Consider the following 57,671-nt stretch of genomic DNA (forward strand, 5'->3'; position numbering starts at 1 on the left):
CGCGATGTCCAAGAAAAGGGACGATATACCAATTGCTCCATCATTATACAGCTTAAGCAACAAGATGGATAATTCCTTACTGGCTGTAAGGTATATTAATCATAAATATATTGTAGTAGAAAAGGGGAAAAGTCATGATTTCAGCAGAAGAACAGAAAAACGTAATTGCTCTTGTAAAACAGACAAAAGAACTGATTTTAAAAGAGATGAATAACGAAGAAGTAATGGTGAAGGGAGCTGCTAACTATGTGACAAATGTGGATCTGGCCGTGCAGAACTTTCTGAAAGAGGAACTTGGAAAAGCATTTCCGGAGATTTCCCTGATCGCGGAAGAAAAAGAAAACCTGGGACTTTCCAGAGAAAAAACTTACTGGATTCTGGATCCTATTGACGGTACTACAAATCTTATTCTGGATTTTCATATGAGCGCAGTTGCATTGGGACTTTATGAAAACGGTGAGATTGTTTTCGGTATTGTATACAATCCGTTTTCCGATGAACTGTTCCACGGAGCCAAGGGAGAGGGCGCTTATCTCAATGGAAAGAGAATCCATGTATCCGATATTGAAGATTTTGGGGATGCGGTAATTTCCTATGGCTCCACTCCTTACACAAAAGAAGAAGCAAAAAATCTCTTTCCGATTTTTTATCACATCTTTATGAAATGTGCGGATTTCCGGCGTACCGGATCTGCAGAACTCGATATGTGTTATGTTGCCTGCGGAAGGGAGCATGGATATATTGAACGTGACCTGAAACCCTGGGATTATTCTGCGGGAACCATTATTCTTCGTGAAGCAGGCGGTATTGTGAAGAACTGGAAAGGCGAGGAACCGTCCTATCTGAAAAATGAGGACATCCTCGCCTGTGCGCCGCAGTTTGCGGAAATTCTTCTGAAAGAATTATAATTTATTTTTTTGTAACCGATTTTGTGTTCAAGAAGGGAGATCAGCAGCGTGAGCAGGATTCCGGAAACAGAGAGAAGAATTCCGGCGCGGATTCCCGGGCAGATGTAACGAAGCTCGATCTGGTTTTTCCCTTCTGTCAGAGGAATAGAATACATGCAGTCATCCAGAAGGCCGGCAGTAATCTGCTGGCCGTTTCTGTATATTTTCCAGCCTTTGTCATAAGGGATGGAGAGATAAAGCAGGGAGCTGGAATCAGCAGCAGTACAGGAAACGGAAACATGCCCGTTTTCCAGCTGGAACTCTTCCACAGCTCTGCCTGAAATCTCCTTGGAAACAGCGGCAAGGGCATCTAGATCCAGCGCATAAAACTGTTCGCCCCCATCCCGGATGAAATATCCATTATCTGAATGGATGGAAACTTTTGCATAAGTGGCTTCGGAAACTGTTGGAATATAAAAAGCTGAGGGACTGAGCCACCAGGAATAACGGCTGATATAGGAGTCATTTACATTTAAAGAGGCATTTTCCATAGGAGAATCCCAGGGTATGTTTCCATATAATGCGTAATTTCCCTCCGGAACAGAAAGGGTGTATACCTGGTCAGTGCCGGAATCTTCTTTGGAAGAGCAGGTATAGGATAACGGCCGATACAGAGAAACCGGATGTCCGCACAGAATGCTGTACAGATAATTCTGGTATACAAACGGGTCATCGGTCTGCGGAGTCTGTATGGATTCCGAATTGTCATGATAAAGAAAGGCCATCGGCAGTGCAGACGGGTTACAGTATACGAACTTTCCGTTTTCCGCCTCTATAGAATCCAGTTTTGTCAGTCCGTTAACGGGATAGGCAGACAAGGTATATTTTACTCCCAGCAGAGCATCTGCAGCAATGACAGGAGAGTTGGTAATGTTCATATTCAGACCGTTTTCGCGATAACCGATACGTTCCAGAAATTCTCTCTGTGTATCGTCCGGGGAGGAAGTATAACCGGAAATGGAACGGTAATTATAAGCCAGAGCTTCGTTATAATTTGCAGTTGCACCGTCAGTGTACTGAATCTTTGTGGAAGTCTGTGAAATCCGGTAAATGGAACTGTCCGATTCCTTGATTTCTCCGATCTGTTTCTGGGAACCCTGAGAATAAGCGGTGTACTGGCTGTTTTCGTCTGCATGGTAATCATTCATCAGAAAGCTGGCGTTAACTGCCAGTTCTGAAAGGATGATTCCTGTACAAAGCAGAGTGATAACTGCTTTTTTCCATGATTTAAAATTCCGGCTGTACATAAAAAGTTTCACAGAAATCAAGGTAACTGCAGCGTAAAAAACGGTCAAATAGATTTTGGATGTATGTTCACCGGGGTGAATATTATCCAGAAAAAACAGAAGAACCGAAAAAATAATCCATCCTCTGGAAAGAAGAACTGCGGTATGGCCATCCAGGTAAATCAGATAAAAACAGGCAGCCAGAAAGATCAGAGCGGCAATTCCCACATAGGAATATCTGCACCAGTAACTTTCCACAGTTTTGAACAATGAAAATACCATATAAAAAGGTTTCCAGTAAAAAATCAGTGCTATGACAGCAAGAAAACAGGCCAGCAGACTTTTTTTCTGTGCAGATAGCGTAGAAGAAAGAAAAAGGGCAATAACCGCCAGGATTACCAGAGTCCCACAGAACAGAGAAGTACTGTTTGGAGTACTGTGCGCGCCCAGGTGGTAACTTTCCAGAATGGTGGGAAGCTGTCCGACGAAAGAAAAATCCTTCAATGCCGCGAGGTCCAGAGAACCACGGTTGGAATTTCCCATGGCAAGTACAGTGGGCAAAAACAGAACCGCGCTGCACATAAGGCCCAGAAACATGGAGAGGCCATAACGGAATATCATGACCAGGGCATTTCGTGGAACATGGCTGTGTTTTCTGGATGATCCCAGAAAATATAAGGCAAGTTCAAAAAGAAACCACAGGGCGGAAAATACACAGTTGATACCACCACTGTACCAGTTAAAAAGAATCGACAATGCCACCCAGACAGAAAGCTTCCAGATGGATGATCCGTGTATGATCTGGTAGACCCCCAAAAGAATCAGCGGAAGAAGATAGACACCGTCAATCCACATGATATTACTGCTCTGGACAATGGTATACTGGCAGAGACCGTAACAGCAGGATAAAAGGACAACAAAAAAAGTTCTTGCAGATTCCGTGTTTTCTGTCAGATATTTCCGGAAGCGGTTCACAAGAAAAATACTGAAGGTCATGGAAGCCAGAGATACTTTCAGCAGTACCAGGATGTCAAAAAATGAATGGAGATTTTCTTTTGGAAAAAAGACACTCAGAAGCATAAACGGGGAGGAAAGATAATAGCTGAAAACAGCGATATTGGTACCTCCCAGTGTTTTTCCAAATGTATAAAAAATGCTGTTTTTCTGCGCCAGAACATCCTTGAAATAAGCATAAAAATCCAGATACTGAATGCTGGCATCATCCACAGCCAGTGATTTGTTGCCAAAAGGGGCGTAGCCACAGGTGATAAATAAAATCAGTAAAACTGCAAAAGTAAGACCAAATGCAGAAAAATAAAGGTGTTTCTTTTTCACAGGTTCCTCCTCCGGGTGATGATAACAGAGCTGGCCGTCAGGCCAGCTCTTCCCATTTTTCATAAAGTTCTTCCAGTTCTTCCGAAATGGCAGCTTTTTCACGGCTTAATTTGGTACATTCCGCTACGTTGGTGCAGACATCCGGGAGAACCATGGTATTGTCAATTTCCTTATCTCTTGTTTCCAGTTCCTCAATGCGGGCTTCCACTTTTTTCAGCTCTGCTTCCCGTTTTCGTTTCTTCGCCTGTTCTTCTTTCATCTGCTGCCAGGAAAGTTTGTTTTCGGAAACAGTTTTTTCTTCCTGAGGGGCCTCGGGAGAATCAATTCCCGGAGCATAGGCACTGGTCAGTTCTTCTTTTTTCTCCAGATAGTAATCATAATCGCCAATGTAATTGACTACGGCCTGATTGGTGAGCTCCATGATCCTGGTTGCGGTCTGATTGATGAAATAACGGTCATGGGAGACATAAAGAACTGTACCGGTGTAACTTACCAGTGCTTCCTCAAGGATTTCCTTGGAAGCGATATCCAGATGGTTGGTAGGCTCATCCAGAATCAGGAAGTTGGCTTCGGAAAGCATCAGCTTGGCGAGGGAAACACGGCCTCTTTCTCCACCAGAAAGTGCAGAAATTTCTTTAAATACATCGTCTCCGGTAAAGAGAAATGCTGCAAGCATATTTCGGATTTCGGTCTCTGTAAGAGTCGGATATGTATCGGAAATTTCCTGGAAAATAGTTTTATCCATATGAAGAACATGATGTTCCTGATCATAATAACCGATCTGTACCTTGGAACCAAGAGAAAATTTTCCGGCATCTGCTTCGAGAAGACCGTTGATGATCTTTAGCATGGTAGTTTTGCCGGTTCCGTTGTTTCCGATCAGTGCCACACGTTCGCCACGTTTGATATCAAAAGAAATATCGGAGAACAGAGTCTGTCCCGGAAATGCTTTGGAGAGTTCCTCCACATGAAGGACATCGTTTCCGCTTAATACACGGGGTTCCAGGGAAATCCGCATACGATCCTGAATTTCCAGAGGCTTTTCGATACGCTGTACACGATCCAGCATTTTCTCACGGCTTTCGGCACGTTTGATGGATTTCTCTCTGTTAAAGGATTTCAGTTTGGCAATGACAGTTTCCTGATGTTTGATGTCCCGCTGCTGATTTAAGTATGCCTTGTACTGGGCATCGCGTAGCTGGGCTTTTTTAAGGGCATAGGCAGAGTAGTTTCCACTGTAGACACGGGTCTGTCCGGCCTCAATCTCCACTACCTTTGTGACAACTTTATCAAGAAAATAACGGTCATGGGAGACAATAAATACAGCTCCCGGATAATTCAGAAGATAGGTTTCCAGCCATGAGATACTTTCCATATCCAGGTGGTTGGTAGGCTCATCCAGAAGCAGGATATCCGGTTTGGAGAGAAGCATCTTGCCAAGGGCAACACGGGTTTTCTGTCCTCCGGAAAGAGTCTCGATCTGTTTATCAAAATCCTCTTCTGTAAAACCAAGACCCTTTAAAACACCGGTCAGTTCACTTTTGTAGGCATAACCGTTTTCCAGTTCAAACTGATGGGTAAGACGGGTGTAAGTCTCCATCAGACGGTTCAGGTCCTCGCCCTGTACATGGTTCATTTCCTGCTCCAGATTACGGATGCGGCGTTCCATATCAATGATGTGCTGCTTGGTGGTAAGAAGTTCTTCATAAATCGTATGGTGCCCGTGAATGTCCTGATACTGGGCCAGATAGCCGATATTTTTGTCACGTGCAAGAACAACATTGCCGGAATCAGCGGAAATTTCCTGCATGATGATCCGAAGAAGGGTTGTTTTTCCTGCACCGTTGCATCCGATAAGGGCCGCTTTTTCCCGGTCTTCAATATGGAAGGATGCGTCATTTAAAATTACTTTTTCGCCAAAGGCTTTGCATATATTTTGACATGATAAAATCATAAAAACTGTCCTCCTGTATAAAGAATTGTCTCTGTCTGGTCATAAAACAGGGAAAATCCTCCACCTATTATAACGGAAACCGCCAGGATTTCAAAGAAAAAATCAATTATTAGAAAAATTATAAGGAAATTTGTACAGAATAGACAACTTTAATTGACAGGAAAATGTCAATTCGTTATAATTAACCTAGTGTAAGGTAAGGAGGAAAACTATCGTGGAGACAAAACAAATCTCGAAAGCGGTGATTAAGCGTCTGCCACGCTATTACCGCTACTTAGGAGAGCTGATGGAAGACAATGTAGAACGTATTTCTTCCAATGAGTTAAGTAAGAAGATGCATACCACAGCTTCTCAGATCCGTCAGGATCTTAATAATTTCGGCGGTTTTGGGCAGCAGGGGTATGGCTATAATGTACATTATCTTTATACAGAGATCGGTAAGATCCTGGGACTGGATACCGTTCATCCGATGATCATTCTGGGTGCCGGTAATCTGGGACAGGCACTTGCCAATTATGTGGATTTTGAGAAGCGTGGCTTCAGGCTGGTTGGTATCTTTGACGTAAATCCTGTGCTTGAGGGCATCGCAGTCCGTGGACTTGAGATCCAGATGCTCAGTGAGCTTCCGTTTTTCCTGAGAGAGAATAACGTGGAGATCGCGATTCTGACACTTCCCAAGAATAAAGCCAAGGAAATGGCAGATATCCTGGTGGAGAACGGGATCAAGGCAATCTGGAATTTTGCACATCTCGATCTTGAGACACCGGATGATGTGATCGTAGAGAACGTTCATCTTTCCGAGAGTCTGATGACACTGTCTTATAATCTCAGCAAATACAGGCAGGAACATGTGGATAATTAAGAATTGTTAAGCTGCCGGAAACGGCAGCTTTCTCTATGACAGAGGGGAGGCAGAAGACAGAATGAAGAAGCTTGTTACCTGCAAAGAAATGAAGGATCTGGACTCCACAACGATCCGTGAGATCGGAGTTCCCTCCGAGGTTCTGATGGAGCGGGCAGCACTGAAGGTGGTAGAGGAAACAGAAAAGTATCTCCAGAAGGACGAAAGGATCCTGGTAGTCTGCGGAAGCGGAAATAATGGCGGTGACGGTATCGCTGTTGCCAGATTGTTCCATCTGAAGGGGATCCGGGTAGAGTTTTATATGGTCGGAAACAAAGATAAAATGACCAGAGAGACAGCTCTTCAGTATAAGATCGCTTCCGGTTATCGTGTCCCGGAGGTGAATAACCCGCAGTGGAGTGAATATACTACTATAGTAGATGCCGTGTTTGGGGTAGGCCTGACGCGTCCGATCGAGGGGCATTATGCTGATATCATCCATGAGATGAACAGTGCGAGGGCCAAAAAGATCGCAGTTGACATCCCGTCAGGAGTGAACGGAGATACTGGCCTGGAAATGGGAATTGCCTTCAGCGCCGATCTGACTGTCACATTTGCCTACCGGAAAAGAGGTCTTTGCTTTTATCCGGGAAGACTGTATGCAGGAAGGATCGTTACCGCCGATATCGGGATCTATGAGCAGGAAGCTGTGACTGCATCTGCCGCCTGTCTGGAAAATAAAGATCTGAAGCTGTTTCCGGAACGTGATCCCGGCGGAAACAAGGGTACCTTCGGAAAAGTGCTCTTTGTGACCGGAAGTGAGGGAATGTGCGGAGCCGCTTATTTAAGCGCCAGTGCAGCACTTCGTGCCGGTGCGGGAATGGTAAAGATCCAGACTGTGGAAGCCAACAGGATCCCACTGCAGATACTCCTTCCGGAGGCTATGGTCTGCAGCCGCTTTGATCAGGAATCCAATGAACAGCTTCTATCCTGGTGTGATGTGATCGTGATCGGACCGGGACTTGGAACATCAGTGGCCAGCCGTGAGAGAGAACAGTGGTTTCTCACGGCGGCTGCCCGGGAGAAAAAGCCGCTGATCCTGGATGCGGACGGCCTGAACCTTCTGGCTGCACATCCACAGTGGTATCAGTATCTGGGAGAGCATGTAGTCCTGACACCGCATATCGGAGAAATGAGCCGGCTCAGTGGCAGAACGATCCAGGAGATCCAGCATGAGATCGCAGATACTGCACTGAAATGTGCTGCGGAAACAGGCTCTGTGTGCGTATTGAAGGATGCATGTACGGTGATCGCAGATGAGAAAGGCCAGATGTATCTGAATCTTTCCGGTAATTCCGGAATGGCAACTGCAGGAAGCGGAGATGTGCTTTCCGGGATCCTGGCAGCAGTGTTATGTATGTATCTGAAAACGGAGGAACAGCCTCCCATGGTTTTAAAGGCCGCGTTAGGTGTTTATCTTCACGGACTATGCGGTGATCTTGCAGCCGCTGAAAAAGGAAAGCGCAGTATGCTGGCAGGAGATATCATAGAATATCTGCCCAAGGCATTAGCTATAGGTGAAGAGGAGTCGGGATTATGAAAAAATACGAGAGAGTAAAAGCACTGGTATCACTGGATGCCATTGCCCACAATTTTGAGGAAATGCATAAAAATGTCAAAGAAGGGACAAAGATCATCGCTGTGATCAAGGCAGACGGTTATGGCCATGGTGCCAGAGCTATTGCCCGTCTGATCCAGGACTATGACTATATCTGGGGATTTGCAACAGCTACTGCAGAGGAGGCACTGGAGCTTCGGCATGCAGGGATCACCAAGCCTGTCCTGATCCTTGGCCTTGTATTTGAGGAATATTATGAGGAACTTGCAGCCAATGATATCCGGATCACCATATCGGATCTTAATACAGCAGCAGAATATGCAAAAGCAGGTGCACGCATTGGAAAAAATGTACATATTCATCTGGCTCTGGATACGGGAATGACAAGGATCGGATATGCGGATATTCCGGAAAATGCGGTAAAGATCGAAAAAATCTCAAAAATCCCGAATCTGGTGATCGAGGGAATGTTTACTCATTTTGCCAGGGCGGATGAGACCGACCGTTCTCCTGCACTGGTGCAGCTGGACCGTTATCTCCGTTTTGCAGAGCTTCTGGAAAAAAGAGGCGTTCATATTCCGGTACGTCACTGCTCCAACAGTGCAGGTATCATCCGTGTTCCGGAAGCAAATCTCAATGTCGTTCGTGCCGGCATCACCATTTACGGTATTTATCCGTCAGAGGAGGTAGAACGTGATATTGTGAAGCTGACACCTGCAATGGAGCTGAAAAGTCATGTATCCTATGTGAAAAATGTGGAACGTGGAACAGCGGTAAGCTATGGAGGAACGTTTGTTACAGAACGCTTTACCAGAATGGCAACGATCCCCGTAGGTTATGCAGATGGCTATCCGAGACAGCTTTCCAATAAGGGCTGGGTCCTGATCCGGGGCAAAAAAGCTCCGATCCTCGGACGTGTCTGCATGGATCAGTTTATGGTTGATGTCACAGATATCCCGGAGGTGAAGGCCGGGGACGAGGTCACTCTGATGGGAAGAGATGGAGAGGAATTTATCAGTGTGGAGACACTGGGAGATCTTTCCGGAAGATTTTCCTATGAATTTGTCTGCGGGATCAGTAAACGTGTTCCGCGGGTTTATATCAAAGACGGTAAGGAATGCGGAGAAGAGGAGAGCTTTTTCCAGTAGATCCGTAAATACCCGGATCCGGAAAACGCCGGGTCAGACATAAGGCCGGTAAAAAAGTACCACGCATGGTATACACAAAGAAATTGTGGAAATACTTATCTGTAAAAAGGAATACGGCTTGCAAATAAGCCGGACCAGAATCGGAGTGTGAATTGTGTGGTTATAAAAAGAGGGGATATTTTTTACGCGGACTTAAGACCTGTAGTGGGCAGTGAACAGGGCGGCATCCGTCCGGTGCTGATCATCCAGAACGATGTGGGCAACCGTCACAGTCCTACAGTGATCTGTGCGGCAATTACATCAAAAATGAATAAGGCAAAGCTGCCGACACATATTGAGATCGATGCATCCGCCTACGGGATCGAAAAGGATTCCGTGATCCTTCTGGAACAGCTCCGCACCATCGACAAGCGGCGTCTGAAGGATAAGGTGTGTCATCTGGACAGTGCTATGCTTGATAAGGTGAATCATGCGCTTGAGATCAGTCTGGAACTGACTTTTTAGGGGAACATGAGGAATTTTGACCGGTTTGTTTTCTGATTCTTGACGAAATCTTTCATAAGTGCTATATTAAACCGAGTTGCAATTATGTAAAACGGTACCCAAAATGAGCAGGGCACGAAAGAAAATATACGGTAACAAGGAGAGGAAGATACCATGTCAGGACATTCAAAATTTGCCAACATCAAACATAAGAAAGAGAAAAATGATGCCAAGAAGGGTAAGATCTTCACAGTCATCGGCCGTGAGATCGTTATGGCAGTAAAGGCCGGCGGCCCGGATCCTGCAAACAACAGCAAGCTTCGTGATGTCATCGCAAAAGCAAAAGCGAACAACATGCCGAACGATACGATCGATCGTGGAATCAAGAAGGCAGCAGGTGCGGATTCTGCAGACAGCTACGAGAAGGCTGTATATGAGGGATATGGTCCGAACGGTGTTGCTATTATCGTAGAGACTCTTACAGATAACAAGAACCGTACTGCAGGTAATGTACGTAACGCGTTTACCAAGGGTAACGGAAGCATCGGAACACAGGGATGCGTATCCTTTATGTTCGACCAGAAGGGCCAGATCATCATCGACAAGGAAGAACTTGAGGATGAGTGCGGCGAGATGGATGCGGACGAGCTGATGATGACAGCTCTGGATGCAGGTGCTGAGGACTTCAACGAGGAAGAGGACAGCTTTGAGATCATCACAGCACCGGACGATTTCAGTGCTGTACGTGAGGCTCTTGAGAAAGCCGGGATCCCGCTTGTAGAAGCACAGATCGCCATGATCCCGCAGACCTATGTGGAGCTGACGGATGATCAGGCTATCAAAGATCTTCACAGAACACTGGATCTTCTTGATGATGACGACGACGTTACTGACGTATGGACAAACTGGGACGAATGATCTCTGAATAGAAAGTAATATTTTGCATATAATACCTCCAGAATTTCAGATTCCGGAGGTATTTTTTTATGGAAAAACAGAGCGAAGAGGGAAAACAGAAGGAACTGGACCGGGAAGCGAGCCAGAACGAACAGATCCGGGAAACCGGGCAGGCAGTGCTCGATGGAAATTCCCGGAAGCATAAAGTGGAGCTTCTGACGGTGATCGGGGAAATCGAAGGTCATGAATCCGCGCCGTCTCACAGCAAAACAACCAAGTATGAGCATGTACTGCCAAAGCTGGCTCTCATTGAGGACGATGAGGAAATCGAGGGGCTTCTGATCCTTTTAAATACGGTAGGAGGAGATGTGGAGGCAGGGCTTGCCATTGCGGAGATGATCGCGTCTCTGAGTATCCCTACGGTTTCCCTGGTGCTGGGCGGGGGACATTCCATAGGTGTACCCATGGCGGTATCAGCAGATTATTCCTTTATCGTGCCAAGTGCTACCATGGTGGTCCATCCGGTACGCCAGAACGGAATGTTCATCGGCGTAGCGCAGTCCTACCGCAATATGGAAAAGATCCAGGACCGGATCATTGCCTTTGTATCCGGACATTCACATATCACGGCAGAACGGATGGAGGAGCTGATGCTGGATACCTCCCAGCTTGTAAAAGATGTGGGGACTATGCTGGAGGGTGAGGAAGCGGTAAAGGAAGGACTCATCGATGAAGTAGGAGGGATCCGGGAGGCACTGGACCGATTGTATACCCTTATCGAAAGGAAAAAAACACAGAAATAACCAGTTTTTTATGTGGCTTTTGATGATGTTAGTTGTATAAGACTGACATGGTTGCGCTGTGCTGTGGTAAAGAATTTTGACAGAAATTGTAAATCTACTCTTGTCATATGCTGATTTTTAGCGTATTATTAATAAAGGTTTATAATTTGCGCGAGGAGGAAGACCATGTATAAGGTTTTAAAAGCTGAAACTCTGGCAGCTAAGATCCATCTTATGGTTGTGCATGCACCACGTGTGGCAAGCCACTGTCTGCCAGGACAATTTATCATTGTTAAACTTGACGAAAAGGGAGAAAGGATCCCGCTTACCATCTGCGATTACGATCGTGAGGCCGGTACAGTTACCATCGTATTCCAGGAGATCGGAGCATCTACCATTAAGATGTCCGCACTGAAGGCGGGAGATTCATTCCGTGATTTTGTAGGACCTCTGGGATGTCCGTCTGAGTTCGTCCATGAGGATATCGAAGAACTTAAGAAGAAAAAAATGGTATTCGTAGCCGGTGGTGTCGGTACCGCACCTGTTTATCCGCAGGTTAAATGGCTCCATGAGCACGGCATCACAGCGGATGTTATCCTTGGTTCCAAGACTAAGGATATGGTTATCCTTGAGAAAGAGCTTGGCGCTGTTTCCAATCTTTATGTTACAACAGATGACGGTTCCTATGGCCGTTCCGGTATGGTAACAAAGACTCTTGAGGATCTTGTGACAAACGAGGGCAAGCATTATGACGTCTGTGTAGCGATCGGACCGATGATCATGATGAAATTTGTCTGTCTTCTTACCAAGAAGCTTGGTATCCACACAATTGTCAGCATGAACCCGATCATGGTTGACGGAACCGGTATGTGCGGCGCTTGTCGTCTCCAGGTCGGTGATGAGATCAAATTTGCCTGCGTAGACGGACCGGAGTTCGACGGACATCTCGTTGATTTCGATCAGGCTATGAAGAGAAGCCAGATGTATAAGACCCAGGAGGGCCGTGCATTACTGAAGCTTCAGGAAGGCGATACCCACCACGGTGGATGCGGACATTGCGGAGGTGACAACTAATGGCAGATGCAAAAATGTTAAAAAAAGTTCCTGTAAGAGAGCAGGATCCGAAGGTACGTGCGACAAACTTCGAGGAAGTATGTCTTGGATATAATCAGGAAGAAGCAATGGAAGAGGCACAGAGATGCCTTGGCTGTAAAAAACCAAAATGTGTAGAGGGATGTCCGGTATCCATCAATATTCCGGGATTTATCGAGCACATCAAAGAAGGCAACATGGAAGAGGCTTACAAGGTGATCGGTTTATCTTCCGCACTTCCAGCTATCTGTGGTCGTGTATGTCCGCAGGAATCCCAGTGTGAGGGACAGTGTATCCGCGGTAAGAAGGGCGAGGCTGTTTCTATCGGTAAGCTGGAGAGATTCGTTGCAGACTATGCTCTGGAGCATGATATCAAACCTGCAGGAGCAGAGGTTAAGAACGGACATAAGGTTGCAGTGATCGGTTCCGGTCCATCCGGACTTACCTGTGCAGGTGACCTTGCAAAGGCAGGATACGATGTAACTGTATTCGAGGCTCTTCATGAGCTTGGCGGTGTTCTTGTTTACGGTATTCCGGAGTTCCGTCTTCCGAAGCAGAAGGTTGTTAAGAAAGAGATCGAGAAGGTCAAAGAGCTTGGCGTTAAATTCGAGACAAACGTTGTCATCGGTAAATCCACTACCATCGATCAGCTGATCGAGGATGAGGGATTTGAGGCTGTATTTATCGGTTCCGGTGCAGGACTTCCGATGTTCATGGGTATCCCGGGTGAGAATGCAAGCGGTGTATTCTCTGCAAACGAGTACCTGACAAGAAGCAACCTCATGAAAGCATTCGATGATTCCTATGATACACCGATCGCAGCAGGCAAAAAGGTTGCAGTTGTCGGCGGTGGTAACGTTGCCATGGATGCTGCAAGAACAGCGCTGAGACTTGGTGCTGAGGTACATATCGTATACAGAAGAAGTGAGGCAGAGCTTCCTGCACGAGCAGAGGAAGTTCATCACGCTAAGGAAGAGGGCATCATCTTTGATCTTCTTACAAATCCGAAGGAGATCCTCGTTGATGAGAACGGCCACGTAAACGGTATGAAGGTTGTCAAGATGGAGCTTGGTGAGCCGGATGCATCCGGAAGAAGACGTCCGGTAGAGATTCCTGGTTCCGAGTATGATATGGATGTAGATACTGTCATCATGTCTCTTGGTACTTCACCGAATCCGCTGATCTCTTCCACAACCAAGGGCCTTGACATCAACAAGAGAAGATGTATCGTTGCCGAGGAAGAAACCGGTAAGACATCCAAGGACGGCGTATATGCCGGTGGTGACGCCGTTACAGGTGCAGCTACCGTAATCCTTGCCATGGGTGCAGGTAAAGCTGGTGCAAAAGGTATCGACGAATATCTGAAAAATAAATAAGCAGAAAGTCTGTTTATAAACAGATCCTCCGACTGTGTTTTCTGATGCAGCCGGAGGATTTTTTTTCTTGCAGATCAAAAAAGAACATTTGTTTGAAACTTTTGCCAAGTGAAGATTGTAAGTTTTACTCAGTTATGCTATAATGTGTTGGAAAAAATTTAAGAAAAGGAAATATCATTATGTCAGTGATACATGCGATTATATTGGGAATCATTCAGGGAATCACCGAATTTCTGCCGGTGAGCAGCTTCGGACATCTCTGTGGAGTGCAGGATCTTTTGGGCGGTACCAGAGGCTCCGGTGTGCTTTTTGAAGTGATGCTCCATCTGGGAACTATGATAGCTCTGATCCTTGTTTTTCTGAAGGACATCAAGAAGATCGGGATCGAGCTGATCGGAATGATACTGGATCTGATCGGAAATGCCAATATTTTTCTCTATAACCGTAGGACTGGGAAAGAGCTTACCTACGCAAAGATCATAAGCGGAACTTACCGGAAGCTTACTGCCCTGATCATGGTATCCACCATTCCTACAGTCCTGATCGGATATCAGTGCAAACGACTTGTTGTGCGAAGCGCATCCTCACACATGTTTTCCGGGATCGGAATCCTTCTTACAGGTGTGATCCTCCTTGTTGTGGACTACAGTAATGTCAATGGCAGCAAGGGAACAAAAGAAACCAGCTTCGGAGATGCTATGTGGATGGGTATCTGCCAGGGTCTTTCTGTGTTTCCGGGACTTTCCAGGCTTGGACTTACCATGAGTGCAGGACTTTTCTGCGGCCTCGGAAGAAAGTTTGCAGTGAAATATTCGCTGCTGATGAGCATTCCGGCTGTGTTGGGAGCTTTTTTTGTGGAGATGGGAGAGTTCACTTCTGTTCATATGACTGTTGGCCAGGGATTTACTTATGTTCTTGGAATGATCGTGGCCGGGATCACAGGCTATCTGGTGATCCGTTTTATGCTTAAGCTTTCGAATCAGGTCAGACTGCGTTATTTTGCATTTTATTCTTTTGCAGCCGGAATCCTTATTCTGGCAGCGAATTATATTTGATATCAACTGGGAGGAGTCTGACAATGGCAGCTTCAAAAACGACAAAAAAAAGAAAAAGAAAACCTGCGGCGAAGCAGCAGCCTGTCGGTAACCGCTTTCAGACAGAGATCCTGATCCTTGTGATGTTTGCGGCCTGCCTGATCCTGATGATCAGTGCATTTGGTATGGGAGGGATCGTAGGAAATGCCATCAGTGCCGTATGCTTTGGCATCATGGGACTTTGTGCATATATTTTCCCGATCCTGCTTTTTGCCGGAGTTACGTTCCTGATCGTGAACAATACCAACCGCCTTGCCTACAAAAAGGTACTGGCGGGCGTGGTATTTTTTGTGTTCCTCTGCGGCTTTCTTCAGCTGATCACAGAGGGCTATACGCCAAGTACCACGTTTTCGGATTATTATTCACTGAGTTCGGAATACCGTACCGGCGGTGGAGTATTCGGTGGTGCAGTATGTATTTCCACAGCATCCGCTTTTGGCGTTGTGGGCGGAACTGTGATCATCGTTCTGGTGCTTCTTGTGTCTCTCATCATCATAACACAGAGATCCTTCTTCGGATTTATGAATAAGATCCTGGACTTTTTTACAGATGCAGCAAGAGAGGGCAGAGAAGCTTATCTTGAGGGACAGCCGGACAGAGAAAAGCAGAAGGAGCTTCGCAGAAAGATCCGTGCGGAAAAAAGAGCGGAGAAGATCCGCCGGCTGGAAGAAGAGCTGGAGGAAGAAGAACTTGCCCTTACAGAGGAAGATCCGGAAAATATCTCAAAAAAACAAAAGAAAAAAACAAGAAGATCGCAGAAAGAAAGACAGGCTGCGGTGAAGGCGAACCGGGAAGGAGAATTTAATCTTCCTTCTTTCCTTGATGAACAAAAGGCTGTACTTCCGGCAGATACAGATCTGACAGAAGAGGATCCGGGGCTTGATGAGAAACCGGAGGAGCATGCCCGGCCGCTTGAATTCCAGATCCACCGTTCACAGCCGCAGCCGGCCCGGGAAGAGTCGGAGGAGCCGGATTTCGAAAGAGAAATGCAGGAAGCCGAAGAGGAGGATGCTTATGCCGGCTACGAGGATGTGGATATTCCCGAGATGCAGCAGATCCTGCCGGCAAAGACAGCTGCAGCAGCAAAAGCTTCCCGGGAAACAGGAAAGGCAGCGGTTCCCGCTGAGATAAAGGAGGATCCTCAGCCGGAAGCTGAACAGAAGGCATCCCATCAGCCCTCCAGAAACCCGAAGTCATCTCAGACAGAGATCGAGCATGGGATCAGAAATATCCAGCATGAGATCAGCCAGGGAGAAGCTCCGGAGAAGAAACCATATCAGTATCCGCCGCTGAAGCTTCTGAAGCGCGGAGATGGCAGATCTCAGGGAGATTCCGATGCACATCTGCGCAAAACAGCGCAGAAGCTTCAGGAAACTCTGCATAATTTCGGCGTCAATGTAACCGTTACCAATGTGAGCTGCGGACCTACCGTTACCCGCTATGAGCTGCAGCCGGAAATGGGTGTGAAGGTCAGCAAGATCGTTGGCCTTTCCGATGATATCAAGCTGAATCTTGCTACACCGGATATCCGCATCGAAGCACCGATACCGGGAAAGGCAGCCGTGGGGATCGAGGTCCCGAACAAGGAGAACAGCCCGGTCATGCTGAGGGATCTTCTTCAGTCAGAGGAGTTTAAAAATGCAAAATCCAAGCTGTCCTTTGCAGCAGGTAAGGATATTGCCGGAAAACCGGTAGTGGCAGATATTGCCAAGATGCCGCATCTTCTTATCGCCGGAGCAACCGGCTCCGGAAAATCCGTCTGCATCAATACGCTGATCATCAGCATCCTTTATAAGGCTACACCGGATGAGGTGCGTCTGATCATGATCGATCCGAAGGTGGTGGAGCTCAGTGTATATAACGGGATCCCGCATCTGTTCATTCCGGTGGTCACAGATCCGAAGAAAGCGGCCGGTGCGCTGAACTGGGCTGTTTCCGAGATGACCAGCCGTTACAATGCCTTTGCGGAATATGGGGTACGTAATCTTGGAGAATATAACAAAAAGGTTGCCAATATGCGGGTCCCGGAGGGAGAAAAGGCACCTGAGAAGATGCCGCAGATCGTGATCATCGTGGACGAGCTTGCGGATCTTATGATGGTTGCGCCGGGAGAAGTTGAAGATGCGATCTGCCGTCTGGCCCAGCTGGCACGTGCAGCAGGTATCCATCTGATCATTGCTACCCAGAGGCCATCGGTCAATGTCATCACAGGTCTGATCAAGGCCAATATGCCGTCCAGGATCGCATTTTCCGTATCTTCCGGTGTGGATTCCAGAACGATCCTGGATATGAACGGTGCCGAGAAGCTTCTTGGCAAGGGCGATATGCTGTTTTATCCGCAGGGGTATCAGAAGCCGGCCAGACTGCAGGGCGCTTTTGTTTCAGATGAGGAGGTCAGTGCAGTCGTAGAATATGTTTCTGACAAAAATCAGGGTGCTGTTTATGATACCTCCATTGAGAAGCAGGTCAATACAGCCGGTGTCCCGGGAGGAGCCGACGGCGGTGACAGAGATGTCTATTTTACAGAAGCCGGTAAATTTATCATTGAGAAGGAAAAGGCCTCCATCGGTATGCTCCAGCGTATGTTCAAAATCGGATTTAATCGTGCGGCAAGGATCATGGATCAGCTTTGTGACGCAGGAGTGGTAGGTCCGGAGGAAGGAACCAAGCCAAGGAAGGTTTTGATGTCAGCAGAAGAATTTGAGAATTATCTGGAGGAGAACGGCGGATGAAAATAAGTATCCTGACAGTAGGGAAGATCAAGGAAAAATATCTGCGGGATGCCATTGCGGAGTATTCCAAGCGCCTCGGGCGTTACTGCAAGCTGGAGATCATAGAAGTGTCCGACGAAAAAACGCCGGATAATGCCAGCGAAACAGTAGAAGATGCCATTCGGAACAAGGAAGGGGAGCGTCTTCTTAAATATATCCGGGATGATGCGTTTGTGATCACTCTGGAGATCGGAGGCGAACAGCTGACCTCTGAGAACTTCGCACGGAAGATCAACGAGCTGGGAATACGTGGGACCAGCCATATCCAGTTTGTGATCGGCGGCTCTATCGGTCTTGGAAAAGAAGTACTGAAGAGATCAGACTATGCTTTAAGCTTTTCGAAGATGACATTTCCTCATCAGCTGATGCGTGTGATCCTTCTGGAACAGATCTACCGCAGCTATCGTATCATCAGTGGAGAGCCCTATCATAAATAATATCATACTACATATCTGCAAATATCTTGACAATTTTCGGATATGTAGTATGATAAAAAAGAGTAGCACTCGGAGCTCAAGAGTGCTAATAATCACAGAAAGAAGGAAATGAATATGGCATTAAAACCAGTTGCAGACAGAGTTATCGTAAAATATTTTGAGACAGAAGACAAAACCGCATCCGGCATCGTACTTCCGGACAGCTCCAAGGAGAAAACCCAGCAGGCAGAGGTTATCGCAGTAGGTGGCGGTAAGGTCGTAGACGGTAAAGAAGTACCGGTACAGGTAAAGCCGGGCGACCGTGTGATCTACGGAAAATACACAGGAACCGAGATCAAATATGAGGGTGAGAAATATCTGGTGATCAACGCAGATGATATCATTGCCATCGTAAAAGACTGATGAAGAATATATAGATCTGGGGCAAGATACAGAAAATTTATCTTGACGCCTGTGGGATCTGTATGTAGAATAAATACAAACTTTAACGAAATGCAGTAAAAAAATCTCTGAAGAGCCAGGGACAGCTTGACAAAGGTAATATGGTATAGTATTATCTTACCTATATCATATTAAACTGGTGGGAAAAGAGGAATACTCACTGAAACACAGGAGGAACAGGAAATGAGAAAAAAAGTACTGGCAGCGCTTCTGGCAGCTGCAGTGGCAGGAACAACTGTTATGTCAGGAATGACTGCTTTTGCAGCAGAAACAGAAGGAACCAAGGCGGAAGGCGGAAATATTACCATTGCAGAAACAGCAGATCCGCAGAACATCAATCCGCTCTATGTTGTGGATCAGACAAGCTTCGATATGATGCAGGCACTGTACAGCCCGTTTTTTGAGATCGTGAACGGAGAGATGTATTACGGAAACGGACTTTGCGAAAGTGTAACAGCCAATGATGATGCCAGCGAATTCACACTGAAGCTCAAAGACGGACTGAAATGGCATGACAGTCAGCCGATCACAGCCGATGATGTGGTATTCACCATGCAGGTGCTGGTAGATGAGAAGCAGAATGTTCCGTACTCTTCTTACGGATACGTTAATGACAAGGCAGTAGAGGCAGAGAAGGTTGATGACCTTACAGTCAAGCTTTCCCTTGGATCATCTTCCGCAGGATTTCTTGGCGGACTGAGCCAGGTTTACTGTATTCCGAAGCATATTTATGACGGCGTGGAGAATATCGGAGAAAGTGATCTCAACAATGAACCGGTGGGAAGTGGTCCTTTTAAGTTCGAGGAATACAAATCCGGAGAGTATTATAAAGTAACAAAATTCGATGACTATTTTGATGATGTAAATCTGGATTCCATCACCTTCAAGATCGTAAAGGATTCCAGCTCCGCCAATGCGGCACTTGCAAGCGGAGATCTGGATGCACGTCTGATCAGCGCAGATGATTACGATACCGTCAGTGCTTACGATAACGTAAACATCAATACCTATAATTCCGGACGTGTCAACGCCATGTTCATGAATGAGCTGAACGAAGATCTTCAGGATGTAAAGGTACGTCAGGCGATCGCATACGCACTGAATAAAGAGGAGTTCTGTCAGTTTGCTTTCCTTTCCGAGGATTATGCAGAGCCTGCAGATTCTATTTTTACACCGGATACACTCTACTATACAAAACCGGACAATACCTACGACAATGATCCGGCTAAAGCACAGGAGCTCCTTTCCGAAGCAGGAAAGACAAGTCTTTCTCTGAACCTGATGTATATCTCCACAGATAAGACAATGGAGAGTGAAGCTCTGTATGTACAGTCTGCCCTTGCCAATGTAGGAATCACCATCAATCTTCTTCCTACAGATGAGTCTACCTTCAAGAATAAGACAAAGGATACGGAGTGCACAGATTATGATCTGGTACTGAGCTTCTACACTCTGGGAGAAGAGCCGAGCCTTTATGCAGACATGAGTTCTTCCGCCAGCCGTTCCAACTATTCCAGGATCAAGGATACAGATCTGGATGCATTGTGGGAAGAGGGCAACAGCACTGCAGATGAGACAAAACGTGGCGAGATTTATAAGGAGATCCAGAATACGATCAATGATAACATGTATATCTATCCGATCGCTTATTCCAATGGTTTCTATGCGGTAAGTAAAGATTTCGGGGGCTTTGATGAATGTCTGTTAAAAACTATTTATTATGATTATTCCAAGATCTACACATTGGAGAAATAAATAATTTTATAGCGGATGAATACCGGAAACAGAAAGAGGCTGACGCGTTTTTTGCGCCAGCCGATTTCCTGTTTTCGGGGAAAATAAAGGAGGTACATTTTGAAGAAGATCGTAAACCGTCTGATACAGTGTATTCTGACACTGTTTATTGTCTCTGTTCTCTGCTTTGCACTGACAAAAGCAGCGCCCGGAGATCCTGTCCTGACTTATGTGGAACCAAATATGAGTGAAGAATATATCCAGAACCTGAGAGAAAGCCTGGGACTTACAAAGCCTGTCTATGAGCAGTACTTTCTGTGGCTGGGAAGGATCCTTCACGGGAATTTCGGAAATTCCCTGATGAATAACCGACCGGTCCTGACACAGATGCTGGAGAGGCTTCCCGCAACCGTGATCCTAATGGGAACCAGCATGCTGCTTGGTTTTCTCATTGCCATTGTACTGGGCCTGTATTCCGGAAAGAATAAAAATGGTGTTCTGGATAAGATCACCAGCATGTTCTGTTATGTAGGCATCTCCATTCCTACTTTCTGGTTCGGTATCATGCTGATCTATCTCTTCAGTGTGCATCTCCATATCCTGCCAAGTATCGGTATGCATTCAGACGGCAACCGTTCCTTAGGAGATCTGATCCTGCATATGGTCATGCCCTGCGCAGTTCTGACATTTGCGAATGCTTCACAGTACATCCGGTATTTAAGAAGCAGTACCATTACGGAAATGTCCTCCGATTATGTTATGGTGCAGAAGGCTTATGGAATGAAAGAGTCTGGAATCCTTTTCCGGCATGTACTGAAAAATGCCATGCTTCCTATGATCACAGTTCTCGGAATGAGTCTGCAGTCTCTGGTTTCCGGTGCCATTATTACCGAGCAGGTTTTTGCATGGCCGGGAATCGGTCAGCTGGCAGTGACCGCTGTTATGCAGTATGATTATCCCCTGATCATGGGAATCACCATGTTTACCGCGCTTCTCGTGGTGCTCGGAAATCTTCTGGCAGATATCCTGTATGCTGTCTTTGATCCGAGGATCCGCAAAGCAGGATGTTAGGAGGTAAAGGGACATGAGAGAAAATATCTGGAAAAATATCAAACTTGGTTTTAAGACAAATAAACTTGCGGTGGCAGGTGCAGCAGCGATCATCCTGCTGGCACTGATCTCCATTTTTGCCTTTCTGTATCCGGTAGATCCCAATGCCATCAGCGCCACAGAGCGACTGAATGCTCCGTCCATGGCACACCTTTTCGGTACGGATGATATGGGACGGGATTATCTGGCCCGCTGTATTTACGGAGGAAGAGCATCCCTTCTGGTGGGCTTCCTTTCCATGGTGCTTTCTACAGCCCTTGGTGTGATCATCGGTTCCATCAGCGGTTTTGTGGGAGGAACGGTGGATGCAGTGCTGATGCGTCTGGTGGATGCGCTGATGAGCCTTCCGACATTCCTGATCATGATCGTTATGAATGCCTTCCTGAAACCGGGACTTCAGAACATTGTCCTGATCATCGGCTTTCTGACCTGGATGAACATTGCCAGGATCGTCCGTGGCGAGACCATTTCCCTGAACGAGAGAGAGTATGTCATCTATGCAAAGATCTCCGGACAGAAGAAATTCTCCACCATTGTACATCATATCCTGCCTAACATCATGCCTACCATTATCGTGGCTGCAACCATGAACATTGCCAATGCCATCCTGATGGAATCTGCACTGAGCTTTTTCGGCCTGGGTATCCAGCCGCCTACGGCTTCCTGGGGAAGTATGCTGAGCAATGCACAGCGCTATATCCAGCAGGCACCGTATCTGGCTATTTTCCCCGGAATCCTGATCCTGATCACGGTCGTCAGCTTCAATTATCTGGGAGAAGTATTAAGAAAAGTATTCGAGCCCAAGTAAGGAGGACATTTACATATGGAAAAATTACTGGAAGTAAAAGATCTGAAGGTGTCTTTCTTTACAGACCTTGGAGAGACACAGGCAGTAAAAGGTGCAGGCTTTGCCATCGGTGAGGGGGATTTTTTCGGGATCGTAGGAGAGTCCGGAAGCGGAAAAAGCGTGACCACCAAATCCATTCTCCGTCTCGGACCATCCAACTGTAAGATCATGGGTGGTGAGATTCTGTTCCGGGGAGAAGATATCCTGAAGAAAAATGAAGCAGAGCTCCGTGAGATCCGCGGTGGTGAGATCGCCATGATCTTTCAGGATTCTCTTTCCGCACTGAATCCGGTTTACACTGTTGGCAATAAGATGGTAGAGCTGATCCGGCGCCATACCAATATGAACAAAAAAGAAGCAAAGGCCCGGGTGCTGGAGCTTCTCACAGCCGTTGGCATCACAGACCCGGAAAAGGCTATGAACAGCTATCCCCACGAGCTTTCCGGCGGTATGCGCCAGCGTGTGATGATCGCCATGGCCATGAGCAGTGACCCGAAGATCCTGATCGCAGATGAGCCCACCACAGCCCTGGACGTTACGATCCAGGCGCAGATCCTTCATCTGCTTCTGGAGCTTCAGAAAAAAAACAATATGAGCATCATCCTGATCACCCATGATCTGGGCGTTGTAGCGCAGACCTGTAAACGGGTAGCTGTCATGTGTGGTGGCTACGTGGTGGAAGAGGGAACGGTAGAAGAAATCTTTCTTCATCCGGGACATCCCTATACACAGGCACTGATCGCAAGCATGCCGCGGGTGGGAGGTACCTTTGAACAGTTTCTGGAGAGAGATCTTTCGGACGGAAACGGTGATCTGTGTCCCTTCCTGAATCGCTGTAAATATGCGGACAAAACCTGTGAAGCCTGTCTTCCGAAATATTATGAGTCTTCAGAGGGACACAGGATATTCTGTCACAGAAGGGAGGAGAAGAGATGAGCAAACCCTTAATTGAAGTAAAAGATCTGAAAGTATATTTTAAACAGAAATCTCCGAAGCTTCTGTCCTTTAAGCCGGGCATACTGAAGGCTGTGGATCAGGTAAGCTTTTCGATTGAAAAGGGGAAAACTTTCGGTCTGGTAGGAGAATCCGGAAGCGGAAAATCTACCATCGGAAAGGCAATCCTACGTTATCATAAACCCACAGGCGGTGAGATTTTTTATGAAGGAACAGAGATCGGAGCCATGGGGGAAAAAGAACTGCTTCCATACCGCAAAAAAATGCAGTCTGTTTTTCAGGATCCCTATTCCTCTCTGGACCCAAGCCATACAGTGCAGGATATCATCTGTGAGCCTATGGCAATCCATAAAATGTACACGCAGAAAGAACGTAAGGAGCGTGCAAAAGAACTGATCCGCGTGGTTGGCCTCAAAGAGCAGGATCTTCTGAAGTATCCTCATGAGTTCTCCGGCGGACAGCGTCAGAGGATTTCCATTGCAAGAGCACTTTCCGTACAGCCGGAATTTGTAGTCTGCGATGAGCCCATTTCTGCGCTGGATGTTTCCCTGCAGGCCCAGATCGTCCAGATGCTTCAGGATCTTCAGGAAAAATACGGGCTGACCTATCTGTTCATCAGCCATCAGCTGCAGGTGGTCCAGAAGATCTGTGATGAGATCGGGGTGCTTTATCTTGGAAATCTCATGGAGATCGCAGATGCAGATAAGCTCTATTCCAATCCGCTGCATCCTTATACAAAAATGCTGATCTCCTCGATTCCGGTTCCGGACCCGAGAGTCAAAACTCTGGATCAGATCGTTACGGATACCGGAGTACAGTCCAGATCTATCGGGGGCTGCCGCTTCCATAACCGCTGTCCGTGGTGTGAGGAACGCTGCAGACAGGACCCCCCCGCACTTCGTCAGGTGGAGCCGGGACATATGGTAGCATGTCATAAATATCAGGAAAAGAAATAATCATAAAATACGGGAAGGTAAATAAAAAAGTGGACAAAAATATATATAAAAACTATCTGGCGATCCTCCGTGAGGAGATGATCCCGGCTATGGGATGTACAGAACCGATCGCTCTGGCTTATGGTGCGGCAAGAGCAAGAGAGATCCTTGGGAAAGAGCCGGAGCGTATCGTAGCAAAATGTTCCGGAAATATCATCAAAAATGTGCGTTGTGTGATCATTCCCAATTCAGGAGGCTTAAAGGGGATTCCTGCAGGTGTGATCCTTGGGGCGGTGGCAGGAGATGCCTCACTGAATATGGAAGTTCTTTCCAAAGTCGATGAAAAGGGCAGGGCACGCTGTCGGGAACTTCTGGAGGCAGATATCTGTAAGGTGGAGCTTCTGGACACGCCGGTAGTCCTTCACATTATCATCGAAATGTATGCCGGTGAAGATGCCGTCAGCCTGGAAATCAAATACGACCATATCAACGTGACCAGGATCAGCAAAAACGGAGAGATCCTCCTTGATGCAGATAAAGCAGTGGAAGAAAAGGAAGAGACGGACCGCGGCCTGTTAAATCTGGAGGATATTCGGGAATTTGCAGATACCGTAGAGCTTTCCGATGTAAAGGAGCTTCTGGATGCGCAGATCAGAAGCAATATGGCCATTGCTCATGAGGGAATGACCGGAAAATACGGCCTGGGTATCGGGCGCGTGATCCGTGAAAATTATTCTCACGATATGCTCACCAGAATGAGAAGTCTTACTGCAGCGGCTTCTGAGGCACGTATGGGTGGCTGTGATATGCCGGTTGTCATCAATTCCGGAAGCGGAAATCAGGGAATTGCATGCTCTGTTCCGCTGATCGTCTATGCAAGAGAGATGGAGCTGCCGGATTACAGCCTCTACAGGGCTCTGGTGTTTTCCAATCTCCTCACAGTTTATCAGAAGCAATATATAGGGAAGCTGTCTGCCTTCTGCGGTGCGGTATCGGCCTCCTGTGCAGCCGGAGCTGCCATTACCTATATGGTAGGCGGAGATATTTCCCTGATCAAAAAAACGATTGAGAATACCCTTGCCAATATTCCGGGAATCATCTGTGATGGGGCCAAGATCTCCTGTGCTGCCAAGATCGCAGCCTGTCTTGACGCAGCCTTTCTGGCGCATCATCTTGCCATGAACGGGCAGTCTTATGCACCTTATACAGGAATTCTCCAGGAAGAAACCGCAGAGACCATCAGCTGTGTGGGACAGATCGGAAAAGACGGTATGAAGGAAACAGACAGAGAGATCCTCAAGATCATGCTGGAGCATTGATCCGCATCGGAGACGGCACAGATTAAACAGAAAAGGTTGGATTTATGGACAACGAATTAAGAATTGCAATACTGATCGATGCAGATAATGTATCAGACAAATACATCAAGATCATCGTGGATGAAGTGGCAAACATCGGCATAGCCACCTACAAACGGATCTATGGAGACTGGACCAGTGCACGGCTTTCCTCCTGGAAAAAGGTTCTTCTGGAGGATTCCATCATTCCTATCCAGCAGTACAGCTATACCACCGGAAAAAACGCCACCGATTCGGCAATGATCATTGATGCCATGGATATTCTGTATTCCGGAAATGTGGATGGATATTGTATTGTTTCTTCGGACAGTGATTTCACCCGTCTGGCAGCAAGGCTCCGGGAATCCGGAATGCTGGTCCTGGGTATGGGTGAGGAGAAGACGCCGAAGCCGTTTATTTCCGCATGCAACCAGTTTAAATATCTGGATCTTCTCTACCGCAACCAGCAGGAGGAAGAGAAGAAGGAAGATCTGGCTACTGCAGCAGAAGCTAAAAAATCCGGAAACAGCAGTAAACAGAGCAGCTCCGGCTCCAGGAAGAACAAAGATCTCAAGCGGGTACGCAAGGCCATTAATGCCATCATCGAGAAATTTTCTGACGAAGAGGGATGGCTTTCCTCCGGACAGCTGGGCGACCAGCTTGGGAAACGACTTCCGGATTTTGATGTGCGTAATTACGGATATTCCAAGCTGACCCCCTTTATCAAATCTCTGGGAAATTATGAGACAGGCAGGATCCCCACAGGAAGCGGAGGTAGAAAGCAGATCTATTTCCGGATGAAGGAGGATAAACAATGAAGAATTATCTGGCACCTATGGAGGGCGTAACCAACTGGGTTTACCGGAATGCATATCATGACTGTTTTTATCCCATGGATAAATACTTTACTCCCTTCATCACTGCCAAGCCCAATAAACGTCTCAGCAGCAAGGAGATCAAAGAGGTATCACCGGAAACCAACGGAGATCTTCCGGTGATTCCTCAGATTCTGACCAACAATGCGGAGGATTTTGTGAAAACAGCGCATATCTTCCGGGATGAATACGGACACAGGGAAGTAAATCTCAATCTGGGATGCCCCTCGGGAACTGTCACAGCCAAGGGAAAGGGTGCCGGTTTCCTGGGCGAGCCGGATAAGCTGGAACGTTTTCTGGATGAGATCTTCGAAAAGACCGGGATGGAGATCTCCATAAAAACGAGAGTGGGAACGGATTATGAGGAAGACTGGGAACGGCTTCTTGAGATCTACGGCAGATATCCGCTGAAGGAGCTGATCATCCATCCACGCCTTCTGAAGGATCATTATAAGGGGGTTCCCAGATATGAACTGTATGAGGAGGCAAGGGAAAAGCTGAAGGTTCCCCTGGGATATAACGGGGATATTTTTTCAGTGGAGGCTGATCAGGAAATCCGGGAGAAATTTCCGGATGCAGACAGCGTCATGTACGGAAGAGGCCTGATCGCAAGGCCCTATCTTCTGGATGCCATTATGCAAAAAGAAGACGGAGAGGATCACCGGGAAGAATACCGGAAAAAGCTGCGGCAGTTCCATGACCGTCTTTACCGGGATTATCAGGAATATCTTTCGGGAGAACGAAATGTACTTTTCCGCATGAAGGAATTGTGGAGTTATATGGCACCAGGCTTTACCAATTATGCCAGATATCTGAAAAAGATCAAAAAATCCCAGCATTTTGGTGACTATGAGGCAGCAGTTATGAGCCTTTTTGGAGAACAGGAGATCTTAAAGGTATGAACAGTATAAAAGAAAAATTTGATGAGTTTATTTCCCAGTATCCCATTTTTGAGTATCGTGTGCTGGATACCGGGGATATTAAAGTACAGTCACGTGTGCGTACGATCTGTAAACAGGAATGTGAACGTTATGGGAGCACATGGGCCTGTCCTCCGGCAGTAGGAGAGCTGTCAGAATGCGAAAAGAAAATCCGGAGCTATCCGAAAGCAGTTTTCTTTTCCAGCGTTGCGGAGGTATCGGATATCATGAACATGAAGGAGATGCTTTCCACAAGAATGGAACACGAAGCGCTTACAGAGAAGGTACGTGATTTTCTGGAGGGAGAGGGCTATGAGACCTTTACGCTTTCCACGGAATCCTGTGACTTCTGTGAACGCTGTGCCTATCTGGACGGAAAACCATGCCGTTTTCCGGAGCATATGCATCCATGTCTGGAAAGCTATGGCGTGGTAGTCAGTGAGATCGTAGAAAAGGAAGCTATGGAATACAATCTGGGTGGAAATACCATTCTCTGGTTTTCCATGGTGCTGATCCGCAGATAAAAGACAAAAAGCAGATACAGTGAAAGATACATAAGAAGAAATCCTCCGGCATAGATTAATGATAAAAGCCGGAGGATTTTTTTAATGAGAAAAATGTCAGCTTTTCTGGAGCTTCCCGGGGAACCGGCATTTCGGGAGGTGCAGGTGATACTTACGGGAAAACGCCGGGCAGTGATCGAAAATTACCGGAATATCCAGAGCTATACAAGGGAGGAGATCCTGATACTGACACCTTCCGGCAGACTTGTGATCCGTGGGAAAAATCTTGTGATCCCCTGCTACACAACCCTTGAACTATGTATCCGCGGGCAGATCGAAAGCATCACGCTGGAGGAGGGAAATAAGTAATGATCCCAGGTTTTGTGCGGGTTTCTGTTAAGGGGCAGCAGTGCCAGCGGTTTGTGAACCTTTGCAGAGGCAGGGAAATGGATCTGAAAAAGATCATCCGTACCGGTGAGACGGAGCTTCAGCTGACCATGAAGGTAGCGGATTTTCTGCAGATCTCGCCACTGCGGAGAAAAACAGGGGTACATATCCACATCCTGAAAAAAAGAGGACCTTTGTTTTTTCTGCTTTTCTGTAAAAGAAGAAAAATGATCCCCGTGGGGTTTCTGGCAGTTTGCTGCCTCCTTTTTTTTCTGTCAGGCAGAGTGTGGAACGTTGAGATCCGGGGAAATATTTTAAATCCCACACCCCAGCTGATGAGCTTTCTGAAAGAGCAGGGGGTCTGTTTCGGAGTATCCAGAAAAAAGATCAGCTGCAGTGCACTTGCAGCTTCCCTGCGAAGAGAATTTCCGGAGATCACCTGGGTGTCTGCCGGATTTTCGGGAACAGGCCTGCGTTTTGAAATCCGGGAGGGAACTGCCGGAGAAAAAGCAGAGCCGGAAGAAAGCGCATGCAGTCTGTTTTCAACCCTGGACGGTGTGATCGATTCCATGGTCACACGGCAGGGAACTCCTCTTGTCAGGGCCGGGGATGAAATAAAAAAAGGCCAGGAACTGGTTTCCGGGATCGTGGACATCACCGATGACAGTCAGGAGGTTATCCGCTATGCATATGTTCAGGCAGATGCGGATATTTACATCCGACATACTATTGCCTATTACGATACCTTTCCGTTGGACATAGAGAAAAAGGTATGGTCCGGTAAAAAGAAAACAAGGCTTTTTTTTCAGCTGGGAAACTGGTTTCTGGACTTTTCCTCTCCTCTGAAACAAAATGAGGAACGCCTCGTCAGCCGGGAACCTCTTTTCAGTATCGGGATTTTTCGTTCTCCTGTTACCCTGGGGATCGCTGCGATCAGGAAGTACGAAGTACAGAAAGAGCAGCTGACAGAGGATGCCGCAAAAAAACAGGCCATACAAAGGCTTTATGCCTATGAAGAAAAATTAATAGAAAAAGGGGTTCAAATATCTGAAAATAATGTTAAAATAGAAATAAATCACCAGGACTGCGTCAGCAGAGGCATTCTTACCGTCATTGAACGGACCGGAAGAGAAGCCCCCACAGAAAAAAAGACGCAGCCAAAAGAAAGGACACCAGAGGATGGCTAGCAGCATTATCGAATTATATGTGGATGTGCCGGCAGACCGCCAGGCGAATATTTTCGGACAGTTTGACGAGCATCTGAAGCTGATCGAACGTACTCTGAACGTAACCATGATCTTCCGTGACGGTTCTCTTAAGATCCTGGGAAGCCAGGAGGGAGCCACACAGGCCAGGGCGATCGTGGAGGAACTGAACACACTTGCGGGCAGAGGCAATACCATCACACAGCAGAATGTGAATTACGCACTTTCCCTTGCCATGGAGAAGATCGGCTCCGTGATGGAGGAGATCGACAAGGATTTTATCTGTAATACCATACAGGGCAGACCCATCAAGCCCAAGACTCTCGGACAGAAGGACTATGTGGAACAGATCCGTAAGAAGATGATCGTGTTCGGCGTGGGACCTGCCGGAACCGGCAAAACCTATCTTGCCATGGCTATGGCAGTAACTGCTTTTCGCAATGAGGAGGTTTCCAGGATCATTCTTACCAGACCGGCCATTGAGGCAGGCGAGAAGCTGGGATTCCTTCCTGGCGATCTCCAGAGCAAGGTCGATCCCTATCTGCGTCCTCTTTATGACGCATTGTATCAGATTATGGGCGCAGACAGCTTTGCCAAAAACATGGAGAAGGGGCTCATCGAGGTTGCCCCTCTTGCCTATATGAGAGGACGTACACTGGATAATGCCTTCATCATCCTGGATGAGGCGCAGAATACCACACCTGCCCAGATGAAGATGTTCCTGACCAGGATCGGCTTCGGTTCCAAGGTGATCATCACAGGAGATGCATCCCAGAAGGACCTTCCCAGGGATGCCACGTCTGGTCTGGATGTGGCGATGAAGGTGCTGAAGAAGATCGATGACATCGGATTCTGTCAGCTGACCAGCAAGGATGTTGTACGTCATCCACTTGTACAGCAGATCGTACAGGCCTATGACGATTATGAAAAAAAACAGAAGCCTGCCAAATCCAGGAAGGATGACAGGTATGCTGTAAAAAATAAGGAGTATAGAAGATGACCATAAATATCGAATATGAGACAGATCAGGATCTGGGCATTGACTATGCTGCCCTTGCATCCCAGGTTGCGGACAAGGTTCTTGAAATGGAAAAATGTCCCTATGACGGACAGGTCAATCTTGTCCTGACAGACAACGAGGAGATCAAGAGGGTAAATACGGAATTCCGGAATATCCAGGCTCCTACGGATGTGCTGTCATTTCCTATGATCCCCTTTGAGACACCGGCGGATTATTCCGTTGTGGAAGAAGATGAGTCCTATTTTGATCTGGACAGTGATGAACTCCTTCTTGGAGATATCATGATCTCCGTGCCTAAGGTTTTTGCCCAGGCAGAGGAATACGGACATAGTGTGACAAGGGAATTCTGTTTCCTGGTGGCACACAGTATGCTGCATCTTCTGGGCTATGATCATATGACAGAGGATGAGGCAAAGGTCATGGAAGCCAAGCAGGCAGCGGCACTGAAGGAGCTGGGGATCAACCGCTAGACGGGCTGTCCCACGGAAAAGCTAAGCGGAAAACTCTTCCGCTTTAAGAAAAGGAGGTAATATATGAGAATGAAAAAGACAGGTATCCTGGCAGGTATCACAGCTGCATGCATCTGCATTGCCCAGACTGTTCCCGCTTTTGGAGCAGGGCAGGATCTGGTAGGCTTTGTCCCCAATGAGGAAAAGCAGGAAGAAACCCAGGTAAAGAGCTATCTTACCGGCGAAAATGTTCCGGAGAGCATTGGACGGAGAAGACCGGTTGCCGTGATGATGGGCAACAACAGTGTCGGAGCTCCCCAGAGTGGTATCGGACATGCCGGTGTTGTCTACGAAGCGCCGGTGGAAGGTAATATTACCCGTCTTATGGGCATTCTCGAAGATTACGATGAGCTGGAACGGATCGGTTCCGTTCGCAGCTGCCGTGACTATTATCTCTTTTATGCCAACGAATTTAATGCGATCTATGCCCACTACGGACAGGCTGCCTATGCACTGCCTTATCTGGAGCAGCATGTGATCGATAACCTTAACGGGATCCAGATCGGCAAGCTGGCTTTTTTCCGCACAACAGACAGGAAGGCACCTCACAATGCCTATACAGATGCCAGCCACCTTCAGGCAGGCATAGATGCCATGGGATACAGCCAGGAATATAAAGAAGAATATACCGGACATTATCTTTTTGCAGAAGATGGTACAGAGACTGTACCGGATGGGATCACAGCCAGCCTTGTGAAGCTGGATAATTTTACCGACAATCATCCCTGGTATGAATACGATGAGGAGACAAAGGAATATAAGAGATTCCAGTTTGGCAAGGAACATGTGGATCAGCTGGATAATGAACCGCTTACCTGCGACAATATCATCCTTCAGTATTCATCCTGCCCGGCCTACGATGGAAACGGCTATCTGAACATTGATGCCATTTCCGGCGGAGAGGGCAAGTTTATTACCAGAGGCAGAGCCATTGATATCCGCTGGGAGAAGGATTCTCCCTGGGGGATCACGCATTATTACGACGGAAATGAACAGGAGATCCGCCTGAATCCGGGTACTACCTGGGTGGAGATCGTACAGAATGACAGGATTGATTCCGTTACTTATCAGTAAGACTAATATACAGGTATCAGGAGAAACAAAAAACATGAACGCAGATTACAGGGAACGACTGAAAGACAAGAAACGCATTGTTATCAAGATCGGATCATCATCACTGATCCACGCAGAAACAGGAAGACTGGATTTCCGTAAGCTGGAGATCCTGGCCAGAGAGCTCAGTGACCTTCATAACCAGGGGAAAGACGTAGTGCTGGTATCCTCCGGAGCCATTGCGGTAGGTGCAGCTGCACTGGGTATGAAGGGAAAGCCGGCAGAGCTTGAGAAAAAGCAGGCCTGTGCAGCTGTGGGACAGGCCAGGCTGATGACCATTTATCAGAAGCTTTTCGGGGAATACAATCAGATGGTGGCACAGATCCTGATGACCAAGAATACCATGGTCAACAATACCAACCGCAGGAATGCCCAGAATACCTTCCAGCAGCTTCTGGCAGAAAAGGTGATCCCCATTGTAAATGAGAACGACTCGGTATCCTCCTACGAATTCCAGAACCTGGTAAAATTCGGAGACAACGATACCCTTTCCTCCGTGGTTGCTGCACTGATCGATGCGGATCTTCTGATCCTCATGTCCGATATTGACGGTCTTTTTACAGACGATCCCAATTCCAATCCGGATGCACAGTTTATCGACATTGTAGAAAACATGGATGACAATATGCGTAAGCTTGGCAAATCCTCCACAGGAAGCAATGTCGGTACCGGCGGAATGGCAACCAAGCTTACCGCTGCAATCATCGCCACTGCGGCAGGGGCGGACATGGTTATTGCCAACGGAAACGACTTCCACAACATCCACAGGATCGTGGAAGGCAGGAGCTGCGGAACATTATTTGTAGGAAACAAGAAGGAAGAATTCTTCCTCATTGATTATATCGAAAAACTGCTTTAAGGAGAATGACATTATGATGGACAATATCAAGATCGACAGGATCAACGCACTGGCACATAAACAGAAAAGTGTAGGTCTTACCGAGGAAGAAAAGGTGGAACAGGCGAAGCTTCGGAGAGAATATCTGGATGCAGTGAAAGGAAATCTCCGTGCGCATCTGAATAATATCGATATCAAAGAAAAGGATGGCAGCATCACCAATCTTGGAGAAAAATATGGAAGAAAAAAAGGAAATTAGAAAAAAGATCTTCAAAGCCAGAAAAGAACATACCGATGCCTGGATCCGGGAAAACAGTCTCCGGATCACAGAGGCCCTGACACAGCTTCCGGAATACCGGAATGCAGAACGGATCATGGCATACGCAGATTATAACCATGAAGTGATCACACGCTATATCATCGAGCAGGCCTGGAAAGACGGCAAGGAAGTGGCAGTGCCAAAGGTTTTCGGAAAGGATATGGTATTTTACAGACTGACCGATTTCAGTCAGCTGGAATCCGGCTACTTCGGGATCCCTGAGCCAAAGGAAGACGGAGAAACGGTTTCCTGGGAAGAAGCCATGATGGTCATGCCCGGGGTGGCTTTTGACGTGAACTGCAACCGGGTAGGCTATGGCGGAGGTTTTTATGACCGCTTTCTGGAAAAACATCCGGAGGTCTGCCGCGTTGCAGTAGGATTTTCCTTCCAGATCCTTCCGGAGGTTCCCACAGAGCCTACGGATATCCGTCCGCAGGTCATTGTGACGGAAGAGAATATATACCGCGATGCACAGTAAGATATTGCTGTAAAGACAGAAAGAAAGGCAGGAATATTTGGAAATGAATGAAATGCTTGAAAAACTGGGACAGAATGCGAAAGATGCGGAGACAGTCCTTCGAAATCTTTCCACAAATGACAAAAATAAAACCCTGGAAGCTGTGGCAAAGGCTCTTGTCGCTCATACCGATGAGATCCTGAAGGCCAATGCCCTGGATGTGGAAAACGGTAAAATGAATCAGATGCCGGAAGGACTGATCGACCGTCTGATGCTGACACCGGAGAGGATTGAAGGAATGGCAGACGGACTTCGTCAGCTTACCGGTCTTGAAGATCCCATCGGGGAAGTTACCGGTATGAAAAAACGTCCCAACGGACTTCTGATCGGACAGAAACGTGTTCCATTAGGTGTGATCGGCATCATTTACGAAGCGCGTCCCAATGTTACCTCAGATGCATTCGGTCTCTGCTTCAAAACCGGAAATGTCGTGATCCTGAAGGGTGGAAGCGACGCGATCCATTCCAATACTGCCATTGTCAACTGTATCCGTGAGGCATTAAAAGCCTGCGGCATTATCGAGGATGCTATCCAGCTGATCCAGGATACCTCCAGAGAAACGGCTGCGGAATTTATGAAGCTGAACCGGTATGTGGATGTACTGATCCCACGTGGCGGAAGAGGACTGATCAAAGCAGTGGTAAACCAGAGTACGATCCCTGTCATCGAGACCGGAACCGGAAACTGCCATATCTATGTGGATGAGACTGCAGATCTTCAGATGGCAGCGGATATTGTGATCAATGCAAAGACCCAGCGTGTGGGTGTATGCAATGCATGCGAGTCCCTTCTTGTAAACCGTAAGGTGAAGGATGATTTTCTGCCGGTACTGGCCGGACGCCTTAAGGAGAAGCATGTGGAGGTCCGTGCAGATGAAGCGTCAAAGGCTCTGATGCCGGGAGCAGTTCCTGCAACAGAAGAGGACTGGGGAACAGAATATCTTGACTATATCCTTTCTGTAAAGGTAGTGGATTCCGTGGAGGAAGCCATTGCACATATCAATAAATATAATACAAAGCATTCGGAGGCCATCATTACCAATGATTATACCCATGCCCAGAAATTCCTGGATGAGGTAGATGCAGCGGCAGTTTATGTGAACGCTTCTACCAGATTCACCGATGGAAACGAATTTGGATTCGGTGCGGAGATCGGGATCAGCACCCAGAAGCTCCATGCAAGAGGCCCAATGGGACTCCTTGCACTGACCACCACCAAGTATATCATTTATGGTAATGGCCAGGTACGTCCGTAAGACAGATATAGTAAAGCGGATTCTTTGGTCCGCTTTACTTTTTTGAAGTGTTGTGCTATACTTTTCTGTAATTGGATTTAAACAGACTAACTCATAACAGGAGGACTTATAAATGAAAAAAAAGCAGCTTTTTGCAGTCCTGCTTGCAGGTTCCATGACTGTTGGAATGGCACCTGCCGCAGCGTTTGCCGCTGAAGATACCGGAGCGGTAACAGAGGCAGAAGCACCGACTGCAGACGAGAATACAGAAACACCAGATGACGGAGCAGCTGTGGATGACCAGTCCCAGAGTGAAGCCGACGCCCAGGCAGAAGCAGAAGCAGCAGCCCAGGCAGCGGCTCAGGCTCAGGCAGAGGCAGCAGCCCAGGCCCAGGCAGAGGCAGAAGCCCAGGCAGCAGCCCAGGCCCAGGCGGAAGCAGAGGCACAGGCAGCAGCTCAGGCTCAGGCGGAAGAGGCGCAGCAGGAGCAGACGGAAACTGTAACAGGAACAACAGTAACCGATGAAGCTGGATTAGCAGCAGCTATTGCGGCAGCTCCTGGCATTGACATTAATAATGTTAATAAAGACAATCTTACGACGATCGTTATCAGTGGAACAGTTCAGATTACGACACCAGTAACGATTCCGAAAGATAGAGGTATTTTGATCGTTGGAAAAGATGATACATCCATGATACAGCGTGCAGCCGGCTTTACTGGTAATCTGTTTGACGTAAGCGGTGCACTTTATATGCTTGATAATAGCGATAGCACACTTGTTGTTGATGGTGGCTCTGTTAATGGTGTACAGGCAGCAGGATCTTTGATCCATGTAGCCAGTGGCGCAAAATTTTCAATGTCAACAGGTATCAAGCTTACTAATAATAAGGTAGTAGCAGATGCAACAACAGCAGCAGCTATTTTTAATGAAGGTGGAATCGTTCATATTTCAGGCGGTACGATTGAGAATAACAGTTCAGATAAAGGAGCTGTCTATAGTACAGGAAAAGTTTTTATTGAGAAAATTGATAATACAGCAGAAACAGAACCGATTATTGCTAATAACACAAAAGCTGATGGAACAACACCTGCCAATATCATTCTTGCTGGAGAAGGCCAGCTTGCTGTAAACAGTGCTATAGCAAATCCTCAGATTGGATTTTCTGTAGAAAATGCTGAAGAGAGGCTGCAGAATTCATCTGCGGTAATTGTAAAGGGTGAGGATTGTCTTGATGATGATTATCCACAGGCACTCAGGGTACTGGCTGAAAAATATGAAGATGTTAATTATAAAGTTAATCCAGAGAATGGTCAGCTTGTTTCCAACAGACCAGTTGTTACCGTTACTGCTAAGAGCGAAAAAGCAAATACGGTTACTGCAAGTATTAAATCTGACAAGGCCGGTATATATTACTATAAATGTGTAGCAAAAAATACCAAAGCTCCGACCATTGGTGAAGCTATCAAAGGTGAAAAAGTTGAAGCCGAAAAAGCAGTTTCTCTGAATCTTACTGATGTTAAAGACACGTCCATTGATCTTTATGTATGGGTAATAGCAGATGACGGATCTGTCGGTGAAGCTGAAAAACAGACGATTGATGTGACACAGCAGAAGCCAGACGATCCGAAACCAGCAGCACCAAAGGTTAAAAAAATCAGTGCAGAAAGTAAAACTGCAACAACTGCAGAAGTAGTTCTTCAGTCCGATAAGAGCGGTAAATGCTATTATAAATGGGTGGCAAAAGGAGCTAAAAAACCTTCCATTAGCACAACTAAAGACAGTAAGGTTGCGATCACTGCAAAAAAAGATTGTAAGATTAATCTGAAAAATCTGGAAGGTGATGTGATTGATCTCTATGTGCAGGTAGTAGCAAACGATGGATCAAAGTCAGCAGTGACCAAGATTGCAACTGTTACTTTGAAAAAAGAAACAGCTAAAACACCTGCGGAGATTTCCAATATAAGTTATAAGTGGAGAAATTATACATCTGCTACCGTAACTATGCGTTCTGATAAAGCCGGTGTGTACTATTATAAATGGGTAAATCGTGGTTCCAAAGCTCCAACAGTTGATAAAATGAGTAAGGGAACAGATGTTTCTGTAAATGAGGATTTTACGATTAATCTGCAAGATTTGGATACAGATAATGCAGTTGATGTTTACGTAAGCATTAAAGGAACGGATGGAACCGTAAGTACACCGAAAAAAATAGCATTAGATGTTAATAAGCGTCCGGCGGATGTTAATTGGATTGGGTTCTCTTGGATTAATCATACCACTGCTAATGTTACGCTTAGGTCTAATATGAGTGGTACATGCTATTATAAATGGGTTACACGTGACAAGAATGGTAATTCTAAGACACCAGATGATCTTGTATCTAATGGAACGCAAACAGCGATTACTGCAGATAAGAAGTTTGATATTCGTCTTGAAGATTTGAATTCTGACAGTCCGATCGATCTCTATATTGCGATTAAAAATAAAAAAGGTGTTCTTACTATAAAGAGATTGAAGTTTGACGAGGATAGCCGTCCGAAAGTTGCAACTCCAACTCCGACTGACACACCGAATGCATACATCCCGGATGTAAAAGAGAGCATAGTACAGGGACTGGATGAGGCAATTCAGTTCTATCCGAATCAGTTCTATCCATTTACTGTAATTGGTGCAGGAACAACCAATCAGGATCCAAATGAGGGTGATGTGAAATGGGTTCCGGTTTACTGGAGTACAGCTGCAAACCCAAAACAAAGCCAGATTCAGATTCATACAGCATGGAAGATTGGTTCCACCAAGGGAATCAACAAAGACGCTACATACAACCTGTATGTATTCTTCCAGAAATACATCTACACCGGTGGTCAGTGGCAGGAAACAGACACCATTGAATCCGCAGTATATCAGTTCAAATCCGCAAAACTGACCGGAACTCCGGGAGCAGACGGTACATACGGTACCGGCGGCCAGACAGGTTCTGATCCGGATGCAACCATAACAGGAGAGGCATCTGCAACATCCTCCAACGGAGGCAACGGAACCAGATCTAAGAATGCAGTATCAACAGCCGATAACTCACCGATCGGAACCATGTCCGCACTGGCAGTGGCATCCCTTCTTGCAGGTGGATATGTGATCGTGAGAAGAAGAAAAAAGGACATCTAAACGCACAATAGCCAGAATAGCATAACAAATAAAAAATCACCGGTTTTCCGAATGAACAGGAAAGCCGGTGATTTTTTTGTAAAGATAAATTTACAGATTTTTTTTCTTATAGATAAACCAGGAAGCTGCAATGCTGAATGCAATTAGGTAGACTGTCAGGATCAGGACACTGAGGTAATTGACTCCACCGCCGGAAGCAATGGTACGGATCAGATGACTGGTCTGTGACAGTGGAAGAGCAGCTACAAAATTCCCAAGAAAGCCCGGGATCTTCTCTGTAGAGAAGAAGGTGTTGCACAAAAAAGCCATTGGCATAATGATATAATTGGAAAAACGAGGTACATCCGCATGGTTTTTGGCAAGGAAAGAAACCACAACACCGATGGCTGAAAATACAGCACCGTTGAGGAACATCACCAGCAATGACCATCCGTTGAACACAAGACCGGTTCCGATCGGCATGGTCAGAAGAAGGATGATCCCTCCTGCATAAAGCCCGCGGAGACTGCCTCCGATGATCTGTCCGGCAATAAACTGCCACAGAGGTGTCGGAGATATCATAACCTGGTCAAAGGCTTTCTCATAAAGACGCTGCACATTCAGATTCTGTGCGATAGCATTAAAGCTTCCGTTCATTGTAGTCAGTGAAACCACACCCGGGATCAGGAAATTCAGATAAGGCTCTCCGTGTGAGGAGGTCTGGATCCCCATTCCAAAAACGATCAGATACATCAGCGGCGCGATCATGGCCGCCAGCGTGATCTTATAGAAATCCCTTCGGAACTCCACCCATTTTTCCCATAAAATAGTAAGTATTCCCATGATAATTCATCGTCCATTCTGTTAAATTATAAGATAACTGTGGTTGACGCCGGCTTATCGCTGCATCAGATGCCTGCCTGCGCGCTCCACAAAAACATCCTCCAGAGTTGTCTCCCGAAGGGTGCACTGTCCGTCCAGAGAGGACAGAAAAGAGATGGCCTCTTCCCGACTGTGGAAGTAGTGGCTTTTTGCCCCTTCCGGTGTTTCCTGATCTACGGTGTATTTGCCCAGGCTGTCGATCAGGCCCGATGGAGTATTGATCTCCTCCAGCTTTCCGTGATCCATAAGTGCTACCCGGTTGCAGAGAGACTGTGCCTCTTCCATATAGTGGGTTGTCAGAAGAATGGTCAGATTTTTTCCGTTCAGCTGACGGAGAAGATTCCACATCTGTCGTCTGGATAGTGCGTCCATACCTGCAGTGGGCTCGTCCAGAAGAAGGATCTCCGGACTTGTGAGAAGTGCCCGGCATACCATAAGCTTTCGTTTCATACCACCGGAAAGCTTCCTTACAGTCCGCTTGCGGAAGGGAAGAAGTCCACAGAAATCCAGAAGCTCTTCAGTTTTCCGTTTGATCTCTTTTCGTGGCATGAAATAAAGACGGCCCTGATATTCCATGATCTCGTCCATGTTCATATCCTGGCGCATGGAATATTCCTGCGTGATCACGCTGATCTTGCGCTTCAGATCCGGTCGGTTGCGTCCAAGTGTCTGCCCGTCAATGAGGATTTCGCCCTCTGTGGGCAGGAGCAGAGTGGAAAGCAGACTGATCGTGGTAGTCTTTCCGGCACCGTTGGGTCCCAGCAGACCGAAAAATTCGCCGGTTTCTATGCGAAGATCCAGAGAATCCACAGCAGTAAAACTGTCGAATTTTTTTGTGAGATTTTTTGTTTCGATCATCTCTGTTCATTTCCTTTCGTTTGTATGCAAATTTCACTCTATTATACTGGAAAAAAAGAGACATTTCAACAATTCTGAGATGTTCTTTACAGAAAAGGGGCGTTGTGCTATAGTCCCATGATAGTTGTAAGGTGACAAAACGGCTACAAACCCAGTAAATATGGGTGTTGTGACCGTTTTTCTTTTTGCAGCGATATGTACTATATTATCCTTGCTTTGATTTTATCTGTTTTGTATTCTTGATGAGGGTCCGCATATCTGCTTTAGTAATGAATTCATGATCCGTTCTAAAATCAAATATTTTATGTAAGGCATCGGTTAGTTCGGTTCTTGTATAAGAGGGGATATATCCGCTCGCTGTGTTCAGCAGAGTCATTTGCCTAAAGCGTAATGTTTCCAATATCTGGTCTGCTGTATAAAGATTCCCAAGTTTCTTTTCCAGTAGACGGTAGAATAAAAGGCTGATATAACAAGTCATGAAATGGGCTTTTATCCGATCTTCTCTTCTGACATAGATTGGTATTCATCTGTCAAACTCCCGAATTGACAAAATCATTGCTATAAGGTAGTGTAATATCATAAACAAAGTCGAAAACCAACTAAGTCAATATATTAATTGGAGGTACTATTATGAATTTCTATCTTTCCGAGGTCCCGTTTTCTCGATTCGGCTCGTATATGGCTCTCGCCGAGTTGCCGGATTGGTGGCAAGGGCATAAAATTGAACACGGTATTTATTTGAAGAATGTCAGCGGGTCGACGCAGAACTCTATCGTCGCTAAGTTTATTTTTTCTGGCGACGAGCTTTCCGCAGACTTAGACGGCGGTTCGCTGTCTCTCGTTTCGGGAGATTTCAAATATGATTTTTGCTTCCCCGACCCCGAAACGCTTATTATTCGCGGGGGCAGATCCGCTGTATTGACTCTTGACTTTATGACCGAAAGCGGACCTTATGACTACATTTATGAGTTCGACGCGGACGGACGCCATTGCTATGCCGAAAACTGTTACAAAAACAACACGAGCTATGTCGTATGGGCGCAGGAGGGAGATATTTATTTAGAACAGAATTGGTCTGAGCAGTCGTCGGAGTTTTCAAGGCTGAATATTGCCGGTACGGACGGCTTTTTGCTGATAATTAAGGAGACGCAGGTAGAGTGGGACAGAAAATGTCCCGAGTACGATTTTGAAGCCTGTCGCGAGAAAGTCGCGCGTGAGTTTTCGGAGTTTTACAAAAGCTATCCCATACTTCCGAAAGAATATGAAGAAGTATCAGTTCTCGGTGCGTATATCAACTGGTCGGCATATGTTATGCCGCGAGGGTTCTTAAAACGCCATGCGATGCTGATGTCAAAAAACCACATGACAAATGTCTGGAGCTGGGATCACTGCTTCAACGCGCTTGCGCTGTCATACAAAAATCCGTCTTTGGCATGGGAACAGTTCATGATAATGTTTGATTTTCAGGATAAATCGGGCAGACTTCCCGACAGCGTGAACGATTCAAAGGTGATATGGAACTATGTCAAGCCGCCGATACACGGCTGGACGCTCAAGAAAATACTTGAAAACGGTATGACGCTCACTAAAAATCAGCTTACAGAGGCATACTCTGCACTTGAAAAGCAGACGCTTTGGTGGATAAATTACCGCGATTTTGACGGCGACGGTGTCTGTGAATATGTCCACGGAAATGATTCGGGCTGGGACAACTCGACGGTATTTGCAATCGTTCCGCCGATAGCTTCTCCAGATCTGCAGGCGTTTTTACTTGTGCAGATGGCTATGCTCGCCGAACTTGCAGAGAGCCTTGGTATGCCTCAAGAGAGCGACAATTGGAAAGCAAGATTCGAGAAGGCCTCAAGCAATTTTTTGGAGAAGTGCTTTGTAAACGGTCTGCCGACAGCATTTCAGAGCGGCACTCACAAGGTTGTTGAAAACCAAAGTCTTCTGCCGTATCTATGCCTGATTTTGGGCGACAGATTGCCGAAAGAGTATCGGAAAAATATGATAGACAAGTTAAAATGCGGAAGATTCATCACTGATCACGGCTTTGCGACAGAGAGCCTTGACAGCAATTGTTACCGACCTGACGGCTACTGGCGCGGTCCGATATGGGCACCGTCAACGGTTATTTTGTGCGACGGACTGAGCAGGTGCGGCGAGATTGACCTCGCCAAAGAGACCGCCCGAAAATTCCTTGAAATGGCAAAGCAAAGCGGCTTTGCTGAGAACTATAACGCCGTAACAGGCGAGGGCTTACGCGACAGGGCGTATACTTGGACTTCAAGCGGGGTGTTTATTCTCGCGGAGGAATACTTGAACAGTCGTGCTTGATGTAGGATAAACTTGCTTTGATTAATGGGATTTTCCATCGTCCCGTTTCCGCTTTGCGCAAGAGCAGACAGGCAGGTGTTGCCGGGAGCCCTGCGGGCAAACATCTCCGGAAGATCTGGTCTGTATTTGCTGCAAAGCAGCAAATACAGACCAGATCTTCCGGGATTACTTTTTCCCGGAAACAGGTGTTTTTTGGAATTGTGAATCATACATATTTCGAAATTCTGTGGGAGTGCACAGGTTTAATTGTTTGAACATCCGTAAAAAGGCGGACAGGCTGGAAAAGCCTGATTGTACTGCCACTTCGGTAACAGCAAGCTCCGGATCCAGCAAAAGAGATTTTGCGTATTCAATTCTTTTCTGGTTCAGAAATTTGTAGAAGGAGGAATTAGTATATTGTTTAAAAAGGCGGGCAAAGTGATATTTGCTGAACCCTGCCAGACTGGCAACCTCTTCCAGAGTAAGGTTTTCAGAAAAGTGGTTGCTGATATAGTCGGTGATAAACAGAAATTTCTCCATATATTCTTTCTGATGGTGAATATCACGGTCTCCGTCCTGCTGATGAAAAGCTTTGTGATTTCTGCCAATATCCACAAGGATTTCCAGGAATTTTGCAATGATGGAAATTTCAGAATAGGTGGTAAAATTCATATATTCATCCTTGATTTCCAACATAAGACGATGGATGTGTTCATAGACCTGTGGATATTCTTCCTTGGTGACCAGAATGGCAGGACTGAGGAGTGGTGTGATCAGATCTAGCTCTTTTAGCTTGATGTGGTTCAGGCCGGGCTGAAAAATAATCCTTTCTCCTGTAGCCGGAGCAAAGAGCTCGTGAAGTATACAGGGACATATAACAAGAATTTCTCCTTCTTTGATAAGATAATCGTTATGACCGCAGACAACCCGGTAGTCATTAATAACAGGCATGATCACTTCGAATGAGGGATGCCAGTGAGGCGGATAGTTTTCGGCTTCCTCATTGTAATAAAGACAGATCTGGGTATCTGCTTTGTAATCAACGGTTTCATGAATTCCCTGTAAATTATGGATCATATGGACTCCTTTCACACCTAATTACTGCTTTTGATAGCAAATGTTGCTTTTAATGTTTGTGTATATAATGTATCAAAAACATGTGTAAATGGCAATATATAACATTGGAAAAATTGAAATAATAAAAACATATGTCAAAATACACAAAAAAGAATATAAAACTCTATTAAAATTGACATATTAAAGAAAATAGTGGCAGATAAATAGCAAGAATTGATAGCAACATGACAAGAATTATGGAGCCAATCACAGGACATTCTGATATAGTAGAACCATCAAGAAACGAGGTAATGAATCAAAAGGAGGATTAAAAAAATGAACAAGAAGAGATTACTTTCAGTATTACTTTCAGCAGCTATGGTAGCTGGAACCATGGCAGTAGCAGTGCCTGTATATGCAGATGACACAGAGGAAATCACATGGATGTTCTGGGATGACCTGGAAGCTACAGAGGATCTGGTTTCCAAAGGATACAAAGATGTTATTGATCGCTTCAATACAGAATATGAAGGGAAATACCATGTAACACCGATCACAACAAATCTGGAAGAATATGACGGAAAATTAAATGCCCTGATCGCAGCAGGACAGACACCGGATGTATACATTTGTAACCCGGGACCCAACATGGATGTATATGTAAATGCAGGAGCAGCAGCAGACCTGACAGATATTCTTGAGAATCAGGAAAAAGACTGGTACGCAACATTTACAGATGGAATCTTTGACAGACTGACTTATGATGGAAAGATTATGGCAGTTCCTACAAACTTCGCAGCTGCCTGTGTATACTATAACACAGAGCTTTTTGAGAAGGCCGGAGTAGAAGTTCCGACTACCTATGATGAACTGATCGATGTATGTAAGAAACTGCAGGATGCTGGTATTACACCAATCTCCTGTTCCGCAGGAACTTCATGGTGCCTGTCAATGATCGCAGGTTATCTTTGTGACCGTTCAGGTGTAGATCTTCAGGCAATCGCAGATCATAAAGCAAACTGGACAGATGATAACTGTATTGCTGCAGGTGAGAAATTAAAAGAGTTATCTCAGTATTTCCAGGAAACAGCAGCTGGTGACTCCAATGATCAGGCTACAGCAAACTTCTACAATGGAGATGCAGCAATGCTGGTACAGGGATCATGGGCTATGGCTCAGATCAATGGCAATAATCCTGATTTCCAGAGCAAATGCGGTGTATTCCAGTTCCCTGGAATCGACGGAGCGAATGATCCGAACCGTATGATCGTTAAAACAGACAACTTAATGATGAGCTCTACAACAGAGCATCAGGATGCAGCAATTGCACTGATGAAGATGTTTACAGATGAAGAAGCACAGAAATATACAGCAGAAATAGGAGGAAAATTCCCGGTCATCAAAGATCTTGACATTGACTATGACAAAGCTCCTGCACAGCTGAAATATGTTCAGGATATTATGGACAAAGCAACTGGTACTTTTGGATTCTACAATGAATCTCTGGCATCTGTAGAAGCAGGTGACTGCTTCGACAATGCAATGGTTGATATATTCCTTGGAAACCAGACTCCGGAAGAAGCCTTCCAGACAGTACAGGATTTCTATGAAGAAAACGTCTGGAAATAATTGTGGATAGATAGTACAGAATTTACATGGCTGCTGCGGAAGAAAAAAGTTCCGTAGCAGTTTTTAAATGGAGGCAATTATGGATAAAATTTTACGTAATAAGAAGGCTATTTTCATATTTATCGCACCGGCACTGATCATGTTTGTCCTGGTACTGGTTATCCCTATGGTGCAGATGGTTTATTATTCTTTATGCGATTATGCGGCATTGACACCGCCCAAATTTACCGGACTTGCAAACTATAAAAATCTATTTTTTAAAGATTCTACATTTAAAATTGCGTTAAAGAACTCTATTTTCTTTATGATCTTTTCTGCTATCACTCAGCAGGTGATCGGCCTTGGTCTTGCAGTTATGCTTACCAATATTAAGAAAGGCAGAAACCTTTTCAAAAATATTTATTATCTTCCATCCGTTCTTTCCTCAGCAGCCTTAGGTCTTTTATGGGCATTTATGTTTAACCCAAAGATTGGTATCAATAATCTGCTGGCACAGTTCGGAATCAAAGGCCCTCTTTGGCTGATGGATTCCAAAGGTTTTATTGTACTTCCCATGTGGGTGATTGCGTTTGTTGCCTTATGGCAGTATGTTGGACAGAATATGATGCTTTATATGGCTCAGATCACAGGAATTTCCAGAGACATATATGAAGCTTCTTATATAGACGGCGCATCAAAGACACAGTCATTCCGTTACATTACACTTCCGTTGATTAAACCAATGATGGTAACTTCACTTTCATTGAACTGTATCGGTTCTCTTAAATTCTTTGACCTTGTGTATAACATGACTCAGGGTGGACCGAACCACAGAACCGAGGTGCTTGCGACAGAACTTTATGCGGAAGGTTTTAACTATTTTAAATATGGTTATGCCAGTGCGATTTCTGTAGTCTTACTGGTTATGTGTCTGATCGTAACATTATTGGTTAAAAAAGTAATTAAAGTTGAAACTTACGAGGGCTAGGAGGTAACAGAGATGCAGACAAAAAAATCAAGAAAACCGGTAAAGCCTGTTACAGTAATTCTTTATATATTTCTTATTGCACTTGCTGTGATTTATGTGGCTCCGCTGTTATGGATGTTATGTGTTTCATTAAAAGATAATGCAGGCGTAATGGCAGCTCCATTTGCCCTGCCGGAAGTATTTCACTGGGAAAATTACCAGCAGGCATGGACAATGGGTAAGCTTGGAATTGCACTTGTAAACTCAGTACTGGTCTGTGGGATCACACTTGTAGTCAGTCTGTTTTTTGGAGCAATGGCAGCATTTGCCATTGCAAGAATGCGTTGGAAATTATCAGAAGCAGCACACACATTTTTCCTGATCGGAATGATGGTTCCGGTACATTGTATCCTGATTCCGCTGTTCGTACGTTTTGCAGGGATGGGATTGACTAACTCAAGAGTAGGTCTGATGATCCCGTATATTACGTTTTCCCTTCCGATGACTATTTTCCTTCTGACAGGATTTTTCAAATCTATGCCTGGAGAGTTATTTGAGGCAGCAGCCATTGACGGATGTGGAATTTATGGATGCTTTTTCAGGATCGCACTTCCCCTTTGCAGAACAGGATTCTTTGTTTCAGGTCTTATGACATTCGTAGGTAACTGGAATGAGCTGCTGCTGGCTATGGTATTTGTCTCAGATCCTGCAAAGAAAACACTGCCTGTAACACTTACATATTTCGTAGGACCATATGCCACAAACTATGTACAGATGTTCGCAGCAATCATTATCGCAATCGCACCTACCGTTATTGTATACTGCCTGTTCAGTAATCAGATTGTAGAAGGTCTGACTACAGGTGCTGTAAAAGGATGATGTATGAAAGGAATGTGTAAAAGGAGGCTTGTATGAACAGAGACGAGGCAAGAAAGAAAGCACAGGAACTGGTATCCAAAATGACACTGGAAGAAAAAGCCAGTCAGTTAAGATATGATGCGCCGGCTATAAAGAGACTTGGTGTCCCTGCTTATAATTGGTGGAATGAAGGACTTCACGGGGTAGCCAGGGCAGGACAGGCAACTGTATTTCCGCAGGCAATTGGCATGGCTGCCACATTTGACAGAGATTGTGTAGCTGAAATGGCAGATATTGTAGCAACAGAAGGACGTGCAAAATACAATGCATATTCCAGTGAAGAAGACAGAGATATTTATAAAGGACTGACATTCTGGTCCCCCAATGTAAATATTTTCCGTGATCCGAGATGGGGCAGAGGCCATGAAACTTACGGGGAAGATCCGTATCTGACCAAAGAGCTTGGAGTAGCTTTTGTAAAAGCTCTTCAGGGTAATGGAGAAACTATGAAAGCTGCGGCATGTGCAAAGCATTTTGCAGTGCATTCCGGACCGGAAGCGATCAGACATGAGTTTGATGCAAAGGCATCTGCAAAAGATATGGAAGAAACGTATCTGCCTGCATTTGAAAGCCTGGTAGAGGAGGCTGATGTAGAGGCAGTTATGGGAGCATATAACCGCACAAATGGAGAACCCTGCTGTGGAAGCCCTGCTCTGCAGAAAAAACTGAGAGATGACTGGAAGTTCCAGGGACATTTTGTATCAGACTGCTGGGCGATCAGAGATTTCCATGAACATCATATGGTGACTAATACGGCTTATGAGTCAGCAGCACTTGCCATTAATAATGGCTGCGATCTGAACTGTGGAAATACATATCTTCATATTATGAAAGCATATGAAAAGGGGCTTGTCACAGAGGAAAGGATTACAGAATCAGCAGTAAGACTTTTTACTACCAGATATCTTCTTGGGCTATTTGATGGCAGTGAATATGATAATATTTCCTATAGGGAAGTAGAATCAGCAGAACATCTGGCAGCAGCAGAGAAAGCAGCAGCGAAGAGTTTTGTACTTTTGAAGAATAATGGAATTCTTCCATTAAAAAAAGAGGATATCAAAACAATCGGAATTGTGGGACCTAATGCAGACAGCAGAAAGGCTTTGATTGGAAATTATCATGGAACTGCATCCAGATATATTACAATCCAGGAGGGAATCCAGGATTATGTAGGTGAGGATGTGAGAATTCTTAGTTCTGTAGGAAGCGAGTTGTTTAGAGACAGAACAGAACCTCTGGCATTCAGCAGAGATCGTCTTGCGGAAGCTAAGATCGTTGCAGAAAACAGTGATGTGGTGATTCTTTGTGTAGGTCTGGATGAGACACTGGAGGGTGAAGAAGGAGATACCGGAAACAGCTATGCATCCGGAGATAAAGAGAGCCTGAAGCTTCCTCAGTCCCAGATTGATTTAATGGAAGCAATGGCTGGTTCCGGAAAACCGGTGGTTCTTTGTCTGATGGCAGGAAGTGATATTGATATGAGCTATGCAGCAGAGAAATTTGATGCAGTTATGGTTCTGTGGTATCCGGGAAGTCAGGGCGGAAAAGCGGCAGCAAAAATTCTGTTTGGGGAAAACTCCCCATCCGGCAAACTTCCGGTTACCTTTTACGAGAGCCTTGAAGAACTTCCGGAATTTACAGATTATTCCATGAAAGGCAGAACCTATCGTTATATGGAAGGAAAAGCACAGTTCCCCTTTGGATATGGACTTACCTACAGCAATGTAAAAGTAGAAAATGCAGAGGTAAGACAGTGCGGACGGAAGATAACAGTAGAGGCAGAAGTATATAATAAGGGTAATGCAGATACTGAGGAAGTTGTCCAGGTTTATGTAAAAAATCTTGACAGTAAAAATGCAATTCCAAATCCTGCACTGGGAGGATTCCAGAGAATTTTTATAAAAGCAGGAGAACGCAGAAAAGTTATGGTTCCTGTCTGGGAAAAGGCATTTACAGTGGTAAATGAAAATGGAGAACGCGTAGAGGATGGCAGGAAATATGAGATTTTTGCAGGCTGCAGCCAGCCGGATGAAAGAAGTATAGAGCTTACCGGAACAGAACCTGTAAAGATAATTTGGGAGAAAGAAGACTGAGCTTGTGAAATTTGAATTGTTTTATCCGCAGTGGAAAGACCAGGCAGTCACATTCAGCTATGATGATGGCCAGATTTTTGATAGAAGACTGGTTGATATTTTTAATAAATATAATCTGAAAGCAACATTTCATCTGAACTCAGGGACTTTGGATACAGAAGGATTTATAAAAACACAAGAACTGAAAAGCTTATATCAGGGACATGAAATTGCCTGTCATGGTGTTGCACATGAGTATCCCACACATCTTTCGCAGGAAAGACTGGTTCAGGAATTTTATCAGGACAGATGCAGTCTGGAGAGAGAAACGGGAAGGATTATCAGGGGATGTTCTTATGCATTTGGAGAATATGACGAAAGGGTCATCAATACCCTGAAGAATCTTGGGTTTGCATACAGCAGGACTGTGGAGTCTACAGAAAATTTCCGCATTCCGGAGGATTTTATGAGGTGGACTCCGTCCTGTCATCACAATGATGCATTCAGGGGAATTGCAGAAAAGTTTTTGCACAAACCGGATTATCAGAAGCTTCCTCTTCTCTATGTATGGGGACACAGCTTTGAGTTTGAACGGGAACAGACATGGGAGGAAATGGAAAGCTTCTGCAGAAAGATTTCAAACCATGAAAATGTGTGGTATACCACTAATATGGATTATGTGAATTATATGAATGCAGCCAGAAATCTGATATTCAATGCAGAATGTACCTATGTAGAAAATTTATCAAAAATAAAAATATATTGTAAAATAGATGGAGAGTGCCAGATCTTATAATCTGGCATTCACTGATATAGGGTTTGCTGAAAAGCATATAAGAGAGTCTACAGATTTCATATTTGATTTACGGGAGGAAATGATCAATGATAACTTGTAAAAATCCGATTTTAAGTGGCTTTTATCCGGATCCGTCCATATGCAGGGTGGGAGAGTGGTTTTATCTGGTTACATCTACTTTTGCATATTTTCCGGGAATTCCTGTATTTCGCAGCAGAAATCTGGCACAATGGGAGCAGATCGGCAATATATTGACACGGGAGAGCCAGATGCCCTTACAGGGCTGTGAACATAATGAGGGGATTTATGCTCCTACACTTCGGTGGCATAAGGGAACTTTTTATCTGATTACTACCAATGTATCTGGCGGTGGAAATTTTATAGTAACTGCAAAAAATCCCCAGGGTCCATGGTCAGAATCTCATTTTTTGGAAAATGCCAGGGGAATTGACCCGAGCTTATTCTTTGATGAGGATGGAACCTGTTATTATATCGGGCAGAGAGAAAATTCCCGTGGCGGCAGGTACAATGGTGATTGCGAAATATGGATACAGAAGCTGGATTTGCAGACTTTCAGGCTAGAAGGGGAGGCGCATCCTGTTTTATATGGATTCCAGAGAAATGCAATCTGGCCGGAGGGTCCTCATCTTTATAAAAGAAATGGTTATTACTATATTTTTCATGCAGAAGGTGGAACAGAGGAGCATCACAGTGAAATGGTGGCCAGGAGTAAAAATATTTTTGGCCCCTATGAATATGCAGGGACAAATCCGATCCTGACACACAGACATTTGGGAAAAAATGCGGAGATTACCTGTGTAGGACATTGCGATCTGACTGAGGATGAACAGGGAAACTGGTTTATGGTTGTTCTGGGCTGCAGACCTGTGGACGGAAAGACATTTCTGGGAAGAGAGACTTTTCTGGCAAAGGTAGAGTGGGAGGATGACTGGCCGGTGGTAAACCCGGGAGTAGGAATGCTGGAAAAGGAAATCTGTCTTCCTGGTGAGAAGGATAACTCTATGCCCGGAGAACTGAATGAAGTCAGAAATTACAGTTTCAAAAATATGACAGATAAAAAGCTTCCACCGGATTTTATGATGCTCAGAAATCCCCAGCCGAATGCTTATACAATAGATGAACAGGAAGAATGTTTAAAACTTCCTGCAAAAGCTGTGGCAATTGGGGATAATGGGAGTCCTTCGTATGTTGCGGTGAGACAAAAGCACCATAGATTTCAGGCAGAGACGGAGTTTTTGTTAAAAGCAGGAGAAAAAGGTGACAGAGCCGGAATTGCCTATCTTCAGAATTCTCAGAATTATCTTCTGGCAGAATATGGAGAAGTGGGGGCAGACGGCTATATCTATGTCACAGTATGTATCAATGGAACAGAGAAGATACTTGCAGAAAAGAAAACAGAGAAAAGAGGTATGCAGACCCTGAGATTGAGCGTAGACCAAAGCCTGGCACAGGTATGGCTGATTCGGCCTGAGACGGAAGAAAAATCACAATGTATAATCAGGGAGGTGGATATCAGCCATATGTGTACAGAAGCGGCAGGCGGTTTTACCGGCTGTACAGTGGGAATGTATGTACACTCTGAACAGAAACAGAGTACCGGCTGTGCGCAGTTTTGCAGATTTACGGTAAAGTAACAATCATTCTGATGATTCCGGCAATTGGTTGTTCTGCCTTTGCGTTTGTGTTAAGATCCCATCTTTGACAGTTGTAAGGTGACAAAACGGCTACAAACCCAGTAAATATGGGTGTTGTGGCCGTTTTTCTTTTTGCAGCGATATGTACTATATTATCCTTGCTTTGATTTTATCTGTTTTGTATTCTTGATGAGGGTCCGCATATCTGCTTTAGTAATGAATTCATGATCCGTTCTAAAATCAAATATTTTATATAAGGCATCGGTTAGTTCGGTTCTTGTATAAGAGGGGATATATCCGTTCGCTGTGTTCAGCAGAGCCATTTGCATAGAGCGTAATGTTTCCAATATCTGGTCTGCTGTATAAAGATTCCCAAGTTTCTTTTTCAGTAGACGGTAGAGTAAAAGGCTGATATAACAAGTCATGAAATGGACTTTTATCCGATCTTCTCTTCTGATATAGATTGGTCTTGCTTCGAATTCTGTCTTCATGATCCGGAAGTTTTCTTCGATTTCCCAACGTTGTTTATTGATCCTTATGATCTCTGAAACATCACCTTCCAGGTTTGTGATAACTGCATAAAACCCATCATACATTTCTTCTTTCTGGATCTGTTCTTCATCAAGATCATAAGTTTCTTGGATAGAGAAAATTTGTATTTTTATAAAGTTCACTCTGTATAAAATCAGATTCCCCTGCAATCACGGAAAGAGAACGATATACGTCCTGGAGACTGTATTTAGGCTCTGCTTTTGATTGTCCGACAGACTTTGTCTAAACGGAGCTGAGTGCACAGTTCCTGAAGAAACAGATATCCAACATTGAAAGAACGACGCTCATTCATAGGGATAGTTGCCGCTTTGGAGAACTCTACAGACACTTTTTCGGTATGCTGCTTATAAAGTTCTGTTTCTTTTGCTGCCTGTTCCTTTGCCCACATCATCAACTTGTCTTCATTCCCATCAAACTGTTCCAGAAGGGCATTTTACTTCCCAAGTTTTTTATAAATACATGAAGAGGCTTTTCCGTTTTCTTTGCGGAAAGAACGATAAATATATACATCTTTATTATTTTTACTGCCTGTGATTGCGATATACATGATAAATAAATCCTTTTTTCTTTTATTATACCGCACTATTGCAAACAAGTGCATATAAAAACGTAAAATTTGACATAAAAAATGCAGGTTTTATAAGGCCTGCAGGGTGATTTTTAATTATTCAACTGTCAAACTCCCGAGACATTTCAACAACTCTGAGATGTTCTTTACAGAAAAGGAGCGTTGTGCTATAGTGATACGAAGGAAAAACAAAAAACGGAGAGAAAACCATGAAACACAGGATGAGAACAATAATGCTGCTTCTTCTGACTATGCTGCTGCTATGCCCGATACAGATTCTGGCTGCAGGTGGAGAGAACGCAGTGAAGACAGATCTGGAGGACGGAGAATATTCCATACAGGTGGAGCTGGAAGGCGGAAGCGGAAAGGCCAGCGTTTCTTCCCCCACATTGATGCTGGTAAAAGAGGGGAAGATGTATGCACGGCTCCAGTGGAGCAGCTCCAACTATGATTATATGATCGTAGATGGGGAAAAATATCTCAATGAGAGCGAGGAAGGCAGAAATTCTGTTTTTACTGTCCCGGTAACTGCCCTGGATGATAAGATGGAAGTGATCGCAGATACACTGGCCATGGGTGCTCCTCATGAGATCGATTATACGCTGACCTTTTATGAGGCTTCCATTGGCTCCAAGGGCCAGCTTCCTCAGGAGGCAGCGAAAAGAGTGGTTGCTGTTGCGCTGGTGATCATCATCGGCGGTGGTATCCTGAATTATTTTGTAAACAAAAGGAATCGGTGTTAAACCGGTTCTTTTTTTATGCTCTTTCGCATAATATACATAATAATGAACATGTATAAAGACGGAAGGAAGGGAACATCATGGATACAGTACAGGATAAAACCTACGAAGCAATTTATTATTCACTGTGGGAGGCAGCCAGGCGTTACAGCAGCTTTACACAGTTTCGGGTGATCGGAAAAAGCCACGATGACCGGATGATCCCTATGCTGGAAATCGGACAGGGAGATGCCTGTATTTTCTGTGTGGCCGGCTTTTCCGGAACGGATGGACAGATGACGGACAGGCTTACCAGGATGGCACTGGAGCTTTGCAGAATATATGAATGCAACTGGACCGTGGACGAGCTTTATGAGGTAAAAAAGCTCCTGGATCAGACCAGGCTTTGTATCATACCGGTGGTCAATCCGGATGGATATGAGATCTGCCGGAAGGGTTACAATACTGTGCGAAATCCCATTTTCCGTCAGATGCTGAAAATGCAGGATGTTCCCTGTGATGAATTCGAGGGAAATGCAAGAGGAATGGATACTGCACGGAATTTTCCTACTACCTTCTGCAGCAGAAAAAAGATCCATCAGCAGCCTGCCAGTGAAAATGAGACACGTGCACTGATCCGGATCTTTCAGGAATACGGAGGACGTGGCCTGCTGGTTTTCTGCGGATATGGAAAAAAGGTGGTTTATTATCGGCGGGATCAGAATTTTTCCACTGGTCAGAGATGCTACCGTCTTGCACGTCACTTAAAAAAATGTACCAGGGGAAAGCTGGAGCAGCTTGCAATAGAACGAGAAGCGCAGAACGGGCGAAGGAGCACAGGCAGGCCGGAACAGTATTACGGAGAAATGATCCGCCAGCCGGCTTTCCGGATCGAATTGCCGGTAAATTCCGGAAATAAAGAAGAGGAAGAACGGGAAATCCGTGATTTGATGCTGCTTCCATTGGAATATATTTACTCTCTGGTACAGCTGTAAGAAAATTTGTGTTGTGAGGATGCAGGGTCTGTCAGCTTATGAAAAATAGGGTGACAGACATACTCGCTGAGAAACCAGTGTCGAATCCTGTCGGACGAATTTGATTGACTTCCGGATCTGAGGACCCTATAATAACATCATCTGAAACAAATCTTTTTTAACAAATGTCGCAGGAATCCTTCATCTCTGTATGTGATGAGAGGAACTGCACATCTGAGCATATCTGCTCGAATAATTTCCATTCAGAATTTTTGCTGTATTATTATTTTGATCATGCTTGTCCTCACTTCAAAATCTGTGAGTTTAAGTGATGGGAGCATGTTGCGAATTGCCATATTGACTGCTATACAGGGAGGACTTTTTTATGGCTCAATTTATGTGGGGCAGGTCTCCGCCGGAATTTTCCTGATATCCGAACACTGTTTCTTTCCCTGCAGAGGGAAGTGATCATCAAATATCGTATGTAGAACAGAATACAGGAATGAAAATATTTTTTCGATGTATCGGCAACACAGTTCTGGGACTGATGCTGGTGATGGCATTGGTGCTTCTTATTCCCGGACTTTTCAGGATCCGGCCCTATGTGGTCTATTCCGGATCCATGGAACCTGAGATCCCAACCGGAGCTGTGGTTTTTACAAAGGAAGGAGAGTTTTCTCCGAAAAAGGGAGATATCATTACTTTTCATAACGGAGATACCGTTGTCACCCACAGAGTGGTTAAAAAAGAAAAGGATATCTTTATCACAAAAGGTGACGCCAACAAGACAGAAGATCCTGTTCCCGCAGAGGCGTCACAGATCATCGGGCGGGTAGTCTTTCACCTGCCTTATCTGGGCTACGTGATCCATTTTCTGAAAGCCCGGATCCCTTTTGCCGCAGTTTGCATAGCGGCATGTCTGTCAGTACTCTTTGATCTGGCATATACCCCAAAAAAGAAAAAAATACAGGGAGGAATTTAATCATGATGAAAAACAGAAAACTGGTAAAAGGAATCGCACTTGCTGCTGTGATCACTGCACTGGCAGCCGGAGGAACAGCTGCATATCTCACGGATTTTGAAACGGCAACCAACAGCTTTACCGTAGGAAAAGTGGATATCGACCTGGATGAGCCTAACTGGAAACCGGAGGACAATACAGATCTGGTTCCTACTCAGGTGATCCGGAAGGACCCCTATGTAGCAAATAAAGGAGTAAATGAAGCATTTGTCTATCTGGAAGTTTCTGTTCCGGTTCGAAATGTGATCACGGCAGCCAAGGATGGCACCAGAAATGCACTTGCAAAAACAGAGCTGTTCAGCTTCACCAAAAACAAGGACTGGACACAGCTGGAGCGGACCGAAGTGGGGCAGAATATGGTTTACACCTATGCATATAACCACATCCTGAAGCCGGGAACAAAGACAACAACTCTTTTTGATACAGTAACCTTTGCCAATATCATCGAAGGTCAGCTGGATACACAGCAGATCGATATGCCGGTACGGGCTTATGCGATCCAGGCTACCAATACCGGAGATGACAAGACTACGGTTCTGGAGCAGGCAACTGCTGCTTACCAGAAATATGTAAATCAGAATAAAGGACAGGCCGGTGGTGTCACGAAATGAATAAATTAAAAAGACCCGTTTTCCTTCTCCTGACAGCAGGGATCCTGTGCGCAACAGGGACTGCGGCGTATTTTTCAGATTTTGAAAAAAAGATAAATTCTGCTGCAGTGGGGTATGTGACAACGGAGATCGAGGAAGATTTTCCGGATCCTACACCTACGCCTATGGAGAATGGCCCGTCCTACAGAAAAGAGATCCGGATCGGAAATTTTTCCGGCAGTGTGAAAGGGTTCCAGGCAGACTGCTATGTGAGGATGTCCCTTTCCTGCTCTAATGACGATATCGGCAGAGGCGTGAAATTAACAGGTCTGGATACGGCAAACTGGGTGTATAACAGTCAGGACGGCTATTATTACTACCGGAAAAAAATATCCGAGGGAGAAAAAACAGCTCCTCTGTGTACCGGATTTCAGATCGATCCCCAAAAGATCGATGATACTTACAGGGACAGCATTAAGGATTTTGAGATCAATGTTTATGAGGAAGCTGTACAGGCAGAAGGATTTTCAGATTATGAAAGTGCGTGGAGGTATTTTTCAGATCCGGTTTCTGCTCAGGCAGAAAGGAGGGGGAATGCTTGAAAAAACACCTTAAAGCCCTGCTGGCAGGTGCTGCTGTGGCAGGCAGTATCCTGGCGTGTACGGCTGCTTATGCCAGATTTTCAGATTCCGTGACAGTGACCAATCACATATCAGTGGGAGATATCAATATTTCTCTTCGGGAACTGGAAAAAAAGGACGGCCGAGAAATGAAATATCAGGATCGCCGGATCGTTCTTCCGGGAGATGAGATATCCAAGATCCCCAGGATCACCAATCACTCAGAGCCATGCTGGGTAAGGGTGAAGATCTCTTATACAGATGATCTGGATGGTTTGGATGGTTTGGATGGTCTGGATGACAGGAATCTTACAGGAATGTCACCGAGATGGATCCGGAAGGGAGAGTATTTTTATTATACCAGGAAGCTGGAACAGGGAGACAGCGTGGATATTTTTACCGGTGTGACTGTACCATCCCAATGGGATGAATCCTACCAGGATAAGAAGCTGGGGATCACCATCGTGGCGGATGCTGTCCAGGCGGCAAATTTTGCACCGGATTTCCGTGCCATGTCACCCTGGGGAAATCAGAAGATCTTAAGATGTATCCACGATACCGATGGTCTTGTGGTTCAGAAAAAAAGTCCGGTGGATCTGAAGGTGGAGTTTGAAGGAAATGCGCACAAACTGATCGCGGCTCCGGAAGACTTTTTTTCCGGATTTTCCACGGCAATGCCGGGAGATGTTTTTCATGATTCTGTAGAGATCCGTAACACAACGGAGCATGCTGCAGAGATCTTCTTCCGCACATCACCGGAATGTAAATCGGTAAAGGATCAGGAATTTCTGAAAAAGCTGAAGCTTGTGATTACCATGAATGATAAAAAGCTGTATTCCGGGGATCTTCTGGCTGCATCTCTCAATAAAGCCGTGTCCCTGGGGGAATTTTCCAGCGGAGAAAAAGGAAACATGAGATTTGAGGTTACGGTTCCGGCAGAGTTGGATAATTTATATGCTCTTCGAGCTGCAGATGTGAAATGGATCTTTTCTGTGGAGGAGGATCAGGAGACGGCAGATACCAGCCCTGTTCCACGCCGGAATGGCAGGAAAGAAGCCACAGAAAGAGCTTCCGGAAATAACAGTTCTTCAGTAAGGACAACACCAGTGAAGACCGGAGATGAATCTCCTGTGATCCTGTTTGCACTGATGGCTGGTATGGCGCTGCTTACCTGCAGTCTGACGCTATGGAAAGGAGGACGAAAAAATTGAAAAGAAGAATGATCGGTGCATGGATGGCATTGATGATCACAGCTTCTTCTCTTGTGGCTTCGCCCAGTCCTGCAGCAGATATGAGTTCGGTATCAGCAGATCTGCAGCAGGAACAGACAGAACCGGAGGAAGAAGAGGAGGCCCCGGATATTCCGGTAACAGATCAGCCCGGGGAGGCTGAGATGCCGGTTCCGACAGCCTTGCCTGAACCGGAAACGGTGGAGGAAGCTTTTGAAGAAGGTAAAGATAATACTGAAAATACGGACAGTGATGAGCTGATCGAACCGGAAGAAGAACCGGAAGCTGCTTCAAAAGAAGGAGAAAATATAGCCCTGACAGAGAT

The 57,671-nt window shown here is 45.6% G+C and carries 51 protein-coding genes and 2 pseudogenes (1 of these 53 running past the window's edge); 46 read left to right on the forward strand and 7 right to left on the reverse strand.

Translation table 11 applies throughout. The features are described from left to right. Window positions 1-134 precede the first annotated feature (134 nt). Window positions 135-908: an inositol monophosphatase family protein gene (locus tag ACTNDQ_RS06870; protein ID WP_279199190.1), complete on the forward strand. Its 774-nt coding sequence runs from the start codon at window positions 135-137 to the stop codon at window positions 906-908. On the opposite strand, the gene ACTNDQ_RS06875 is transcribed toward ACTNDQ_RS06870, so the two are convergent. Both ACTNDQ_RS06875 and abc-f read right to left on the reverse strand, forming a co-directional pair. Then, entirely contained in the window at window positions 839-3,508 is a 2,670-nt protein-coding gene (locus ACTNDQ_RS06875; protein WP_441064288.1) for a YfhO family protein, read from the reverse strand. The genes ACTNDQ_RS06870 and ACTNDQ_RS06875 overlap by 70 nt on opposite strands. Window positions 3,509-3,545: 37 nt before the next feature. After that, window positions 3,546-5,462 carry a ribosomal protection-like ABC-F family protein gene (abc-f, locus tag ACTNDQ_RS06880; protein WP_441064289.1) on the reverse strand — a complete coding sequence of 639 codons (1,917 nt, stop codon included), beginning with the start codon at window positions 5,460-5,462 and terminating at the stop codon, window positions 3,546-3,548. A 214-nt stretch (window positions 5,463-5,676) separates the two neighbouring features. On the opposite strand from abc-f, the gene ACTNDQ_RS06885 reads away from it, so the two are divergent. From ACTNDQ_RS06885 to ACTNDQ_RS07035, 31 genes are all read left to right on the forward strand, one after another. Then, a complete protein-coding gene (locus ACTNDQ_RS06885) occupies window positions 5,677-6,324 on the forward strand; it encodes a redox-sensing transcriptional repressor Rex (RefSeq protein ID WP_441064290.1) in 648 nt (215 codons plus the stop codon). 61 nt (window positions 6,325-6,385) lie between these two features. Beyond that, entirely contained in the window at window positions 6,386-7,903 is a 1,518-nt protein-coding gene (locus tag ACTNDQ_RS06890; protein ID WP_114002417.1) for an NAD(P)H-hydrate dehydratase, read from the forward strand. Further along, complete coding sequence (gene alr, locus ACTNDQ_RS06895; RefSeq protein WP_015524822.1) at window positions 7,900-9,069, forward strand: alanine racemase; 1,170 nt, start codon at window positions 7,900-7,902, stop codon at window positions 9,067-9,069. The genes ACTNDQ_RS06890 and alr overlap by 4 nt, the downstream gene beginning before the upstream one ends. Window positions 9,070-9,225: 156 nt before the next feature. Further along, complete coding sequence (locus ACTNDQ_RS06900) at window positions 9,226-9,573, forward strand: type II toxin-antitoxin system PemK/MazF family toxin (protein WP_021650556.1); 348 nt, start codon at window positions 9,226-9,228, stop codon at window positions 9,571-9,573. 153 nt (window positions 9,574-9,726) lie between these two features. Further along, a complete protein-coding gene (locus ACTNDQ_RS06905) occupies window positions 9,727-10,470 on the forward strand; it encodes a YebC/PmpR family DNA-binding transcriptional regulator (RefSeq protein WP_015524823.1) in 744 nt (247 codons plus the stop codon). A gap of 68 nt (window positions 10,471-10,538) precedes the next feature. Beyond that, complete coding sequence (locus tag ACTNDQ_RS06910) at window positions 10,539-11,252, forward strand: ClpP family protease (RefSeq protein ID WP_022426789.1); 714 nt, start codon at window positions 10,539-10,541, stop codon at window positions 11,250-11,252. Window positions 11,253-11,417: 165 nt separating this feature from the next. Continuing rightward, on the forward strand, window positions 11,418-12,305 hold the full coding sequence (locus tag ACTNDQ_RS06915) for a sulfide/dihydroorotate dehydrogenase-like FAD/NAD-binding protein (RefSeq protein ID WP_015524825.1): 888 nt from the start codon (window positions 11,418-11,420) through the stop codon (window positions 12,303-12,305). After that, window positions 12,305-13,699: an NADPH-dependent glutamate synthase gene (gene gltA, locus ACTNDQ_RS06920; protein WP_021650554.1), complete on the forward strand. Its 1,395-nt coding sequence runs from the start codon at window positions 12,305-12,307 to the stop codon at window positions 13,697-13,699. Before ACTNDQ_RS06915 ends, gltA begins: the two co-directional genes overlap by 1 nt. Window positions 13,700-13,878: 179 nt before the next feature. Further along, window positions 13,879-14,754, forward strand: coding sequence for an undecaprenyl-diphosphate phosphatase (locus ACTNDQ_RS06925; RefSeq protein WP_147603006.1), 876 nt, complete (start codon window positions 13,879-13,881; stop codon window positions 14,752-14,754). Between the two features lie 23 nt (window positions 14,755-14,777). Continuing rightward, window positions 14,778-17,525, forward strand: coding sequence for a DNA translocase FtsK 4TM domain-containing protein (locus tag ACTNDQ_RS06930; RefSeq protein ID WP_441064291.1), 2,748 nt, complete (start codon window positions 14,778-14,780; stop codon window positions 17,523-17,525). Beyond that, on the forward strand, window positions 17,522-18,001 hold the full coding sequence (gene rlmH / locus ACTNDQ_RS06935; RefSeq protein ID WP_021650552.1) for a 23S rRNA (pseudouridine(1915)-N(3))-methyltransferase RlmH: 480 nt from the start codon (window positions 17,522-17,524) through the stop codon (window positions 17,999-18,001). Before ACTNDQ_RS06930 ends, rlmH begins: the two co-directional genes overlap by 4 nt. A 114-nt stretch (window positions 18,002-18,115) precedes the next feature. Continuing rightward, entirely contained in the window at window positions 18,116-18,403 is a 288-nt protein-coding gene (gene groES / locus ACTNDQ_RS06940) for a co-chaperone GroES (protein WP_044960825.1), read from the forward strand. A 222-nt stretch (window positions 18,404-18,625) separates the two neighbouring features. Further along, window positions 18,626-20,197: an ABC transporter substrate-binding protein gene (locus tag ACTNDQ_RS06945; protein WP_441064292.1), complete on the forward strand. Its 1,572-nt coding sequence runs from the start codon at window positions 18,626-18,628 to the stop codon at window positions 20,195-20,197. 99 nt (window positions 20,198-20,296) lie between these two features. Next, window positions 20,297-21,247, forward strand: coding sequence for an ABC transporter permease (locus tag ACTNDQ_RS06950; RefSeq protein ID WP_021650547.1), 951 nt, complete (start codon window positions 20,297-20,299; stop codon window positions 21,245-21,247). 13 nt (window positions 21,248-21,260) lie between these two features. Continuing rightward, a complete protein-coding gene (locus ACTNDQ_RS06955; RefSeq protein WP_015524834.1) occupies window positions 21,261-22,094 on the forward strand; it encodes an ABC transporter permease in 834 nt (277 codons plus the stop codon). A 15-nt stretch (window positions 22,095-22,109) separates the two neighbouring features. Beyond that, on the forward strand, window positions 22,110-23,069 hold the full coding sequence (locus ACTNDQ_RS06960; RefSeq protein WP_278796838.1) for an ABC transporter ATP-binding protein: 960 nt from the start codon (window positions 22,110-22,112) through the stop codon (window positions 23,067-23,069). Next, window positions 23,066-24,043 (forward strand): ABC transporter ATP-binding protein, encoded by a 978-nt coding sequence (locus tag ACTNDQ_RS06965; protein ID WP_278796840.1) that lies wholly within the window; start codon window positions 23,066-23,068, stop codon window positions 24,041-24,043. The genes ACTNDQ_RS06960 and ACTNDQ_RS06965 overlap by 4 nt, the downstream gene beginning before the upstream one ends. A 77-nt stretch (window positions 24,044-24,120) precedes the next feature. Beyond that, window positions 24,121-25,341: an L-cysteine desulfidase family protein gene (locus tag ACTNDQ_RS06970; protein ID WP_044960854.1), complete on the forward strand. Its 1,221-nt coding sequence runs from the start codon at window positions 24,121-24,123 to the stop codon at window positions 25,339-25,341. Window positions 25,342-25,385: 44 nt separating this feature from the next. Continuing rightward, a complete protein-coding gene (locus ACTNDQ_RS06975; protein ID WP_022426781.1) occupies window positions 25,386-26,177 on the forward strand; it encodes an NYN domain-containing protein in 792 nt (263 codons plus the stop codon). Continuing rightward, entirely contained in the window at window positions 26,174-27,136 is a 963-nt protein-coding gene (locus tag ACTNDQ_RS06980; RefSeq protein WP_441064293.1) for a tRNA dihydrouridine synthase, read from the forward strand. Before ACTNDQ_RS06975 ends, ACTNDQ_RS06980 begins: the two co-directional genes overlap by 4 nt. Next, window positions 27,133-27,678 (forward strand): DUF2284 domain-containing protein, encoded by a 546-nt coding sequence (locus ACTNDQ_RS06985; protein WP_015524841.1) that lies wholly within the window; start codon window positions 27,133-27,135, stop codon window positions 27,676-27,678. Before ACTNDQ_RS06980 ends, ACTNDQ_RS06985 begins: the two co-directional genes overlap by 4 nt. An 84-nt stretch (window positions 27,679-27,762) precedes the next feature. Next, window positions 27,763-28,026: a YabP/YqfC family sporulation protein gene (locus ACTNDQ_RS06990; RefSeq protein WP_021650540.1), complete on the forward strand. Its 264-nt coding sequence runs from the start codon at window positions 27,763-27,765 to the stop codon at window positions 28,024-28,026. Then, window positions 28,026-29,231 (forward strand): sporulation protein YqfD, encoded by a 1,206-nt coding sequence (locus tag ACTNDQ_RS06995; protein ID WP_441064294.1) that lies wholly within the window; start codon window positions 28,026-28,028, stop codon window positions 29,229-29,231. Before ACTNDQ_RS06990 ends, ACTNDQ_RS06995 begins: the two co-directional genes overlap by 1 nt. Next, a complete protein-coding gene (locus ACTNDQ_RS07000; protein WP_022426778.1) occupies window positions 29,224-30,249 on the forward strand; it encodes a PhoH family protein in 1,026 nt (341 codons plus the stop codon). The genes ACTNDQ_RS06995 and ACTNDQ_RS07000 overlap by 8 nt, the downstream gene beginning before the upstream one ends. Further along, entirely contained in the window at window positions 30,246-30,740 is a 495-nt protein-coding gene (ybeY, locus tag ACTNDQ_RS07005) for an rRNA maturation RNase YbeY (RefSeq protein WP_215638623.1), read from the forward strand. Before ACTNDQ_RS07000 ends, ybeY begins: the two co-directional genes overlap by 4 nt. Before the next feature lie 63 nt (window positions 30,741-30,803). Next, complete coding sequence (locus ACTNDQ_RS07010; RefSeq protein ID WP_022426777.1) at window positions 30,804-31,853, forward strand: DUF3048 domain-containing protein; 1,050 nt, start codon at window positions 30,804-30,806, stop codon at window positions 31,851-31,853. A 34-nt stretch (window positions 31,854-31,887) separates the two neighbouring features. Next, window positions 31,888-32,751 (forward strand): glutamate 5-kinase, encoded by an 864-nt coding sequence (gene proB, locus ACTNDQ_RS07015; RefSeq protein WP_114002447.1) that lies wholly within the window; start codon window positions 31,888-31,890, stop codon window positions 32,749-32,751. Between the two features lie 16 nt (window positions 32,752-32,767). Further along, window positions 32,768-32,989: a DUF896 domain-containing protein gene (locus ACTNDQ_RS07020; RefSeq protein ID WP_044960849.1), complete on the forward strand. Its 222-nt coding sequence runs from the start codon at window positions 32,768-32,770 to the stop codon at window positions 32,987-32,989. Beyond that, the gene (locus ACTNDQ_RS07025) at window positions 32,967-33,527 is read left to right on the forward strand and encodes a 5-formyltetrahydrofolate cyclo-ligase (protein WP_022426775.1); all 561 of its coding nucleotides are present in this window, start codon (window positions 32,967-32,969) and stop codon (window positions 33,525-33,527) included. Before ACTNDQ_RS07020 ends, ACTNDQ_RS07025 begins: the two co-directional genes overlap by 23 nt. 43 nt (window positions 33,528-33,570) lie before the next feature. Continuing rightward, complete coding sequence (locus ACTNDQ_RS07030) at window positions 33,571-34,821, forward strand: glutamate-5-semialdehyde dehydrogenase (RefSeq protein WP_441064295.1); 1,251 nt, start codon at window positions 33,571-33,573, stop codon at window positions 34,819-34,821. Window positions 34,822-34,933: 112 nt separating this feature from the next. Then, complete coding sequence (locus tag ACTNDQ_RS07035) at window positions 34,934-37,966, forward strand: hypothetical protein (RefSeq protein ID WP_441064296.1); 3,033 nt, start codon at window positions 34,934-34,936, stop codon at window positions 37,964-37,966. Window positions 37,967-38,056: 90 nt separating this feature from the next. Here the strand turns inward: ACTNDQ_RS07035 and ACTNDQ_RS07040 are convergent, their stop codons facing one another. The 3 genes and pseudogenes from ACTNDQ_RS07040 to ACTNDQ_RS07050 form a co-directional block, all read right to left on the reverse strand. Beyond that, window positions 38,057-38,788 carry an ABC transporter permease gene (locus ACTNDQ_RS07040; protein WP_021650531.1) on the reverse strand — a complete coding sequence of 244 codons (732 nt, stop codon included), beginning with the start codon at window positions 38,786-38,788 and terminating at the stop codon, window positions 38,057-38,059. Window positions 38,789-38,842: 54 nt separating this feature from the next. Then, the gene (locus ACTNDQ_RS07045) at window positions 38,843-39,685 is read right to left on the reverse strand and encodes an ABC transporter ATP-binding protein (RefSeq protein ID WP_118368846.1); all 843 of its coding nucleotides are present in this window, start codon (window positions 39,683-39,685) and stop codon (window positions 38,843-38,845) included. Window positions 39,686-39,890: 205 nt separating this feature from the next. Next, window positions 39,891-40,205: pseudogene (locus ACTNDQ_RS07050) on the reverse strand (IS1634 family transposase); the annotation flags it as partial. A gap of 110 nt (window positions 40,206-40,315) precedes the next feature. Here ACTNDQ_RS07050 and ACTNDQ_RS07055 point away from each other — a divergent pair. Beyond that, complete coding sequence (locus ACTNDQ_RS07055) at window positions 40,316-42,022, forward strand: amylo-alpha-1,6-glucosidase (RefSeq protein ID WP_441064297.1); 1,707 nt, start codon at window positions 40,316-40,318, stop codon at window positions 42,020-42,022. 165 nt (window positions 42,023-42,187) lie between these two features. Here ACTNDQ_RS07055 and ACTNDQ_RS07060 read toward each other — a convergent pair whose 3' ends face one another. Beyond that, window positions 42,188-43,078 carry an AraC family transcriptional regulator gene (locus ACTNDQ_RS07060; protein WP_441064298.1) on the reverse strand — a complete coding sequence of 297 codons (891 nt, stop codon included), beginning with the start codon at window positions 43,076-43,078 and terminating at the stop codon, window positions 42,188-42,190. Between the two features lie 315 nt (window positions 43,079-43,393). On the opposite strand from ACTNDQ_RS07060, the gene ACTNDQ_RS07065 reads away from it, so the two are divergent. The 6 genes from ACTNDQ_RS07065 (at window position 43,394) to ACTNDQ_RS07090 (ending at window position 51,073) form a co-directional block, all read left to right on the forward strand. Beyond that, window positions 43,394-44,686: an ABC transporter substrate-binding protein gene (locus tag ACTNDQ_RS07065; RefSeq protein ID WP_441064299.1), complete on the forward strand. Its 1,293-nt coding sequence runs from the start codon at window positions 43,394-43,396 to the stop codon at window positions 44,684-44,686. 79 nt (window positions 44,687-44,765) lie between these two features. Further along, on the forward strand, window positions 44,766-45,653 hold the full coding sequence (locus tag ACTNDQ_RS07070) for a carbohydrate ABC transporter permease (protein ID WP_119240730.1): 888 nt from the start codon (window positions 44,766-44,768) through the stop codon (window positions 45,651-45,653). A 12-nt stretch (window positions 45,654-45,665) separates the two neighbouring features. Further along, on the forward strand, window positions 45,666-46,511 hold the full coding sequence (locus ACTNDQ_RS07075; protein ID WP_195456751.1) for a carbohydrate ABC transporter permease: 846 nt from the start codon (window positions 45,666-45,668) through the stop codon (window positions 46,509-46,511). A gap of 32 nt (window positions 46,512-46,543) precedes the next feature. Beyond that, window positions 46,544-48,643 (forward strand): glycoside hydrolase family 3 C-terminal domain-containing protein, encoded by a 2,100-nt coding sequence (locus ACTNDQ_RS07080; protein WP_173737206.1) that lies wholly within the window; start codon window positions 46,544-46,546, stop codon window positions 48,641-48,643. Window positions 48,644-48,647: 4 nt separating this feature from the next. Further along, the gene (locus tag ACTNDQ_RS07085) at window positions 48,648-49,418 is read left to right on the forward strand and encodes a polysaccharide deacetylase family protein (protein WP_441064300.1); all 771 of its coding nucleotides are present in this window, start codon (window positions 48,648-48,650) and stop codon (window positions 49,416-49,418) included. Window positions 49,419-49,504: 86 nt separating this feature from the next. Further along, complete coding sequence (locus ACTNDQ_RS07090; RefSeq protein WP_441064301.1) at window positions 49,505-51,073, forward strand: family 43 glycosylhydrolase; 1,569 nt, start codon at window positions 49,505-49,507, stop codon at window positions 51,071-51,073. Between the two features lie 152 nt (window positions 51,074-51,225). Here the strand turns inward: ACTNDQ_RS07090 and ACTNDQ_RS07095 are convergent. Continuing rightward, a pseudogene (locus tag ACTNDQ_RS07095) lies at window positions 51,226-52,172 on the reverse strand (IS1634 family transposase). A 230-nt stretch (window positions 52,173-52,402) separates the two neighbouring features. Here ACTNDQ_RS07095 and ACTNDQ_RS07100 point away from each other — a divergent pair. From ACTNDQ_RS07100 to ACTNDQ_RS07130, 7 genes are all read left to right on the forward strand, one after another. Then, the gene (locus ACTNDQ_RS07100) at window positions 52,403-52,936 is read left to right on the forward strand and encodes a hypothetical protein (protein WP_441064302.1); all 534 of its coding nucleotides are present in this window, start codon (window positions 52,403-52,405) and stop codon (window positions 52,934-52,936) included. A 77-nt stretch (window positions 52,937-53,013) separates the two neighbouring features. Further along, on the forward strand, window positions 53,014-53,907 hold the full coding sequence (locus ACTNDQ_RS07105; RefSeq protein WP_015524854.1) for a M14 family zinc carboxypeptidase: 894 nt from the start codon (window positions 53,014-53,016) through the stop codon (window positions 53,905-53,907). 481 nt (window positions 53,908-54,388) lie between these two features. Next, complete coding sequence (locus ACTNDQ_RS07110; protein WP_320810287.1) at window positions 54,389-54,868, forward strand: signal peptidase I; 480 nt, start codon at window positions 54,389-54,391, stop codon at window positions 54,866-54,868. Window positions 54,869-54,870: 2 nt separating this feature from the next. Then, entirely contained in the window at window positions 54,871-55,518 is a 648-nt protein-coding gene (locus ACTNDQ_RS07115; protein WP_114002431.1) for a TasA family protein, read from the forward strand. After that, complete coding sequence (locus ACTNDQ_RS07120; RefSeq protein ID WP_288787710.1) at window positions 55,515-56,099, forward strand: hypothetical protein; 585 nt, start codon at window positions 55,515-55,517, stop codon at window positions 56,097-56,099. The genes ACTNDQ_RS07115 and ACTNDQ_RS07120 overlap by 4 nt, the downstream gene beginning before the upstream one ends. Further along, window positions 56,096-57,328, forward strand: coding sequence for a hypothetical protein (locus tag ACTNDQ_RS07125; protein ID WP_441064303.1), 1,233 nt, complete (start codon window positions 56,096-56,098; stop codon window positions 57,326-57,328). Before ACTNDQ_RS07120 ends, ACTNDQ_RS07125 begins: the two co-directional genes overlap by 4 nt. After that, window positions 57,325-57,671, forward strand: partial view of a SpaA isopeptide-forming pilin-related protein gene (locus ACTNDQ_RS07130; RefSeq protein WP_441064304.1) — the 5' end (the start) only. 2,938 nt of this gene lie beyond the right edge of the window; the window shows 347 of its 3,285 coding nt (coding positions 1-347); it begins with the start codon at window positions 57,325-57,327; its stop codon lies off the right edge, out of view. The genes ACTNDQ_RS07125 and ACTNDQ_RS07130 overlap by 4 nt, the downstream gene beginning before the upstream one ends.

Source organism: Blautia massiliensis (ex Liu et al. 2021), from assembly GCF_052064225.1.
GTDB lineage: Bacteria > Bacillota > Clostridia > Lachnospirales > Lachnospiraceae > Blautia_A > Blautia_A fusiformis.

Bases quoted from the DNA above. Each gene is read 5' to 3' on its own strand.
- ACTNDQ_RS06930 (WP_441064291.1), top strand. From the start codon at position 14,778: ATGGCAGCTTCAAAAACGACAAAAAAAAGAAAAAGAAAACCTGCGGCG.
- alr (WP_015524822.1), top strand. From the start codon at position 7,900: ATGAAAAAATACGAGAGAGTAAAAGCACTGGTATCACTGGATGCCATT.
- ACTNDQ_RS07120 (WP_288787710.1), top strand. From the start codon at position 55,515: ATGAATAAATTAAAAAGACCCGTTTTCCTTCTCCTGACAGCAGGGATC.
- ACTNDQ_RS07065 (WP_441064299.1), top strand. From the start codon at position 43,394: ATGAACAAGAAGAGATTACTTTCAGTATTACTTTCAGCAGCTATGGTA.
- ACTNDQ_RS06910 (WP_022426789.1), top strand. From the start codon at position 10,539: ATGGAAAAACAGAGCGAAGAGGGAAAACAGAAGGAACTGGACCGGGAA.
- ACTNDQ_RS07090 (WP_441064301.1), top strand. From the start codon at position 49,505: ATGATAACTTGTAAAAATCCGATTTTAAGTGGCTTTTATCCGGATCCG.
- ACTNDQ_RS07010 (WP_022426777.1), top strand. From the start codon at position 30,804: ATGAGAATGAAAAAGACAGGTATCCTGGCAGGTATCACAGCTGCATGC.
- ACTNDQ_RS07025 (WP_022426775.1), top strand. From the start codon at position 32,967: ATGGAAGAAAAAAAGGAAATTAGAAAAAAGATCTTCAAAGCCAGAAAA.
- gltA (WP_021650554.1), top strand. From the start codon at position 12,305: ATGGCAGATGCAAAAATGTTAAAAAAAGTTCCTGTAAGAGAGCAGGAT.
- rlmH (WP_021650552.1), top strand. From the start codon at position 17,522: ATGAAAATAAGTATCCTGACAGTAGGGAAGATCAAGGAAAAATATCTG.
- ACTNDQ_RS07040 (WP_021650531.1), bottom strand. From the start codon at position 38,788: ATGGGAATACTTACTATTTTATGGGAAAAATGGGTGGAGTTCCGAAGG.
- ACTNDQ_RS06975 (WP_022426781.1), top strand. From the start codon at position 25,386: ATGGACAACGAATTAAGAATTGCAATACTGATCGATGCAGATAATGTA.
- ACTNDQ_RS06970 (WP_044960854.1), top strand. From the start codon at position 24,121: ATGATCCCGGCTATGGGATGTACAGAACCGATCGCTCTGGCTTATGGT.
- ACTNDQ_RS07020 (WP_044960849.1), top strand. From the start codon at position 32,768: ATGGACAATATCAAGATCGACAGGATCAACGCACTGGCACATAAACAG.
- ACTNDQ_RS06955 (WP_015524834.1), top strand. From the start codon at position 21,261: ATGAGAGAAAATATCTGGAAAAATATCAAACTTGGTTTTAAGACAAAT.
- ACTNDQ_RS07000 (WP_022426778.1), top strand. From the start codon at position 29,224: ATGGCTAGCAGCATTATCGAATTATATGTGGATGTGCCGGCAGACCGC.
- ACTNDQ_RS06870 (WP_279199190.1), top strand. From the start codon at position 135: ATGATTTCAGCAGAAGAACAGAAAAACGTAATTGCTCTTGTAAAACAG.
- ACTNDQ_RS06980 (WP_441064293.1), top strand. From the start codon at position 26,174: ATGAAGAATTATCTGGCACCTATGGAGGGCGTAACCAACTGGGTTTAC.
- ACTNDQ_RS07110 (WP_320810287.1), top strand. From the start codon at position 54,389: ATGAAAATATTTTTTCGATGTATCGGCAACACAGTTCTGGGACTGATG.
- ACTNDQ_RS07100 (WP_441064302.1), top strand. From the start codon at position 52,403: ATGAAACACAGGATGAGAACAATAATGCTGCTTCTTCTGACTATGCTG.
- ACTNDQ_RS06945 (WP_441064292.1), top strand. From the start codon at position 18,626: ATGAGAAAAAAAGTACTGGCAGCGCTTCTGGCAGCTGCAGTGGCAGGA.
- ACTNDQ_RS07105 (WP_015524854.1), top strand. From the start codon at position 53,014: ATGGATACAGTACAGGATAAAACCTACGAAGCAATTTATTATTCACTG.
- ACTNDQ_RS07075 (WP_195456751.1), top strand. From the start codon at position 45,666: ATGCAGACAAAAAAATCAAGAAAACCGGTAAAGCCTGTTACAGTAATT.
- ACTNDQ_RS07060 (WP_441064298.1), bottom strand. From the start codon at position 43,078: ATGATCCATAATTTACAGGGAATTCATGAAACCGTTGATTACAAAGCA.
- ACTNDQ_RS06995 (WP_441064294.1), top strand. From the start codon at position 28,026: ATGATCCCAGGTTTTGTGCGGGTTTCTGTTAAGGGGCAGCAGTGCCAG.
- ybeY (WP_215638623.1), top strand. From the start codon at position 30,246: ATGACCATAAATATCGAATATGAGACAGATCAGGATCTGGGCATTGAC.
- ACTNDQ_RS06990 (WP_021650540.1), top strand. From the start codon at position 27,763: ATGAGAAAAATGTCAGCTTTTCTGGAGCTTCCCGGGGAACCGGCATTT.
- proB (WP_114002447.1), top strand. From the start codon at position 31,888: ATGAACGCAGATTACAGGGAACGACTGAAAGACAAGAAACGCATTGTT.
- ACTNDQ_RS06925 (WP_147603006.1), top strand. From the start codon at position 13,879: ATGTCAGTGATACATGCGATTATATTGGGAATCATTCAGGGAATCACC.
- ACTNDQ_RS06905 (WP_015524823.1), top strand. From the start codon at position 9,727: ATGTCAGGACATTCAAAATTTGCCAACATCAAACATAAGAAAGAGAAA.
- ACTNDQ_RS06890 (WP_114002417.1), top strand. From the start codon at position 6,386: ATGAAGAAGCTTGTTACCTGCAAAGAAATGAAGGATCTGGACTCCACA.
- groES (WP_044960825.1), top strand. From the start codon at position 18,116: ATGGCATTAAAACCAGTTGCAGACAGAGTTATCGTAAAATATTTTGAG.
- ACTNDQ_RS07030 (WP_441064295.1), top strand. From the start codon at position 33,571: ATGAATGAAATGCTTGAAAAACTGGGACAGAATGCGAAAGATGCGGAG.
- ACTNDQ_RS06965 (WP_278796840.1), top strand. From the start codon at position 23,066: ATGAGCAAACCCTTAATTGAAGTAAAAGATCTGAAAGTATATTTTAAA.
- ACTNDQ_RS07115 (WP_114002431.1), top strand. From the start codon at position 54,871: ATGATGAAAAACAGAAAACTGGTAAAAGGAATCGCACTTGCTGCTGTG.
- ACTNDQ_RS07055 (WP_441064297.1), top strand. From the start codon at position 40,316: ATGAATTTCTATCTTTCCGAGGTCCCGTTTTCTCGATTCGGCTCGTAT.
- ACTNDQ_RS07080 (WP_173737206.1), top strand. From the start codon at position 46,544: ATGAACAGAGACGAGGCAAGAAAGAAAGCACAGGAACTGGTATCCAAA.
- ACTNDQ_RS07070 (WP_119240730.1), top strand. From the start codon at position 44,766: ATGGATAAAATTTTACGTAATAAGAAGGCTATTTTCATATTTATCGCA.
- ACTNDQ_RS07045 (WP_118368846.1), bottom strand. From the start codon at position 39,685: ATGATCGAAACAAAAAATCTCACAAAAAAATTCGACAGTTTTACTGCT.
- ACTNDQ_RS06915 (WP_015524825.1), top strand. From the start codon at position 11,418: ATGTATAAGGTTTTAAAAGCTGAAACTCTGGCAGCTAAGATCCATCTT.
- ACTNDQ_RS06985 (WP_015524841.1), top strand. From the start codon at position 27,133: ATGAACAGTATAAAAGAAAAATTTGATGAGTTTATTTCCCAGTATCCC.
- abc-f (WP_441064289.1), bottom strand. From the start codon at position 5,462: ATGATTTTATCATGTCAAAATATATGCAAAGCCTTTGGCGAAAAAGTA.
- ACTNDQ_RS06960 (WP_278796838.1), top strand. From the start codon at position 22,110: ATGGAAAAATTACTGGAAGTAAAAGATCTGAAGGTGTCTTTCTTTACA.
- ACTNDQ_RS07035 (WP_441064296.1), top strand. From the start codon at position 34,934: ATGAAAAAAAAGCAGCTTTTTGCAGTCCTGCTTGCAGGTTCCATGACT.